At 36.8% G+C, this 57,671-nt stretch carries 50 protein-coding genes and 1 tRNA gene (1 of these 51 running past the window's edge); 28 read left to right on the top strand and 23 right to left on the bottom strand.

Going from position 1 to position 57,671, the window contains the following annotated elements:
* Positions 1–131 precede the first annotated feature (131 nt).
* The 3 genes from smc to groES form a co-directional block, all read right to left on the bottom strand.
* Positions 132–3,365 carry a chromosome segregation protein SMC gene (gene smc / locus PHX18_07990; GenBank protein MDD3594551.1) on the bottom strand — a complete coding sequence of 1,078 codons (3,234 nt, stop codon included), beginning with the start codon at positions 3,363–3,365 and terminating at the stop codon, positions 132–134.
* Positions 3,366–3,650: 285 nt separating this feature from the next.
* The gene (gene groL, locus PHX18_07995; protein MDD3594552.1) at positions 3,651–5,300 is read right to left on the bottom strand and encodes a chaperonin GroEL; all 1,650 of its coding nucleotides are present in this window, start codon (positions 5,298–5,300) and stop codon (positions 3,651–3,653) included.
* A gap of 158 nt (positions 5,301–5,458) precedes the next feature.
* On the bottom strand, positions 5,459–5,755 hold the full coding sequence (groES, locus tag PHX18_08000; GenBank protein ID MDD3594553.1) for a co-chaperone GroES: 297 nt from the start codon (positions 5,753–5,755) through the stop codon (positions 5,459–5,461).
* A 190-nt stretch (positions 5,756–5,945) separates the two neighbouring features.
* Between groES and PHX18_08005 the strand changes: the two genes are divergently transcribed.
* Positions 5,946–6,569, top strand: a complete 624-nt coding sequence (locus tag PHX18_08005; GenBank protein MDD3594554.1) for a hypothetical protein — start codon at positions 5,946–5,948, stop codon at positions 6,567–6,569.
* Here the strand turns inward: PHX18_08005 and gcvPB are convergent.
* Positions 6,566–7,975, bottom strand: coding sequence for an aminomethyl-transferring glycine dehydrogenase subunit GcvPB (gene gcvPB / locus PHX18_08010; GenBank protein MDD3594555.1), 1,410 nt, complete (start codon positions 7,973–7,975; stop codon positions 6,566–6,568). The two genes, PHX18_08005 and gcvPB, sit on opposite strands and share 4 nt — an antisense overlap.
* Before the next feature lie 128 nt (positions 7,976–8,103).
* Here gcvPB and PHX18_08015 point away from each other — a divergent pair, with 128 nt between their 5' ends.
* The 8 genes from PHX18_08015 to PHX18_08050 all read left to right on the top strand — a co-directional run bounded on the left by PHX18_08015 (position 8,104) and on the right by PHX18_08050 (position 16,764).
* On the top strand, positions 8,104–10,875 hold the full coding sequence (locus tag PHX18_08015) for a pitrilysin family protein (protein ID MDD3594556.1): 2,772 nt from the start codon (positions 8,104–8,106) through the stop codon (positions 10,873–10,875).
* A 51-nt stretch (positions 10,876–10,926) separates the two neighbouring features.
* The gene (locus PHX18_08020; protein ID MDD3594557.1) at positions 10,927–12,219 is read left to right on the top strand and encodes an FAD-dependent oxidoreductase; all 1,293 of its coding nucleotides are present in this window, start codon (positions 10,927–10,929) and stop codon (positions 12,217–12,219) included.
* A gap of 58 nt (positions 12,220–12,277) precedes the next feature.
* Positions 12,278–13,537 carry a phosphomethylpyrimidine synthase ThiC gene (gene thiC / locus PHX18_08025; GenBank protein MDD3594558.1) on the top strand — a complete coding sequence of 420 codons (1,260 nt, stop codon included), beginning with the start codon at positions 12,278–12,280 and terminating at the stop codon, positions 13,535–13,537.
* A gap of 3 nt (positions 13,538–13,540) precedes the next feature.
* Positions 13,541–13,822, top strand: coding sequence for a hypothetical protein (locus tag PHX18_08030; GenBank protein ID MDD3594559.1), 282 nt, complete (start codon positions 13,541–13,543; stop codon positions 13,820–13,822).
* A 98-nt stretch (positions 13,823–13,920) separates the two neighbouring features.
* Positions 13,921–14,082, top strand: coding sequence for a hypothetical protein (locus PHX18_08035; protein ID MDD3594560.1), 162 nt, complete (start codon positions 13,921–13,923; stop codon positions 14,080–14,082).
* Positions 14,083–14,262: 180 nt separating this feature from the next.
* Positions 14,263–15,111, top strand: a complete 849-nt coding sequence (locus PHX18_08040) for a flagellin (GenBank protein ID MDD3594561.1) — start codon at positions 14,263–14,265, stop codon at positions 15,109–15,111.
* Between the two features lie 169 nt (positions 15,112–15,280).
* A complete protein-coding gene (locus PHX18_08045; protein ID MDD3594562.1) occupies positions 15,281–16,129 on the top strand; it encodes a flagellin in 849 nt (282 codons plus the stop codon).
* Between the two features lie 314 nt (positions 16,130–16,443).
* Positions 16,444–16,764 (top strand): hypothetical protein, encoded by a 321-nt coding sequence (locus PHX18_08050; protein MDD3594563.1) that lies wholly within the window; start codon positions 16,444–16,446, stop codon positions 16,762–16,764.
* A gap of 102 nt (positions 16,765–16,866) precedes the next feature.
* Here PHX18_08050 and PHX18_08055 read toward each other — a convergent pair whose 3' ends face one another.
* From PHX18_08055 to PHX18_08070, 4 genes are read right to left on the bottom strand one after another with little or no spacing between them, the layout of a single operon-like run.
* Positions 16,867–17,058 (bottom strand): hypothetical protein, encoded by a 192-nt coding sequence (locus PHX18_08055; protein ID MDD3594564.1) that lies wholly within the window; start codon positions 17,056–17,058, stop codon positions 16,867–16,869.
* Between the two features lie 10 nt (positions 17,059–17,068).
* Complete coding sequence (gene prfA, locus PHX18_08060) at positions 17,069–18,154, bottom strand: peptide chain release factor 1 (GenBank protein ID MDD3594565.1); 1,086 nt, start codon at positions 18,152–18,154, stop codon at positions 17,069–17,071.
* Between the two features lie 59 nt (positions 18,155–18,213).
* Positions 18,214–18,846 carry a bifunctional 4-hydroxy-2-oxoglutarate aldolase/2-dehydro-3-deoxy-phosphogluconate aldolase gene (locus tag PHX18_08065; protein MDD3594566.1) on the bottom strand — a complete coding sequence of 211 codons (633 nt, stop codon included), beginning with the start codon at positions 18,844–18,846 and terminating at the stop codon, positions 18,214–18,216.
* A gap of 3 nt (positions 18,847–18,849) precedes the next feature.
* Entirely contained in the window at positions 18,850–20,514 is a 1,665-nt protein-coding gene (locus tag PHX18_08070; GenBank protein ID MDD3594567.1) for a glycosyltransferase family 39 protein, read from the bottom strand.
* Positions 20,515–20,619: 105 nt separating this feature from the next.
* Here PHX18_08070 and PHX18_08075 point away from each other — a divergent pair, with 105 nt between their 5' ends.
* Both PHX18_08075 and PHX18_08080 read left to right on the top strand, forming a co-directional pair.
* Complete coding sequence (locus PHX18_08075; GenBank protein MDD3594568.1) at positions 20,620–21,732, top strand: glycosyltransferase family 4 protein; 1,113 nt, start codon at positions 20,620–20,622, stop codon at positions 21,730–21,732.
* A 62-nt stretch (positions 21,733–21,794) separates the two neighbouring features.
* Positions 21,795–22,334, top strand: a complete 540-nt coding sequence (locus PHX18_08080) for a hypothetical protein (GenBank protein ID MDD3594569.1) — start codon at positions 21,795–21,797, stop codon at positions 22,332–22,334.
* On the opposite strand, the gene hisD is transcribed toward PHX18_08080, so the two are convergent.
* The 4 genes from hisD to PHX18_08100 all read right to left on the bottom strand — a co-directional run bounded on the left by hisD (position 22,329) and on the right by PHX18_08100 (position 28,573).
* Positions 22,329–23,579, bottom strand: coding sequence for a histidinol dehydrogenase (gene hisD / locus PHX18_08085; protein MDD3594570.1), 1,251 nt, complete (start codon positions 23,577–23,579; stop codon positions 22,329–22,331). The two genes, PHX18_08080 and hisD, sit on opposite strands and share 6 nt — an antisense overlap.
* A gap of 5 nt (positions 23,580–23,584) precedes the next feature.
* Positions 23,585–24,808, bottom strand: coding sequence for a bifunctional phosphoribosyl-AMP cyclohydrolase/phosphoribosyl-ATP diphosphatase HisIE (hisIE, locus tag PHX18_08090; protein MDD3594571.1), 1,224 nt, complete (start codon positions 24,806–24,808; stop codon positions 23,585–23,587).
* Between the two features lie 35 nt (positions 24,809–24,843).
* Entirely contained in the window at positions 24,844–26,286 is a 1,443-nt protein-coding gene (locus PHX18_08095; GenBank protein MDD3594572.1) for an aminotransferase class V-fold PLP-dependent enzyme, read from the bottom strand.
* A gap of 151 nt (positions 26,287–26,437) precedes the next feature.
* A complete protein-coding gene (locus tag PHX18_08100) occupies positions 26,438–28,573 on the bottom strand; it encodes a polyribonucleotide nucleotidyltransferase (protein ID MDD3594573.1) in 2,136 nt (711 codons plus the stop codon).
* 114 nt (positions 28,574–28,687) lie between these two features.
* Between PHX18_08100 and PHX18_08105 the strand changes: the two genes are divergently transcribed.
* From PHX18_08105 to PHX18_08115, 3 genes are all read left to right on the top strand, one after another.
* Entirely contained in the window at positions 28,688–30,700 is a 2,013-nt protein-coding gene (locus tag PHX18_08105; protein ID MDD3594574.1) for a tetratricopeptide repeat protein, read from the top strand.
* Positions 30,701–30,702: 2 nt separating this feature from the next.
* The gene (locus PHX18_08110; protein MDD3594575.1) at positions 30,703–31,782 is read left to right on the top strand and encodes a cell envelope integrity protein TolA; all 1,080 of its coding nucleotides are present in this window, start codon (positions 30,703–30,705) and stop codon (positions 31,780–31,782) included.
* Positions 31,783–31,856: 74 nt separating this feature from the next.
* The gene (locus PHX18_08115) at positions 31,857–32,897 is read left to right on the top strand and encodes a DUF475 domain-containing protein (GenBank protein MDD3594576.1); all 1,041 of its coding nucleotides are present in this window, start codon (positions 31,857–31,859) and stop codon (positions 32,895–32,897) included.
* Between the two features lie 8 nt (positions 32,898–32,905).
* On the opposite strand, the gene PHX18_08120 is transcribed toward PHX18_08115, so the two are convergent.
* From PHX18_08120 to PHX18_08135, 4 genes are all read right to left on the bottom strand, one after another.
* Positions 32,906–34,489, bottom strand: a complete 1,584-nt coding sequence (locus PHX18_08120; GenBank protein ID MDD3594577.1) for a TolC family protein — start codon at positions 34,487–34,489, stop codon at positions 32,906–32,908.
* A 1-nt stretch (position 34,490) separates the two neighbouring features.
* The gene (locus tag PHX18_08125; protein MDD3594578.1) at positions 34,491–37,595 is read right to left on the bottom strand and encodes an efflux RND transporter permease subunit; all 3,105 of its coding nucleotides are present in this window, start codon (positions 37,593–37,595) and stop codon (positions 34,491–34,493) included.
* Entirely contained in the window at positions 37,585–38,802 is a 1,218-nt protein-coding gene (locus PHX18_08130; protein MDD3594579.1) for an efflux RND transporter periplasmic adaptor subunit, read from the bottom strand. Before PHX18_08130 ends, PHX18_08125 begins: the two co-directional genes overlap by 11 nt.
* 121 nt (positions 38,803–38,923) lie before the next feature.
* On the bottom strand, positions 38,924–40,879 hold the full coding sequence (locus PHX18_08135) for a 4-alpha-glucanotransferase (GenBank protein ID MDD3594580.1): 1,956 nt from the start codon (positions 40,877–40,879) through the stop codon (positions 38,924–38,926).
* A gap of 236 nt (positions 40,880–41,115) precedes the next feature.
* Between PHX18_08135 and nusB the strand changes: the two genes are divergently transcribed.
* From nusB to ffh, 3 genes are read left to right on the top strand one after another with little or no spacing between them, the layout of a single operon-like run.
* Positions 41,116–41,769, top strand: a complete 654-nt coding sequence (nusB, locus tag PHX18_08140) for a transcription antitermination factor NusB (GenBank protein ID MDD3594581.1) — start codon at positions 41,116–41,118, stop codon at positions 41,767–41,769.
* Positions 41,770–41,774: 5 nt separating this feature from the next.
* Entirely contained in the window at positions 41,775–42,947 is a 1,173-nt protein-coding gene (ftsY, locus tag PHX18_08145; protein MDD3594582.1) for a signal recognition particle-docking protein FtsY, read from the top strand.
* Between the two features lie 20 nt (positions 42,948–42,967).
* The gene (gene ffh, locus PHX18_08150; protein MDD3594583.1) at positions 42,968–44,335 is read left to right on the top strand and encodes a signal recognition particle protein; all 1,368 of its coding nucleotides are present in this window, start codon (positions 42,968–42,970) and stop codon (positions 44,333–44,335) included.
* 5 nt (positions 44,336–44,340) lie between these two features.
* Here the strand turns inward: ffh and PHX18_08155 are convergent, their stop codons facing one another.
* Positions 44,341–44,646 (bottom strand): hypothetical protein, encoded by a 306-nt coding sequence (locus PHX18_08155; protein MDD3594584.1) that lies wholly within the window; start codon positions 44,644–44,646, stop codon positions 44,341–44,343.
* Positions 44,643–44,978, bottom strand: a complete 336-nt coding sequence (locus tag PHX18_08160) for a DUF5674 family protein (GenBank protein ID MDD3594585.1) — start codon at positions 44,976–44,978, stop codon at positions 44,643–44,645. Before PHX18_08160 ends, PHX18_08155 begins: the two co-directional genes overlap by 4 nt.
* Positions 44,979–45,116: 138 nt before the next feature.
* On the opposite strand from PHX18_08160, the gene PHX18_08165 reads away from it, so the two are divergent.
* From PHX18_08165 to PHX18_08180, 4 genes are all read left to right on the top strand, one after another.
* Positions 45,117–45,773 carry a GNAT family N-acetyltransferase gene (locus tag PHX18_08165; protein MDD3594586.1) on the top strand — a complete coding sequence of 219 codons (657 nt, stop codon included), beginning with the start codon at positions 45,117–45,119 and terminating at the stop codon, positions 45,771–45,773.
* Between the two features lie 82 nt (positions 45,774–45,855).
* Positions 45,856–46,860 (top strand): Gfo/Idh/MocA family oxidoreductase, encoded by a 1,005-nt coding sequence (locus PHX18_08170; protein ID MDD3594587.1) that lies wholly within the window; start codon positions 45,856–45,858, stop codon positions 46,858–46,860.
* A gap of 3 nt (positions 46,861–46,863) precedes the next feature.
* Positions 46,864–47,259 carry a YkgJ family cysteine cluster protein gene (locus PHX18_08175; GenBank protein ID MDD3594588.1) on the top strand — a complete coding sequence of 132 codons (396 nt, stop codon included), beginning with the start codon at positions 46,864–46,866 and terminating at the stop codon, positions 47,257–47,259.
* A 50-nt stretch (positions 47,260–47,309) separates the two neighbouring features.
* Positions 47,310–47,394: transfer RNA gene (locus PHX18_08180), tRNA-Ser, on the top strand.
* A gap of 271 nt (positions 47,395–47,665) precedes the next feature.
* Here PHX18_08180 and PHX18_08185 read toward each other — a convergent pair.
* The 4 genes from PHX18_08185 to PHX18_08200 all read right to left on the bottom strand — a co-directional run bounded on the left by PHX18_08185 (position 47,666) and on the right by PHX18_08200 (position 51,485).
* The gene (locus tag PHX18_08185) at positions 47,666–47,869 is read right to left on the bottom strand and encodes a hypothetical protein (protein MDD3594589.1); all 204 of its coding nucleotides are present in this window, start codon (positions 47,867–47,869) and stop codon (positions 47,666–47,668) included.
* Positions 47,870–47,881: 12 nt separating this feature from the next.
* Positions 47,882–49,519 (bottom strand): recombinase family protein, encoded by a 1,638-nt coding sequence (locus tag PHX18_08190; GenBank protein MDD3594590.1) that lies wholly within the window; start codon positions 49,517–49,519, stop codon positions 47,882–47,884.
* Between the two features lie 59 nt (positions 49,520–49,578).
* A complete protein-coding gene (locus PHX18_08195; protein ID MDD3594591.1) occupies positions 49,579–51,042 on the bottom strand; it encodes a DUF2779 domain-containing protein in 1,464 nt (487 codons plus the stop codon).
* Between the two features lie 119 nt (positions 51,043–51,161).
* On the bottom strand, positions 51,162–51,485 hold the full coding sequence (locus PHX18_08200) for a DUF2924 domain-containing protein (GenBank protein ID MDD3594592.1): 324 nt from the start codon (positions 51,483–51,485) through the stop codon (positions 51,162–51,164).
* A gap of 202 nt (positions 51,486–51,687) precedes the next feature.
* Here PHX18_08200 and PHX18_08205 point away from each other — a divergent pair, with 202 nt between their 5' ends.
* Genes PHX18_08205 through terL form a run of 3 tightly spaced genes read left to right on the top strand, consistent with a single transcriptional unit; the run spans position 51,688 to position 54,886 of the window.
* Positions 51,688–52,986 (top strand): site-specific DNA-methyltransferase, encoded by a 1,299-nt coding sequence (locus PHX18_08205; GenBank protein MDD3594593.1) that lies wholly within the window; start codon positions 51,688–51,690, stop codon positions 52,984–52,986.
* Between the two features lie 3 nt (positions 52,987–52,989).
* Positions 52,990–53,367: a DUF5681 domain-containing protein gene (locus PHX18_08210; GenBank protein ID MDD3594594.1), complete on the top strand. Its 378-nt coding sequence runs from the start codon at positions 52,990–52,992 to the stop codon at positions 53,365–53,367.
* Positions 53,360–54,886, top strand: coding sequence for a phage terminase large subunit (terL, locus tag PHX18_08215; GenBank protein ID MDD3594595.1), 1,527 nt, complete (start codon positions 53,360–53,362; stop codon positions 54,884–54,886). The genes PHX18_08210 and terL overlap by 8 nt, the downstream gene beginning before the upstream one ends.
* Before the next feature lie 16 nt (positions 54,887–54,902).
* Here the strand turns inward: terL and PHX18_08220 are convergent, their stop codons facing one another.
* Entirely contained in the window at positions 54,903–55,115 is a 213-nt protein-coding gene (locus PHX18_08220) for a helix-turn-helix transcriptional regulator (protein ID MDD3594596.1), read from the bottom strand.
* Between the two features lie 129 nt (positions 55,116–55,244).
* Here PHX18_08220 and PHX18_08225 point away from each other — a divergent pair, with 129 nt between their 5' ends.
* The 4 genes from PHX18_08225 to PHX18_08240 form a co-directional block, all read left to right on the top strand.
* Positions 55,245–56,024: a hypothetical protein gene (locus PHX18_08225; GenBank protein ID MDD3594597.1), complete on the top strand. Its 780-nt coding sequence runs from the start codon at positions 55,245–55,247 to the stop codon at positions 56,022–56,024.
* 9 nt (positions 56,025–56,033) lie between these two features.
* Entirely contained in the window at positions 56,034–56,201 is a 168-nt protein-coding gene (locus tag PHX18_08230; protein MDD3594598.1) for a hypothetical protein, read from the top strand.
* A gap of 326 nt (positions 56,202–56,527) precedes the next feature.
* Positions 56,528–56,695, top strand: coding sequence for a hypothetical protein (locus PHX18_08235; GenBank protein MDD3594599.1), 168 nt, complete (start codon positions 56,528–56,530; stop codon positions 56,693–56,695).
* A gap of 57 nt (positions 56,696–56,752) precedes the next feature.
* Positions 56,753–57,671: the 5' portion of a PD-(D/E)XK nuclease family protein gene (locus tag PHX18_08240; GenBank protein MDD3594600.1), read on the top strand. 206 nt of this gene lie beyond the right edge of the window; 919 of the gene's 1,125 nt are visible here — the first part of the coding sequence; its start codon is at positions 56,753–56,755; the stop codon falls past the right edge of the window.

Below are 57,671 nucleotides of genomic sequence, written 5' to 3' on the forward strand. Positions count from 1 at the left end.
TGTTTTTTGATAATATCCGCAAGTTTCGCCACGTTAATACTGTCCAAAGATGCATCAACCTCATCAAGCGCATAAAACGGCGCCGGAGAATACCTTTGGATTGCAAATACAAATGCTAACGCCGTACGTGATTATTCGCCGCCGCTCATAGCTTCAAGCCTCTGCATTTTTTTATCCCTGTGCTGGGCTTTAATTGTAAGCCCGCCGTTAAGAGGGTCAACAGGATTTTCCAAAATCAGCTCACCCGGACCGTCTGCAAGCTCGCCAAAAATTTCTTTAAAATGAAAGTTGATTTTTTCAAATGCATCAAGAAAGGACTTACGCTTCAAGTCCTCATACCCCTGCATACGCTCCATAATTTGCGATTTTTCTCTTGACAGGGTTTCAAGCTTGTCCTTGAGTTCGTCTTTTCTTTCGCAAACCGTATCATATTCCTTAATAGCCATCATATTAACATCCCCAAGTTCCGCCATTTTTTTGTCGATACGGGCGATGGCTTTTAAAACATCTTCCGTTGAAATTTCAACAGGGATTAAGTTAGCTATTTGATAACCTGCTTGTGCAAGTTCGTTTCTTATAGCTTCAAGCTCGGGCTCCAGTTCTTTTCTGCGGCCTTTCAACGCTTCTATGTTTTCTTCAAGACGCTCAAGATTCAAGTTCAAAGAATTTTTAAGTGTTTGATATTCCAAAACTCCATTTTGTGCATCATCTCTTTGCTTTTGGAGTTCGGATAATTTCTCATCTATTTCTTTAACTTTAACCTGAAGTTCTTCAATCATTGATTGAATTTGGAGAATTTGCCCTTCTGCAAGCTTCTTATCTTGCGCAAAATTTTCATTATCTGCTTTTAACTTTGTGATTTGATTTTTCTGAGCTTCAACAGATTGCTGCGTGAAGGTGATTTCCGTTTGGATACTTTTGATTTCGCCTTCTGCTTTGATAATACCCGACTGAAATCTTCTTATTTCAAACTCAATACTTTCTGAAAGCTCATCCAGCTTAGAAAGCTCATCTTCGGGAATGGATTTTTCCACCTGCTCGATTTCTTTGGTTAAATTTTCAATTTCCAGAGTGATTTCAGCCTGTTTAGTCTTAAGCTCCTCAAGTTCTCCCTGACTTTTTTGCAAAGCAGGTGTCATTTGAGCCAAAAGTTGTTTTTTAGAGTCGAGTGATTTTTCGGAGTTAGACATAGACTCAACAAGCGCATCCATAGCGTATTTTTTCCGGTTAAGTTCACTCATGGTTGTTGAATATTCCTGGCGAATAGTGTTCAATTTAGCTTCTATTTTAGCTTTTTCTCTGTCTAACCTGTCATATTCATCCTGAAACCCGCCTAATTTTTGTTTGCATTTTTCGAGTTCTTTATCCTGCGTACTGGAAAACTGCATTCTTGATTTTGGAACGCTGCCGCCTGTAATTGCGGCTGATTTATCGTACAAAGAACCGTCCAGACAGACCATGCGGTATTTTCCGATAAGTTTTTGCGCTGTTACTCTGTCTTCTACAATCAAAGTATCGCCCAAAGCGTGGTAGAAGGCATCTAAGTATTTATCATCAAAATCAATAAGATTAATTGCATAGTCTATGACACCGTTTTGGTTAGGTGCGCTCATTCTTGAAGGCGCACGTTTAATTTTATTTAAAGGAAGGAAGGTAGCACGGCCTGCTCTTGCACTAATCAGAGCATCCATACAAATACTTGCCGTATCTTCATCATCTACGACTATAGATGCCATCCTGCCGCCCATTGCAATCTCAAGTGCGGCTGCATAATCATTGTCGACTTTTCCAAGCTGCGCTAAAGGCGCATGAACACCTTCAATCTTAGATTTCATAATAAAATCTACCGGATAAGAAAGATTAGATTCCGCTACCGCTCTTTTATTTGCTTCAAGCTGTGCAACTTTATTGTATGCAAGCTGAATATTTCTTGCAGTTTCGTCGATTTTTCCTTTTGTATCATCAAGCGCATTAAACGAATTTTTTTGCATAAGTTCGTAGTCTTTAAGCTCTTTTGAAAGTTCTTCTATTTGAAGGGTTAATTTGTCTTTTTCATCAAGATTTTTTTGGTTGGCAGCTTCAAAATTATTTATAACTTCCTGCGCTTCTTGTATATCACGCTCTAAACGCTTGATATTTTCTTCAAGAGGAATAACCTGTTTTAACAGGGTATTTTCTTCGTCCTTCTTGCTCTCTAAAGCGCTGCGAAGCTCAGAACGCTTCTTTACATTATCGTTGCTCTCACGGCTCATTTCCGCTATTTCTTTTAAAACCCTGTCGAGTTCCTGTTTTTCATGTTCAATGTTTTTTTCAAGCGATTTGATTTCGTCTTTTTTATTGTCTATGCGCAAATTAGCATTATCTATCTTTCCTTTTAGGGTTTCTATATTTTCAAGCGCGTTTTTGGATGAAATCTCGTTGTTTTCAACTTGACGGTTAATCATATCGATAGAATTTTGTTTGGTATTAATATCACTTTTAAGAGCTTCTATTTGAGCTTTGGTTCTGAGCTGTTCGTCCTCACCCTTCTGCTTGACCAATTCAGAAAGTTCTTGCAGCTTAGCTTTTGTTTCATCAAGTTTTGTGTCAACTTTTGTGAGTTCTTTTTCCTGATTTTTCTTGTTTTTATTGGTTTCAAGGATATTTTCATGAACTCTTTCGAGTGAATTTTTTATATCAAAATATTTAACGGTAGAAAGCTTATTTTCGTATTCGGCTTTTTCTTCACGCAGCTTTTGAAACTTAAGTGCTTCTTCTTTTTGGGATTTCAAGTCTTCAAGCCTGATTTCAATCTCCTGCAATACTATATGAGATTTTTCAACACGTTTTTCAACTATTTCAAGCTCACCTGTTGCCTGGTCAATCCTTCTGTCAAAATCCGCCACCCCGGCTATTTCATCTAAAATTCTGCGTCTGTTTAGAGGCGTATTGTTAACTATCTCCGCAACGTCATTTTGCATAATAACATTGTAACTGCCGGGCGATACGTTATAATCAAGCAGTTTTTCGTGAATTTCAGACAGGGAAGAAGACTTGCCGTCTAAATAATAAGTGCTTATAAAACCGCTTGAGGTCTTTTTAATATTTCGCTCGACGGTTAAGAGTTTTTCGTCCTTTTCATCACCGAAAGTAATCCTTACACTGGCATCGTTTCTGTTGTTATGGGTACTGATAAAGTCGTATAAGGTCTTTGCCCTTAGGCTTCTTGAAGAAGATAACCCAAGACAAAATAACACGCTGTCTATAACGTTGCTCTTGCCTGAACCGTTAGGTCCCGCTATGGTAGTTAAACCGTCTAAAAACGGGATTGTTACTTTATTTGCACAAGATTTGAAATTATCTAACTCTAGCTCTCTAATATGCATGTGATGCCTTAAATTGTGATATTCACTCATTATTAAGTTTGATACAGCAAAGTCAATTTGTCAAAAAGTTTAAAGTTGCTTAATAAAAAGAGGCCGGGAACAGGTGAATAAGTTTAAGAGATGAACAGGTGAAGGACTTAAGAGTTTGTCTTTACGAGCGGTAGCGAAGTAATTTGGCTCAACGGTCTTCAAAACAACTCTTTACCCGCTGTATTGCCATGTCCTCAATAAAAAAGCCCCGATTTATTCGGGGCTTTTTTTGTTTATTTTATGAAGGTAATGAGCTTACATCATTCCGCCCATACCGCCCATGCCTGACATATCAGGCATTGCTGATTTTTCTTCAGGGATATCAACAACAGCAGCTTCTGTTGTCAAAAGCATTGATGCTATTGACGCTGCATTTTCCAATGCACTTCTTGTAACTTTTGCAGGGTCTACTATACCTGCTTTGTACATATCAACGAATTCATCTCTTAAAGCATCGTAGCCCTGGTTATCGCCTAACTCTTGGATTTTCTCAACGATAACATCGCCTTTAGCGCCCGCGTTTGTAGCAATTTGTCTAAGCGGAGAATAAAGCGCCCTTAAAAGAATTTCTGCACCTGTTTTTTCATCAGGAGTGCAATCTTTGCAATCTGCAGATTCGACTTTTGAATAAAGTACTTTGGCTACTTTAACCAAAGCAACACCGCCGCCGGGAACTATACCCTCTTCGATAGCAGCTCTTGTAGCGTTGAGTGCATCTTCAATTCTTAATTTGCGTTCTTTCAATTCGGTTTCCGTAGCTGCGCCTACTTCAATAACAGCTACCCCGCCTGAAAGTTTTGCTAATCTTTCCTGAAGTTTTTCTTTATCGTAATCACTGTCTGATTGCTCGATTTGACGTTTAATTTGTTTAATTCTTTCGTCAACTTCTGCTTTTGCATCATCACCTACAACAATTGTTGTTGTATCTTTTGTAACGGTAACACGTTTAGCTTTGCCCATCATTTGAACTGTTACGTTTTCAAGCTTAATGCCAAGCTCTTCCGTAAACATTTCACCGCCTGTTAAAATAGCGATGTCTTCAAGCATAGCTTTTCTTCTGTCGCCAAAGCCCGGAGCTTTAACAGCTACGGCTCTTAAGACTTTTCTCATAGTGTTAACTACAAGAGTTGCAAGCGCTTCGCCTTCAACGTCTTCTGCGATAAGAAGCAAACTTCTGCCTTCTCTTGCTACCTGCTCTAAAACAGGAACTAACTCGGAAATAAGGTTGATTTTTTTGTTTACACAAAGTACAAAAGCATCTTCCAAAACTGATTCCATACGCTCCGTATCGGTTACGAAGTAAGGTGAAATATAGCCTTTATCAAACTGCATACCTTCAACAACTTTAAGGTTGGTGCCTGTTGATTTTGATTCTTCGACCGTGATAACGCCGTCTTTGCCTACTTTATCCATAGCATCTGCTATAAGTCCGCCGATATAGTTGTCATTTCCTGCCGAGATTGAAGCAACCTGAGAGATAGCTTCTTTTGTTTCAACGGGTTTTGACATGTTCTTAATTTCTTCTACGGAAATTTCTACTGCTTTGTCTATACCTCTTTTAATTGCGATAGGATTAGCGCCTGCCGTTACGTTTTTTAAGCCTTCTCTCACAATAGCTTGTGCCAAAACAGAAGCCGTGGTAGTACCGTCGCCGGCTACATCGTTTGTTTTTGAAGAAACTTCCTTAACAAGCTGCGCACCTGCGTTTTCAAGAGGGTCTTTAAGTTCGATTTCTTTTGCAATAGTAACGCCATCGTTAACTATTTGAGGTCCGCCGAATTTCTTGTCTAATATTACATTTCTGCCTTTAGGTCCTAATGTAACTTTTACTGCATCTGCTACAGCATCTACACCTTTTACAAGTGACTTTCTGGCATCTTCGGAAAATACTATTGATTTTGCCATGTTTTTATCTCCTATTAATTTAAAACTCTATACAATTCTTAGTTTGCTAGGGCTTACGCCGTCTTGGATTATGCGGGTCGTTCGGAAAGCTCATCACTTACCTCCGACTTACGGGCTGGGTTCGGCTTTGCCTAACACGGCGCCCTACCGCAAATCCGCTACTCAATAATAGCTAAAACATCTTTTTCGCTAATAATTTTAAGCTCGGTACCGTTTAATTTAACGTCTGTTCCGCTGTATTTAGCAAATAAAACGGTGTCGCCCACCTTAACGTCCATTTCCAAACGTTTTCCGTCTTTATCTCTGGTACCCAATCCTACGGCGAGAACTTCGCCTTTTTGCGGTTTTTCTTTTGCACTATCAGGTATAAAGATACCGCCCGATGATTGTTGAGTATCATCAATAACTTTGATAACCATTTTGTCGCCTAACGGTTTAATTTTTAATTCTGACATGTTTTTTCCTCCAAACAATTTCTCTTTCATAATAAATGAAACATGTTAATATTGCTCACAAGTATAATTTATAACAAGTTATAAAAAAATAAGCTTTTTTTAACAAAAAATTAATCATTCTTGCAAAAAGTAACAAATGATTTTATATTTAGATTTAATATAAGCAATTCACTAAATCAAGGATAAAGGCATGCCTATTACAAACATTCAAAACAATTTTTCTCAATTTAAAACAAATACAACAACGCAAACCGCAGCTGAGCCAAAGGTTCAGCAACAAGCGACATCTCCTGCATCAGCAGAGATAAAAAAAGATTCGTTTGAAAAATCTACTAAATTCAAAACAATCGGGGCGATAGGATATCCGTTATTATGTATAGCATTAGGTGCAATACAAAAAGGTGTTAAAAACGAAATGAGATATTTAGGTTCTGCCATAGGGCTTATCGGTCTTCCCGTAACTGTGGGCATAGGCTACTTAATCGGCAAGCTTACAGACAATAATATTAACAAAGGCAGAGAGAACAAAACCACGGGAAAACCTACTGTATTTGGTGCAATAAGTGCTATTTTGGGAGGCGGTTTAATTGGTATTTCGTCTGCTTCAACCAAGCTGGCAAAAGATGTCAAATTCGCTAAATACGTTGATAGCCCACACTTCAAAAAATTCGGTGCATTAGACCTTAAAAAGTTAAAAAATGTTAGTGCAAAAGGTGCAGCTATAGGCGCAGCAACATTAGGTGCAGCATACTTCGGTCTAAAAGCTTTACTTAAAAACTCCGCAAATAAAGCCGCCGAAACTAAGGCTGCTTAATCCCACTTAAGATTAGGATTTCTTGCGGCAAAGGTTTCATCGACTTTTTTAACGGGAGCGTTAGACGGTGCATTGATAAAATCTTCCTGGTTTTCTTTTACATCCTGTGCCAGTTTTATCATCACATTAATAAACTCGTCTAAAGTTGCCTTTGACTCTGTTTCTGTAGGCTCTATCATCATTGCTTCATGAACAATCAGAGGGAAATAAATTGTAGGCGGATGAAATCCGTAATCTATAAGCCTTTTAGCAAGCATAAGGGTGTTTATCCCGTATTCTTTTTGGTTATGGCTTGTCATTACGAATTCATGCATACAATGCCTGTCAAACGGCACTTCATAGTAATCCTTTAATTTTTCTTTGATATAATTAGCGTTCAAAACAGCATCTTCACTGGCTTTTTTTAAGTCTTTGCCCATCATGGTTATATAAGTATAGGCTCTGACTAAAATACCGAAATTTCCGAAGAACGAGCGGACTTTGCCTATAGAATTTGGCAGAGAATAATCACGGTAGTATTTTTTATCTTTGTAGCCTATAACAGGTACAGGCAAGAATTCTGCCAGTTTTTGCACAACACCGACGGGGCCTGCCCCGGGTCCGCCTCCGCCATGAGGGGTGGAAAAAGTTTTGTGCAAATTAACATGCACTACGTCAAAGCCCATAATAGCAGGGTTTGTAATCCCCATAATAGCGTTAAGGTTCGCTCCGTCGTAGTAAAGCAATCCGCCTGCCTGATGTACCAAAGACGAGATTTCTAAAATATCACGCTCAAACAACCCCAAAGTATTTGGGTTTGTAAGCATCAAGCCCGCGATATCATCGTCAAGAGCTTTTTTAAGTTCTTCAATATCAACCAGCCCGTCTTGGTTTGATTTTATTTCTACCACTTCAAAGCCGCACATTTTAGCGCTGGCAGGGTTTGTGCCGTGGGCTGAATCAGGTACTATAATTTTTGTCTTTTTAAGACCTTTAGTTTCAAAATAAGCTTTAATAACCATTAAACCTGCAAGTTCGCCATGCGCACCTGCTGCCGGCTGCAAACTCACCGCATCCATGCCCGTAACTGCACAAAGCTGTTTTTGTAAGTGATACATAAGAGCTAATGCGCCTTGAAGAGTATCATCACTCTGGTTAGGGTGTATATTCAAAAATCCGTCAAGATTAGCCGCCCACTCGTTAATTTTCGGGTTATATTTCATGGTACAGGAACCCAAAGGATAAAAGCCCTCGTCCAAACAAAAATTCTTTTTTGAAAGATTAAAAAAGTGCCTTACCACTTCGCCTTCGCTAAGTTCCGGCAGGTTTGGCGCCGTTTTTCTTATGTAAACTTCATCAAGATTATCTATATCCTTCACTTCTGCTATTGCAGGTCGGTTTGATTTTTCAAAAATTGTTTTCCCCACGGGCTATCCCCCTCTTCAATACCTGGTTAAATTATATAATGGCAAACATTAATTTACAAATGCGTAAATTAAAGCAATTTTGAAAGATTATTATTTTTATATAATATAAGGGTAGCAAGGTTGTATACATGTATATTAATTCTATAGATTTTAATAATAATAAAATTAAGGCGGATAAAAATTTCAAAAGTAACGCCAGTGTGCCGTTAAGAAATGATGAAACCGTCCTGTCTAAAAGTGCTTCCGCTGCCCTTAGGAATGTAAGTTTCAGACAAAAAAACTACACTTTTTTAGAAGATGTGAAAATCCCTTATTTGGACGTCAACGCCAAATTATTTGTACTAAAAAACGGACAAAAACTGTTGGTTATTAAAAAGGACGGACCTACTGTTGTAAAAACACACTTCAAAGTCGGTTCAATGAACGAAAATGACAATATACGAGGTATAAGCCACTATATTGAACACAACCTGTTTAACGGTTCTAAAAATTATAAGGCCGGTGAATTCGTCGACAACGTAATAAAAATGGGCGGTAAATACAATGCCAGCACAGGTTTTAATGTAACGGACTATTTCGTTGTAAATCCTCTTTCAAGTAAAGAGGAACTGGCTAAAACAGTAAACATGCACTCGGATATGATAGTAAACCCTGATTTTTCAGTTGACATGCTTGAAAAGGAAAAAGGCCCCGTTATATCCGAAATTCAAATGATTGGCGATAATCCGCAAAATAAAACGTTAAATGCTCTGCTTAAAAACCTGTTCCAAATCAAAACAAACGCTCAGGATTTGGTGGGCGGCAGCGTCGAAAATATACGAAATTTAGACAGAGATACCGTTCTTAAGTTTTATAATACTTACTATACCCCGGATAATGCCATCAGTGTGGTGATTTCAAGTGAAGATGAAGAAAAAGTTGCAGCTACTATGAGCGAAGAGTTCAAGGATTTTGTAAAAACAACTAATACCCCAAAATATCACGAAGAATTAACCCCCGTAACCAAAAGCGTGAGGCAGGATTTGGTTTCAACAAACACACAATCAACAATAATTCAGCTGGGCTTTGCCGTTCCCTCGGTTAAAGAAGAAAAAATCGCTTTAACCCTTCTTCTTCAAGTGCTTGCTATGTATAAAAACTCACGGCTTCAAAAAGCAATGGATAAATACGGTGCAGATATTTCAACGGTAATAGAAAATATCGGAACTAAACCAACAGACCCTCAAGCCGTAATCTTTAACACTTCTACCCCAAAAGGAAATCAGGAAGAAATCTTAAAAGATATTTATCAAGAAATTCACAACGTAAACATAAATGGGATTTCAGAGTCCGAACTTAATATAGCAAAAGAAAAATTAAAAAACTTCATTAACCAAACAGGCGAGTCAAATATGGGGATTACTTCTCTGCTCGCTTCTACAATACTGGATGAGGGTAATCTTGATACTTTAAAAAACCTTGATAAAATTATTGAAGGCATAAAACCGCAAGATGTTCAAAATATTTCCAAAAAATATCTCGACCTTAATAAGGTTTCCATTGCACTTACGCACCCTGCTAAAAAGAAGGATAACGTATCCTTCGGCGGAAAAGTACAAAATGCCCAAAATATAAACTTCTACCGTCTTCCGAATAATATCGAACTAACAACCGGTAATACCCATGATGCAAAAATCAGCGCAATAAAATTTGAACTGAAATGCCCTGAATTACAGGATGAAAAACCGGGCGTGTCATCAATGCTTAGAGGCATGCTTACAAAAGGCACATCTTTAATGAGCGAGGAAGAATTCAGCAACATTAACGATATAAACAGTATCGAAAAAAACATTTCAGGAAGCTACAATTCAATAGTCTTTAATTTCAAAGCCCCTTCTGACAAAATAAAAACCGTGATTGAACAGTTCAGAAGAAATATATATGCCCCCGTACTTACACAGGAAAACTTTGACAAGGTAAAACAAGAACTGAAAAACTCATATCTAAGCAGTCCTAAGGTTGCTTTAGATAAAGGGGTAGAGCTTCTATACGGCAATCATCCCTTGGGCACCGGCTCCGGAAAAGCTTACAGAAATCTCGACAATTTAACCCTGAATGATGTAATAGAACATTATAACAAAATTCTTTACAATAGCGCATTTACAGCTACAGCAACAATGGATTTTGACAAAAATAAAGAAGCATTGGGAAATCTTTACAGCGAACTTGCTCAAATTAAACAACAATACAAGCCTGCTACCCTCGGGCAAAAGCCTTTAATAAAAGAGCTTGATTCTGCTAAAATAGCCTTAGAAACAGTTAACAGAAGCCAGGCCGATATAGTTCAGCTATTTAGGATTGAAGAAACAGGCAATGTAAAAGATAAGGTAACAATGTCGCTTTTAAATGAAATTCTCGGCGGCAACAGCAATTCAAGATTGTTTAACGACCTAAGAGAAACCCAAAAGCTTGCCTATAGAGTTAATTCTTTCTATGAATCATCGGACAACGAAGGAATACTTGCTCTAAATATAATGACAACAACCGATAATACACAGGTTCCGCAATATGACAACGTTAAAAAGTCATTGGAAGGGTTTAAAAAGCATATAAATCAACTGATAACAACACCTGTTTCACAAGAAGAATTAAACGCTGCAAAACGCCAGCTGAAAAGCAAAATAGCATTCTTAAAAGAATCCACTCAGGGCAAAAATCAAATCACAAGTATTTCGATGAAAAGCCCCTATAAAAAAGAGTACCCGGATGAAATGCTTAAAGCAATAGACAGCGCAACGGCAGAAGATATTCAAAAAATTGCCGGACATTATTTGACCAAGCCTTCCGTTGTTTCAATCGTTGCAAGCAAGGCTACCATTGATAATAATGCGGATTATCTTCAATCATTTGCAGGAAAATAAAATTAAGAACCTTGTTTGCATAACTGCTAAAAAATTTGTATTATATATAATATGAAAAACAAAACATACGATGTAATAATCTTTGGCGGCGGTTTGTCCGGGTGTGCCTGCGCTTTTGGTGCGGCAGAAAAAGGGCTTAAAGTATTAATAGTGGAAAAACTCACATTTTTAGGCGGCAGCGCTACAGGCGGACTGGTTTTCCCCATGATGAAAAATCAGCTTCAGGACGGAACTGACTTAAACTCCGGTTTTTTCAAAGAGCTGACGGAAAGATTACAAAAAAACAACGGCGGTATTACTTTCAAAGACGGCAATAAAGGCTGGTTTAACCCTGAAGTCTTAAAATACACGCTCGATGAATATTGTGAAGAGCTGGGGGTAGAAGTTCTTTTCGACAGCGTGGTAACATCTGCCGAAACTACGGGGAAACAAGTATTAAGCGCAGAAATTTTCACCTGCGGGCAAAAATTTTCTTTAAAATCAAAATATTTTGTTGACGCAACAGGCAACGCTGATTTTTCATCATTATGCGGTGTTGATTTTGAAAACGGCGACAACGGTAAAAATCAGGCTTTTACCCTGCGTTTTATAATGTCAAATATTGATATGGAAGAATTTGCGCAATTTTTAGAATCACTTGATGATGAAAAAGTTTCTCCGGTTTATCGCCTTGATAACGGCGAGATACATCTTTCTACGGCATATACTTATGACGATAAAGATTGGAAGCTTAAACCTTTTTTTGAAGAAGCAGTAAAAAACGGGGATTTAACGTTTGAAGACACCGCTTATTTTCAGATTTTTACAATCCCGGCGCAGCCTGCAAGCATAGGCTTTAACTGCCCCAGGATTTCAAGCAGCCGTCAGCTGAACCCTCTAAATCCCGATGATATAAGCTTTGCACTTATGCAAGGGCGGTCTCAGATAAGAAGGTTGGAGCGGTTTTGCAAAAAATATCTTCCGGGCTTTAAAAAAGCCTACGTATCTCAAAGCGCACCCATGCTAGGGGTTAGAGATTCAAGAAGGATAAAAGGCAGCTACATTTTAAACGAGGAAGATATTTTAAACTGTACCAAGTTCAAAGATGCCGTTGCAAAATCCAATTACCCTATAGATGTTCATTCTTACCATAAAAACAAGGGTGAATTACGCTTTGTAAAAGAAAACGATTACTACGAAATCCCTGTTGAATGTACTTTAAACCCTAAATATACGAATTTGCTTACTTTAGGCAGAGCAATCAGCGCAACATTTCTGGCACAGGCTTCCTTGCGAATAATGCCAAACTGCATTTCAACAGGTGAAAATGCGGCCGATTATATATGTAAAAAGTTACAAAGCTAACCACTAATAATCTTTACGATGTATAATTATAAGCGTACTTGAAATATAGGGGAGCCTTATGACACAATTATTAAAAGCCCAAAAGGGCATTTTAACTCCTGAAATGGAATATATACTTGAAAAAGAACAAGTTTCATCATCGTTTTTGCTCGAAAAAACCGCAAGCGGCGAAATTGTTATTCTGAAAAATATCAACCATAAAAATACAATCCCTGTTGCCATAGGAACAGGCATGAGCATAAAAGTTAATGCCAATATAGGAACATCCAAGGAAAGAAGCGGACTGGATTTAGAGCTTGAAAAACTTCAAACGATTATAGCCACAAACTGTGATACGGTCATGGATTTATCTACAGGTGCTGATTTGGACGAAGTAAGAAACATTATCATAAAAAATTCAACAATTCCCGTAGGTACAGTGCCAATTTATCAGGCAGGTAAAGAAGCCATTGATGAAAAACACGATATTGCTCAAATGAGTAAAGATAAATTGTTTTCTGACATAGAAAAACACTGCAAAGACGGGGTGGATTTTATCACGGTACACTGCGGAGTAACAAAACAAGTAATAAAGGCTTTAAAAGAACAAGGCAGAATTACGGGTATAGTAAGCCGGGGCGGTTCAATGACAGCGGCATGGATGGAAGCAAACGGCTGTGAAAATCCCCTTTATGAGTTTTATGATGATTTACTTGATATTGCAAGAACTTACGATTGTACATTATCTTTAGGCGACGGGCTAAGACCCGGCTGCGGAGCTGATGCTGGCGACAGAGCGCAAGTATCGGAAACCATTGTTTTAGGCGAGCTTGTAAACAGAGCAAGAAAAGCAGGGGTGCAATCAATGGTAGAAGGACCCGGGCATGTACCTTTAAATATGATTCCTTCTATGATTCAAACTATCAAAGAATTAACCCGTAACGCTCCTTTGTACGTTTTAGGTCCATTGGTCACCGATATAGCGCCGGGATATGACCATATTACAGGCGCTATAGGCGCAACTTTAGCGGGAGTGAACGGAGCGGATTTTTTATGCTACGTAACGCCAAGCGAGCATTTAGGCTTGCCGAATAACGAACAGGTAAGACAAGGGGTTATAACTTCTAAAATTGCAGCCCATGCCATTGACGTTGCAAAAGGGAATAAATACGCTATTGAGCAAGACCGACTAATGTCTGTTGCAAGAAAAGAGCTTGATTGGTGCAAACAGCGCGAATACTCTATTGATAAAACAGTGTTTGAAAATATAGACAACGGTACGCCTTGCACAATGTGCGGCGAATATTGCAGCATGAAACTTATTAATAATTATTTATAGAAGATGAAATTATTTATAACTATACTTGTCTATATGATTTTTTGTTCATGTTCTTATGCGCATGACGGGCATGCCGTTTTAAATGCAAATATAAATAAAAGTTATATTACGCCTGAAACAGCTGTTTATAATACAAAGACAAAAAAAGCACATAAAGCCGATTGTATTTGGGCGCTTTTATGTACAAAAAACTGCATCTTTATAACAAAAGACGAACTGCTCGAACGCTACTATATTCCCTGTTTTAACTGCGGCGGAGTGTATTTTACAGAAAAAGATAAGTAACCCCTCTTACTAAATTAGCTGAATAGAGGTTGATTATTTTTTAAAAATCCGTTTAATTAGTAAATAGAAAAATAACCTCAGTGAGAAAGGGATTAAATATGCTTAAACAATTATTTTCATTACTTGGTTTTAGTTCAACAGAAAATTATGTAGGACTTTTTCAGCTTAAAGAAGGTGAAGTTAAGGAATTGCAGCCTGTTGAAATAAAGGTAAACAAAGAAATCAAGCTGTCAGACCTTATGAAAGGCAGCGTTGATTAGATAAAAGTTCTCTTTGATAACTAACCATAAAAATACAACTTTAGTATGGGATTATTACAGCTTTTTTTGAATAGGAATAAGCTCTAAATACGAATAATATATGAATATACTAAGGGATAAAGTAAAAATTCTTATATTTTTATATCAAGGATGTGTGTTAGTTAGATAAGGAGAATCACTATGGCACTAGTAGTCAACACAAATGTTACATCAAACTTGGTTCAAGCTAAATTGAACAAGGCAAACGCAGGCGTTAATCAATCTATTGAACGCTTGTCAACAGGTTACAAAATCAACAAAGCGGCAGATGACGCTGCAGGATTAGCAATTTCAGAAGGCTTCAAATCTCAAGCAAGCGGCTCTTTAGTTGCAAAAGACAACATTCAACACGGTACTAACTTGCTTCAATCAGCAGAAGGAGATCTTGCGGTTATTCAAGAAAACCTTCAAAGAGTAAGAGACCTTTCAGTTCAGGCAGCTAACGGTACTTATTCAACCGCTGAAAGAACCATGATTGGTCAAGAAGTAAAAGCTCGTATGGATGAAATCAGCAGAATCGCAAACATTTCAAAATTCAGCGGTATCGACCTTTTGAAAAATGCTTCAACAAGCGTTACTCTTCAAATCGGTACAAACAGCGGTGACGACAACAGATTAAACATCGGTGATGCGTTAATTAAAGCAACAGCAACAGCTTTGAGCGACAAATTCACGGCTGCAAACATCAAAACCGCATTTGGTGCTGGCTCGGCAAAAGCATCGGAATTCCTTGACGATGTTGATGCAGCGATTATAAAAGTATCAGAATCCAGAGCTAAAATGGGTGCTTATCAAAACAGACTTGATTCAGCAATGGACAGTTTAGATACTAAATATCAAAACATGTCAGCTTCATTATCTACAATTAAAGATACTGACGTTGCAGCTGAATCAGCAAACTTGACGAAGAACCAAATTCTTCAACAAGCTTCAGCAAGTTTGTTATCTCAAGCAAATCAAAACCCATCAATTGCTTTAAGCTTAATCTAAAATTAAATAAAAGCATGGTAAAAAGAGTCTGCGAGTTTCGCAGGCTCTTTTTTCATACTTAAGTATAATAAAGTTTAAACTTTTTCCGTATCCAGACAAGCTCAAATCTGCCGAATATAGCTAATGTGGAAGGATCCACAGAGTTAATTAGAGATTAAGGAGAATCACTATGGCACTAGTAATCAACACAAATGTTACCTCAAACATGGTACAAAGAAACCTAAACAACGCAAATGCGGGTGTTAACCAATCAATTGAACGTTTGTCAACAGGTTTCAAAATCAACAAAGCATCAGATGATGCAGCGGGATTATCAATTGCAGAAGGCTTTAAAGCACAGGTAAGCGGCAGTCAAATTGCTAAATCCAACACTGAACACGGTATTAATCTGCTTCAAACTGCTGAAGGTGATATGTCCGTTATTCAGGAAAACCTTCAAAGAGTCAGAGATTTGACTGTCCAGGCAGCAAACGGAACTTATTCTACTTCAGAAAGAACAATGCTTCTATCAGAAGTTAAAGCTCGTTTCCAGGAAATCACAAGGCTTGCTAATGTATCTTCATTCAGTGAAATACCTTTACTAAGCAATAACGGTACAAATTTAACACTTCAAATCGGTGCAAACACAGGAGCTGACAACAGATTAGCAATAGGTGATGCTCTTATTAAAATGACAGCTACCGCATTGAGCGCTCAATTTTCTGGCGCAAATTTAGACACTAACTTCAAAACATCAGTAAGCGCATCTGACTTTATCACTACCATTGATGAAGCCATATCCAAAGTTACAGATGCAAGAGCTAAAATCGGCGCTTATCAAAACAGACTGGAATCTGCTCTTGAGAGTTTAGACATTAAGTATGAAAACCTATCATCCTCATTATCACAAATCAGGGATGCAGACGTAGCTAAGGAGTCTGCTACATTAACCAAGGAACAAATCTTGCAACAAGCATCCGCAAGTTTGTTATCTCAAGCAAATCAAAACCCATCAATTGCTTTACAACTTATCGGTTAGTGTTTTTAGCAAAATCAAAGAGCCGGAATAATTTCGGCTCTTTTTTTCATGCTATGGTAAATGTAAAAATTGTAACGATTTTGTTATATTAAGCAATTTTCCGAGAGAAATTTTCTTTATTAATATGGATGGAAAGCTCTCTCTTCTTATTAATTTAACCAAACGGATCTGGCAACAGGTCCTTTTTCTTTGCATACATATGCAGAGTGTGGAAGCAGTAATCATAAAATTTTCCAACTGTATGGGGTTGAAAAACCCAAAATGTCTGTTATTATAATAATAGGTTACAAATCCATCCGGATGGCGGCTTTTCCATGAAAGATGAGTTGAAAATCGATTATAAAGAACATAAAATTAACTTTCCGCTCACATACGGGTATTTAGACGGAATTGACGAAGTATTTAATTTTAAAACCAACAAAAGCGAATCGTTAGAAAAGTTTAAGTTAAACCTTGATAACGATGAAATGGAAATGAACCAGTATCTTTTACTTGAAGAAATGGCAAAAAAAGCTAATGAAGTTGACGTGGAACTCAACCTTGACGGGCTTGAATACAAGGGCAAGGGTAAAGTTTCACACTTCTTTAGTGTCAATGGCTTGAACATTAACTTAATCCTAAAAGAAATAATTTAGAAGCTAAGGTTTTAAGAAGCTTGGAGGCTAGGCTTTCGCATAGATTTTTGCTGCTTACTGATTTTCCGCAATAACTATTAAGCTTCCAGCCGCTCCCGGCTTCTATTTACTATCGCACTTGTCTTTGATAACAATCAGGTTATTCATAATCTTCATAGTGGTAGTAGGAAGAACAACATTATCCAAGCCGCCTGCTATACTAAGAATTTTACCCGCAGGAAGAACAACTTCTTCTCCGTTGTACGTAAAAACATAATCAGTATCTCTGTCTGAACGAATAGTAATTTTGTCCATTTTTGTCTCCTTAATTACCGGATTGTGCTAACAATTCTAATTTCTTCTGTTGGTCATAATTAATAAGCAAATTAATTAACTCTTCGATTTCACCTTCAATAACTGTCCATACATTAAGGTTTTGCCCTATTCTATGGTCTGTGAGTCTGCCTTGAGGGAAGTTATAAGTTCTGATTCTTTCGCTTCTGTCTCCTGAACCAACCTGTGAACGTCTTAAATCAGTTATTTCCTGCATTTGTTTTTGAACTTCTATATCATAAAGTTTTGCCTTAAGAATTTGCATGGCACGTTCTTTATTTTGCAATTGGCTGCGCTCCTCCGTGCAAAAAACCATAATACCCGAAGGCTTATGAACTATTCTTACGGCAGTTTCAACCTTATTAACATTTTGTCCGCCGGCGCCGCCCGAGCGTGCTGTTGATATTTCTAAATCGGTAGGGTTGATATCAATTTCAACATCTTCTACCTCAGGCATAACTGCCACTGTTGCAGTACTTGTATGAATACGCCCCTGAGATTCTGTTTGCGGAACACGCTGAACTCTGTGGACTCCTGACTCATACTTTAATTTGCTGTAAACACTGTCGCCCTGTATAGAAATAACAACCTCGCTGATTCCGCCGACATCACATTCGTTGATGCTCAAAACCTGAGTTTTCCAACCTTGTTTTTCAGCATAGCGCATATACATTCTCATTAAATCGCCTGCAAAGATATTAGCTTCATCTCCGCCTGCACTGCCTCTGATTTCAAGCATAATATCCTTATCATCCATAGGGTCTCTGGGCAGCAGCAAAACCTTCATTTCCTGGGAATAAATTTCCATTTTTTCTTGTGCGCCTTCAGCTTCAGCATCTAAAAACACCCTCATCTCAGGGTCATTTTCTTCTCTAAGCATCTGCACAGACTCACTGTAAACTTTAGATGCTTCCTGCCATTTTTTATAAAGTTCAACGGTTTCTTCCATTGATTTTCTTAATCTGGACAAGGTTGTAAACTCTTTATAATCAGCAATTACATTAGGGTCAGAAAGTTTTTCTCCCAATTCGTTATATGATTTTTCAATGCTTATAATTTTATCAAGCATTTTTTCCATTGATGTATCCTCTATCGTCTATAAGCTAATGATATAACAAAAAACAAGAATTATCATCATTATTGTGCTAAATATTTATCAAGTTTTTCTCTTACAAGTAAAGCTCTTTGTGTGATTTCTTCCAAAGATTTTGCATTCTCGAACAAAGATTTTCCCAATCCCACAGCAATGGCACCTGCTTCTATATAATCAAGGAAATCATCAATCTCAACACCGCTTGTAGCAATTAATTTCAAGAAAGGCATAGCTCTCATAATATCACTGATATATTCAGCTCCGCCCATATCTTTGGCAGGGAAAATCTTAGTCAAGAGCGTATTAAGTTTCCAGCTTTCATAAGCCTCATTAGCGGTAGAAGCACCCATTATAAGAGGAACATCCACTCCTTTGGCAAACTTGACTATACTCATTTCAATTACCGGAGTATCTAAAAACTGCGCACCTGCATCAACTGCCGCCTGGGCCTGACATGTCGTAATAATAGAGCATGCTCCTAAGAGAACTTTGTTGTCTTTGGACATTTCCCGAATAATTTCAATTGCATTCGGAATATCCATCGATATTTCTATAGTTGTTAAATGACCTTTTACCAATGCTTTTACAACATCAAGCGTCTTAAAGTTCTTACTTTCTCTTATTACGGTAAAAACTTTACTTTTCTCAAGATGAGCCAATACATTTTGTTTTTTCATATTCTAATTCCTATAAAGTGAGTACTTATTACCTTGTTTAACTTGTGTAAGCGAAAATGCTTCAATATTATTATCTTCATTACTATTTTTTATTATAACAAATACATTGTTTTTATCTGAAAGAATTTTTTGCAGCCGCAGTTTATCAGGTTCTGTAATAAATACCATTCCCGCAGGAAAATGCAAATACGCGGACGGTCTTATCCCGAAATTATAAGTAACAAGCTCTGCGGCTTTTTGCTCATTTGCCACAGAAGAATATTCCGCAAGTTCATTTTGCCCTCCTTTATGGATTAAATCAAAAACATAATGCACGGCAATAATCGAAACACCCGCCATAAACAGAACATGCATTGCAAAAACCAAATATTTTTTCTTCATTCCTATGAAAGCAAGTAAAAGAAAAGAGGTTAAAAGAAACCAAACAGCAACAATAATTTTCATAGGGGCTACTAAATCAGCAACATCTTGAGGCAGCAAATAACTTGACGCCAAAGCAAACATACCGCCAATAAACAAAGTAAACGCCAGAAACATACTTGAAAATTTTATAAGATATTTGTTCTCATCTTTAATCAAATAATCACACCAAAAATTCCCAAGCAATATGGCAACAGCAGGAAACATAGGCAAAATATAAGTGGGCAGCTTTCCGCTTGAAATACTGAAAAAACCAAAAACACAAACCGCATATACAAGAGCAAATATATTCAGTTTTTTTGAATTATCAAGTTCAACAAACCAGTCTTGTATTTTGCCAAAAACCTCCCCGCCTAAAAGTACAGCATTTTTTGTCTGTTTGATAATTAAAGCCAAAAAATTAAACACATAAGGGAAAATCCCGATTAACAAAACCGGTATAAAATACCACACGGGTTCTTTTTCCTTAAGTCCGCCCGAATCTATAAACCTTCCGAAATGATGTCTTATAATATGCTCTTCGATGAATATCATGCCATGTTTTTGATACATAGCCACGTACCACGGCATACTAACCAGCAGCATAATTATAAAGGAAGGGATAATGTTCACAGGGTTAAAAAAGTTTTTTAACCTCTTTGTAAAAACTGCAAATACAAACAGAATTCCAAAAGGAAGAACAAATCCCACCAAACCTTTGGCTAAAATCGCAAGCCCCATAAGTGCATAAGAAACATACCAGTAGAACTTCTCATTTTTTTCTTCGCAAAAGTTTGTCAAAGCGCCGCTATAAACACTAAGCGTCAAAATTGCGGCAAAAACCATATCAATTATAGAAATCCTTGCAAGTACTGTAAACTCAAGCATAGTGAGTAAAATCAAAGCGCTTACAAGTCCTGATATATTAGATTTAACACGTTTAACAAAATAATAGGTAGCGAAAACACTCACCGCCGCCAGCAATGCCACAGGCAAACGTGCCGCAAAGCTGCTCATCACGCCAAAAATCTTATACGATATTGCCACCAGCCAAAAATACAAAGGCGGCTTGTCAAAAAACGGTTCAAAGTTAAACTGCATTGTAACCCAATCATGGCTCAGCAAAATTTCTCTCGCCATAATTGCATATCTTGTTTCATCAACATCGATAAAAGGATATGAACCCAAACCGTAAAATAATACGAAAAAACAAGCCAAAAGTAATATAAGAACAGCTGATAATACTGAATGTTTTTTTATAAATTCCATAACTAACCCTCTGTAGCGTTAAAACAATTATAACAAACTCAAAAATAAATTGATATTAAATAATAATCATCCATGGTAAACTAAAATTACGGGTAATATATATTTATGAAATTTGCATTTATAACAAGAAAACTTGAAGATAACAATTTTTACGGCGGCGGCGAAAAAATGAACTACAGGCTCATTACAGAGCTGATAAAAAAAGGGCATACCGTTCACATTTTTTGCAATGAAGTCAATTTAAAATATGATAATCAAATCGACAAAGAAGGGATTTTCATAGTTCCTGAGCCGTTTGTACTTACACAAGAGCGCAGAAATACCGAATTAAAAGAATATGATATAGTTTTCTCTGAAAATTTAGGAGTAGCAAACTGCGATGCCGTATATGTACACGGACACAGTACACTATACAGGCTTAAAGAGGTAAGGCACCCTCTTGAAAACTTTGTGAATAAACTATTCCAGCCAAAAAGATTTTCTACCCTTACAACGGATTCTATCGGCGCAATGTCCATAATTGAAACAACAAATCTTGTATTTGTGCCGTCAGAGTTGTTGAAATATGACTTTAAAAAGTATTTAGAAACGCCGGCTGAAAAAATACACGTCCTGTATCCCGGGATTGATATACCTGCCGAATACAAAGAATTTAAAAGAGCGGATGAGAAAAATATTGTATTCGGGATGAGTGCGGTAGGATTTGATATAAAAGGCGGGTACATATTTTTAGCGGCGCTGCACCATTTAAAGAAAAAGTTTAAAAACTTCAAAGCCCGCATTATATACCCCGGAGCAGAAAAGAACTCTCTCACAAAAGCCTTCACCTTTTTGCTTGGAATACACAGCAATGTAGAATTTTTGCCTTTCCAGGAGGATATGTCAGAATTTTATAATTCTATAGATGCAATTGTGATGTCTTCAAGACAAGAAGCCTTCGGGCTTGTAGCGCCTGAGGCGATGAGCTACGGCAAAATAGTAATCACCACAGAAAGATGCGGCGCCTGTGAAATAGTGCAAGACGGGGTTTCAGGCTTTGTAGCTCCTTACGGTAAAACCCCCGCTAAAAACCTCGCCGTTAAAATGCTTGAAATGGTAAAAAGTGAAAACAGATTTGATGAAATAGCAACAAAAGGCTATGAAAAAGTTCAAACGCTAAGCTGGCAAAATTTCACGGAAGAGTTCTTAAAAGCCGCAGAATCCAAAATATCAATCTAATATATGAACACTAAACCGCAAAAAAAGTGTATCATCTAAGTAAGGATTGGTGTGCAATCGCTATGTTTGAGCAAAAACAACAAAAAGAAAATGTATTTAATAACGCTTTTGTTTTCAAAGGCGAATCCCCTTTTGTTGCCAAACCGCCGCAGGAAAAAATCAAAAAGAAACCGCATAAATCCATAGATGATTTGGATACCAGCCTGATTTTATCCACGGTAAACAAGAATGTTACCAATAAATCAGTACTCCTGAAAATCAAAATAAATACTCTTGAAAAAGAGTTAAAAGTCATTGACGAAAAAATCGAATACGGGAAATTATTAAAACTGCCAAAAGAAGACAAAAAACTGGAACATTTAAAAGACTTAAAAAAACAAATGGAAACACAGCTTACAACGATAAAAAAAGAAGCAAGAGAGTTGAATATTCTGTACAGTTACTATGGATTTTTGGCGGAAAAATTCAAATTCGTAGTTGTAGATAAAATTTTTAAATTCTGCAAAAACAAATGTATAGAAGGCTTCAAATTTTTGGCACAAAAAACAGATAACTTTAAAATAATAAAAAAGCTGCCTGAAATTTTACTGAAAAAATTATAAATCCAATCTTATATCACATGCCATTTTATGTGCGGATAAACCTTCAATATGCGCTAAATGAGAGGCAACTTTTGTTATATCCCGCGATGAACTTGAACCGGTAAACTTCTGCCAGGTTTGAATTTTAAGGAAATCAAACACGCTTAAACCGGCGCTGTACCTTGCAACTCCGTTAGTAGGCAAAATATGGTTAGTACCCGAGCAATAATCCCCAAGCGCCTCAAGGGAATAATTGCCTATAAACAGAGAGCCGTAATTAGTCAATTTGTCTATATAATCACCTTCATTTTTTACTATAAGCTCAAGGTGTTCGGGGGCTTTTCTGTTAGCAATTTCTACAGCCATAGACAAATCATCAACCATAATTATGTAAGAATTTTCCAGTGCAGCCTGCGCAATTTTACCTGTTTTTAACTTAGGCAAAAATTCGTTAATCTTATCACTTACCCTGTAAGCCAAAAGCTCTGAATTTGTGATTAAAATAGCGCTGGCATCAGCATCATGTTCACACTGTGCAAGCATATCGGCTGCAATAAAATCAGGTTTTGCACTATCATCGGCTATAATTAAAACCTCTGAAGGACCTGCCAAAAAATCTATGCCGCAATCACCGTAAACAAGCTTTTTCGCCATAGTAACAAATTTATTGCCCGGACCTGTTATCTTATCTACTTTAGGTATAGTTTCGGTACCATAAGCCATAGCAGCTATAGCCTGAACTCCGCCAACCCTGAAAATCCTGTCCGCTCCTGCCAAAGAAGCTGCAACAACAGTAACATCCTGTATCTTAGGAGAACATACAACAACCTCCTGTACACCTGCAACTTTTGCAGGAACTACAGACATAATCGCAGAAGACGGCAAAGGATAATTCCCGCCCGGAACATAGGCGCCTGTTATTCGCAGCGGAATGATTTTTTGTCCTAATGTTCCGCCGTTAGAGAATAATTCCACTTCTTTTATGGAAGCTCTTTGTGTATGAGCAAAGCGTTTTACGTTCTCTATAGCTATTTTTATCGCACAAATAGTATTGTCATGAACTTTTTTAAAAGCAGCATCAATTTCAGCCTGCGTAAGTTCGATGTTTTTAATATCACCATCGCCAAATTGCCTTGAATAATCTATTAATGCTTCATCTTTGCGTTTTTTTACATCTTCAATAATTGCATGTACGGAGGGCAATTTATTAAAAAGTTTAAACTCAAAAAATTCAGCAGGTAATTCACTATAACTGACTATCTGCATAAAAACTATTTTCTCCTTGATGCCAAATTAGCTAACACATCGTTAATATCAACGTTATTTTTTACCATAAAGGCAAGTAAGAAATAAGTTAAATCTGCCATTTCCCAAGGCAAACCGTCCCCTTCTTTAAAGCTTACAACTTCAAAAGCTTCTTCCATAATCTTACGTTTCAAATAAAATTCATCGTTAAATAATTTTGTTGTAAAAGAACCTTCCGGCAAGTCTTTTAGTCTATCTTCAAGCACGGCGACAAGGTCATGTATGACAAATTCTCTTTCTCCGAAACAGGAATACGCACCCGTATGGCAGGCAACCCCCTTTTGTTCTACGGTGAAAAGCAAGGCGTCTTTGTCGCAGTCATATTTCACATTAACGAGTCTTTGGGTATTTCCCGAAGTTTCACCTTTTGTCCAAAGCTCTTCTCTTGAACGTGAATAGTAAGTTGCCAACCCGTCTTCAAAAGACTTTTTCAATGACTCTGCATTGGAATATGCAAGCATAAGTACTTGCTTAGAGTATAAATCTTGAACTATTGTCGGCATAAGCGGAGTTTTCTCAAAATCTAGCAAATTTGCAAAAGCTTCTTTTAAATCCAAGGAACCGTTATAAATACACATTCCAAGTTGAGAGTTGGCGCCTATTTCATCAAGCAGTTTTATCTCATCGATAGCACAAATCCCGCCTGCAGCAGTCAAATCATGTTCTGTTAATTCCCTTATTTTTCGTATGGCATCAACATCCGTACCGGACATCATGCCTTCTTTTTCAACTATGGTGTACAAATATCCCGAACAAAAGTTATTGAAACGATTGACGTATTCTTCGGGTTTAAACTCGGTAGTTTTCATCCAACCTTCTGTAACAACTTTGCCGTTTTTTGTATCAATTGCAACTATAAGCCTTTCTTTTGGCAGCTGGCTGAGCAGATTTTCGCATGCTGCTGTGCCTATAATAATTCTTTTAGCGCCGGAAGCAATTAAATCCAAAGCTTTTTCATGGGTTCTTATCCCTCCGCCAACTCTTGCAGGGTATTTTTTTATCAACTGTTTAATAAGGTCAAGGTTATCGCCCTTGCCCATGGCAGCATCCAAGTCGATTATTGCTATTTCACCGAAACGTGAAAAATATTCGGCAAGTTCAAAGACATTATCTTTTTCTATAACCTTGTCTGCACCTTGTCTTAACTGAACGGCCTTACCATCCATAATATCAATACTGGGAATAATCATAATAAATTACCTCAAAAGCATGTAACTGACTATAATTATTTTAACACCTTTATAGATTTATAGTTCGCCAAGTAAGGTAAATGTTTATTACTAATTAATTCGCCGGGAGCTAATACAAAAATACCCGGCGGGCATTCCGCTATCAAATCAGCGGAAATTCTTCCTACACAGTCTGGTGTATCAACCATTTCAAACTCTTTATAGAATGCTTCTCTCGGAGTCATCACAATTTCAGGCTCAAGAAGAGGCATGAATTTATAATCCTCCAAATATGAAATATCCGAATGCTCTTTTGCAGCTATTTCTTTTACAGCTTTTACAAAATAAAGTGCATCTTCAAAACTCCCGCCTATATTGGAAAGCGCTAAAATTCCGTTATCGGTGGAAGCTTCAATTTCTATGTTGTATTCAATTTTGAGAATATTTTCCAACCGTCTTCCGCATAAATCTTCCAGCATTAAATAAACCCTTGCCGGTTCTAAAAGAAATCCGTCTTCTTTTGTCAAAACACGAACTTTAGGAACATTTTTCAGTTCATTTTTTATATAATTTGCATTTTTAACGGCATTTTCAATTGCGTCTTTGCCTTCCAAGCTTGAAAGATAGGCTCTTGCCGCATCCAAACTGGCTAAAAGCAAAACGGAAGGGCTTGTTGTATGGAGCAGCCTTAAGTTATTTTCAATAACCTTAGGGTTTATTCTTGAATTATGGGATAGGGTTAAAACAGAACTTTGCGAAAAGCTTCCGGCAGTTTTGTGCATAGAATGCACAACCGCATCAGCGCCGAGATGAAGCGCGCCTTGCGGCATATTATCACTAAAATTCCACAAAGCCCCATGTGCCTCATCAACTACAAAAGTTACATTGTACTTCCTGCAAACTTGGGCAATAGCTTCAACATCGCTGACAATACCTTCATAAGTCGGACTTGTTACCCAAACCATTGAAACGTCATTATTTTCACGTAAAGTTTTTTCTACATCAGACGGATTTACACCGCCCCAGACGCTCCAGTTTTCATGCTTTTGAGGGGTTAACCATAAAGGCTGAGCGCCGGTCATCACCAGCCCTGTAATAACAGAACGGTGGCAGTTTCTGCCGATTATAACCTTGGAGTCAGGCTTTGTACATGTAAGAGCCAACGCAAAATTACCCACAGACGAGCCGTTCAAAAGAAAATACGAGTGTGCGCCGCCCAATGCTTCCGCGCATAATTCCTGGGATTTTTGCACAGAACCTGTAGCAGGGTGCAATGTTCCTATGTTATTAAATTCATCAGTCGTATCTAAGAAGCATGCTCCCTTGTCTACTATTTCTTTGAATCTTTTATATAAACCGGCACCTTTTGTATGACCCGGGATATGAAACTGCACCATAGGATGATTTTGGATATATTCCAACGCATCAACCAACGGTGTTTCTATTTTTTCTGTTATTATTCCCTCTACGCTAAGGGACTTTACAATATCTTCTTCCAAACATGGAGCCTCCTAAAAATAATTTAATAATTATATAAAAGCATAAATTGCAATAAATTGCTATTATTTTTTTTGCATTGTAAATTATTATTTCACATAAAAAAACGCCCGTTTTTTAAAATCGGACGTTTCTTTTATTTTTATTTAAAAACTAGCCTAAAGCTGCTTTTTCTTCATCGGTTACACCTTTGATAGTCATTTTTGTACGACCTCTGTCGTCGACTTCGGTAACTTTAACAATTACTCTATCGCCAAGTTTAATATAATCTTCAACTTGATTTACTCTTTCTTGTGCAATTTGAGAAATGTGAACCATACCGTCTTTACCCGGGGCAATTTCAACAATCGCACCGATAGGAAGTATCCTTGTTACCACACCTTTTGAAACCAATCCGGGAACTAATTTCAATGCCAAAGCATCAACCATTGATTTTGCTATATTAGCTCCTTCCTGGTCCACACTTGTAATTGTAACTGTGCCGTCATCAACTATATCAATAGTAGCACCTGAGCTGTCAATAATATTCCTGATGGTCTTACCGCCGGGTCCTATTACACCGCCTATGCAGTCAACAGGGATTTTGAACGTCATAATTTTTGGCGCCCAATCAGACATTTCTTCTCTTGGAGCCGATATAACTTCTTTCATTTTACTCAAAATATGCAGTCTGCCGTCTTTTGCCTGATAAAGGGCATTGGTTAAGGTTTCTCTTGAAATACCTTTTATCTTCATATCCATTTGAAGAGCGGTAATTCCTGTTTCGTTGCCTGTAACTTTGAAGTCCATATCGCCTAAGAAGTCTTCAATGCCTTGAATATCTGTCAACACAGTAATTTTTGATGATTCCTGAATAAGACCCATAGCCACTCCGCCAATCATAGTCTTAACGGGAATACCAGCGTCCATAAGCGCTAAGGAACTTCCGCAAGTACTTGCCATACTTGTTGAACCGTTAGATTCAATAACATCAGACGTAACTCTTATTGCATAACCGCATTCTTCTTCTGAAGGAAGAGAAGGGATAATGGCTCTTTCAGCCAGCGCGCCGTGCCCGATTTCTCTTCTGCCGGCACCTCTAAGAGGCTTAGCTTCACCTACGGAATAGCCCGGGAAAGCGTAGCTGTGCATATATCTCTTTTTAGTTTGAGGGTCAATGCCGTCAAGCTCTTGTGCCATACTCGGACCTGCCACCGTACATACGGAAAGTACCTGGGTTTGACCTCTTGTGAAAACCGCACTTCCGTGCGCTCTTGGAAGAACACCAACTTCAACCCAGATAGGACGAACTTCCTGCGGATTTCTGCCGTCAGCTCTTGTACCTTCATCGGTAATCATTTTGCGCATTATTTTCTTTTCTAAAGATTTAAATTCTTCCGAAACAAAATCCAACGGACTTGAAGCGATGAAAACTTTAATTGAATGTTCTTCAGGCAGCTCTTCCAATTTAGCAGCCACAAGTTCTTTTGCTTCTTTAAGCTTATTGCGTCTGTAATCATTATCAAAGTTATGATATGCATCAGAAACTATATCATAAGCCAAGTTTGAAATAAATTCAGCCAGCTCTGTTGTATCATAAGGGTTTACAAACTCAACGGGAGCTTTGCCGCATTCCTGCATAAATTGCTTTTGCATTGCAACCTGTTTTTTAATTTCTGCCTGAGCTAAATCAACAGCAGCCATAATATCATCTTCCGATACAAAATCGAGCCCTGCTTCAACCATAATAACAGAATCTTCCGTTCCTGCTATCACGATATTCATATCGCTTTTATCAACCTGGTTGTAAGTAGGGTTAACAACCATATTACCGTCAATTCTTCCTATTCTTGCTGCGCCGATAGGTCCTTCAAAAGGGGCTCCGCTCAACGATAAAGCGAAAGAAGCCGCTAATATTGCCAATACATCAGGTTGTTCGGATTGGTCTGAACTAAACACCTGTGCTGTTATCTGAACATCGTTCCTAAAGCCTTTAGGGAATAAAGGTCTGATAGGTCTGTCTATTAATCTGCTTGCTAAAATAGCTTTATCACCGGGTCTGCCCTCTTTTCTTAAAAATCCGCCGGGAATTTTGCCTACCGCAGACATTTTTTCTTCATAATCAACTGTTAACGGGAAGAAATCTATACCCGGTCTTGGGTTTTCGCTAACTGTAGCTGTTACCAATAACAAAGTATCTCCGACCCTTATAGTCACTGCTCCGCTGGCTTGCTTAGCCAACTTTCCTGTTTCAACGACAACTTCTTTGCCGCCGATTTCAAATCTGCAAGATTTTACATTTTCATTCATAATTTTTTCCTCTACATTGTCAACTTATAGTATACAACAAAAAGTTTACAAATCGTCAAAAAGTTTTTATTTTGGTACAATTAAACTCAAGAGCAAGAAAAGTAAGAGAGAGCCATGAGAAAGTATTCTATATTATTTCTGGCGCTGCTGATAGCATTCCATGTTAATTCAAGCGCTGATGCAATGTCAAAGAAAGCTTTTAAATATTATCAAAACGGCAATAAACTATATCAAATAAAAGACTATGAAGGTGCAAAAACCCAGTATGAAAAAGCCGTTAACATAGACCCTGTTGAATCAATTCTGTATATCAAACTTGCGGGAGTGCAGGTTGAGCTTGGAGAAAAACGCGAAGCCCTGGAAAATTATAAGACGGCTTTAAGATACACTCCGAATGACAGCTCTATATACACAAGCATAGGCAACATTTACCAGGAACTAAACGAGTATGAAAATGCTTACGCTGCGTACAAAAAAGCACTGGAACTTGCCCCTGACTATAAATATAATTACTTTAATATTGCAATAGTACAAAATTCTTTAGGTAATTATCAGGCGGCTATAGAAAATTATAAAATATTTTTAAATACCTATCCCGAGCATATAATTGCTCACAAAAATATTGCCACAACGTATCTGAACGCAAACCTTCCTCAGGGAGCAATAAAAGAGTATGAACAGCTTATTAAAAATCATCCTGCTGATTTTGATGATTGGACGAATTACGGCAGAGCTTTTTTAATGGACGGCAACTACAAAAAAGCCGTAACTATCCTAAAATCAGCCTGCGAAAAAGAACCTGAAAATGCTCTTAGCAGGTTATATCTGGCTCAGGCATATCAGGCTGTCGATAACAAACAGTCAGCAATAAAATATTATAAAGAAGCAATTATGATGGACCCTCGTTTTGTTAATGCAAAATTTGACCTCGCCAACCTGCTTTTTGATGAAAAAAATTACGACGATGCCATAGAATTTTATGTAGCTTATTTAAGAGATATGCCCAATAATTCTGATGCCTATTATAATTTAGGAATTGCTTATGAAGCAAAAAATGATGTAAATAGTGCCTTAAGCGCTTTTACAAAAGCGCTGGCGCTCAAACCCGATGACCCTAATATAACTCAGGAGATAGGCAGATGCTACCATCTTGCAAAAGACTACGAAAAAGCAATCGACTACTACTTAAAAGCATTGCAAGCCAAGCCTGATGATGCTTCGTTGCTTTACAACATAGCTTTAGCCTACTCCCAAAACAGCGATACAGATAATTCCATTATTTACCTGAATAAATCTTTAAAAATAAAAGACAACCGCCAGGTAAAACAGGATTTGGCAAAAGCTTATACAAAAAAAGGGCAGGAAGCTTATTCACAAAACAATTATGCACAGGCGGTAGAACTTTATAAAAAGGCTATCACCACTGATGTAAATTATGCACAAGCTTACCAGAATTTAGCCGATATAGTTTTTGCTTCAAAGACTTCTGAAGAAATTATTAATAATATGAAAGAAAATGTTGAAAAAGAGCCTGATAATCCTGATTTAAAAGTTGTTTACGGTGAAATGCTTCTGCAAAAAGACATGAAGGAAGAAGCAAAAGAACAATTTTCTAAAGCAATTGAACTGGACGAAAACAACACTATAGCAAAAGGTTATATGGCCGATATTTTCTACGGGGAAAAAAAATACAATGAGAGTCTGGTATACTACTCGGATGTGCTGAAAGCTCAACCCTATAACTCAGATGTTATGGTAAAGCTCGGTAATATTTACAAAGAAAAAAATGATAATGCAAACGCTGTCAAATATTATCAAAATGCCTTGACGGCAGACCCTCAAAATATTACGGCAAACTTTAACCTTGCCGTAATCTATATGGAGAGCAAAAATAATGCCAAGGCAAAAGAATTATTAGGCGCTATAATAAAAGAAAAACCAGAATTTCCTTCTTCTTATTATTTGTATGGCATAATATTGGATAATGAGAAAAAATATAATGAAGCTATCAAAAATTATGAGAAATTTTTAACCTTAGCACCAAAAGACGAAAATGCCCCCATAATAAAAAAGAGAACGGCAGAGTTAAAAAACTATATTAAACAGTTGAGCGGACGAAAAAAATGAAAATGAACGAAATATTTATTACAAAAACAAATAATCCGTTTTCTTCCATAAAACATGGTCTATCCCTATTTATGGAAGAATCGAAAGAAAAAATGTCATTAACAAAATCGTTGTTTATATCATTCTTTTTGCACATTTTATTTTTTGTTCTGGGCTTTTTTATACTGCAGGCAATTATCATTTTGCTTATGTATTTGGGCTTTGATTTATCACTTTTTGACCGGCCTAAAGCAAAAATAAGAGATATAGAATTTGTACTGCTTAACCCTGAAAAATACAACGTCAAAAAATCTTTCACAAAAAAAACTACGGCTCAAAATAATCGGGCTTTGGCAGGACCAAGACCTGATAAAAGAATGTACAGCGATGATGAGGGCGGACTTAAAAGTATAAAAAAGTCAAAAATTACAGCCGCATCCAACGTGGTTAATGAAACTCCTCAAAAAAACACACGCAAAGCTGTTTCTCAGGCAAATATCCCGCTTGCAAAAACCCCTAAAAAGGGTTCAAGCGCACCTATATTAAATATGCCCAGCCCGTTTGCAATTAATATGCCAAAAGTAAAAACCATATCCGACGATGTAGGTTTTGGCGCGGGAAGCAAACAAGGCTACCACTCACCTTCAGCGGGTTCAACCTCTGTTATCTCTGACGGTGAAGGCGCAGGCGGAAGCGGAAAAGGCGACAGTGTGGGGACAGGAGAAAGAAAAGGCGGCGGCGGTTATTATTACGGTACAGCAGGAACACCAAAACCCGGAAGTGCCAATCAATACGGTAACGATGCCAATGATGTTGATTTAAGACCTTATGTAACAGAACTCCAAAGAAAAATAGTAAGAAACTGGGCAATGCCAAGCTCCGGTAATAATAAGAAAACTGTCTTGTTCTTGAGAATTTCAAAATCAGGCTCGTTGATGGTTTTAAATATCAGAACTCCTTCAGGAGACCCTGTTACCGACAACAGCGCTATTGCCGCCGTAAAAAAAGCCCAGCCGTTTAATGCTTTGCCTGCGGGTTATAAAAATTCTTACGCTGATGTAATTTTAACATTTGACTATAATGTAAGCGCCAGACAAAACTAAGTTTTCCTTGCTTTAATATTTATAATATCAGATAATATTTTTGTATGGTTGAATAGCAAGAAGAGAGCAGGCTTATGTTACGTTACTATAAATCTTCTATAATATTAACAATTATAGGTATTATTTGTGCATATTTATGGGGTGAATACCGGACGCCGGGCGCCGGGCTGTTATCTGTTTTTATCGTAGCGGTACTGAGTATTCTTGAAGTCAGCTTATCATTTGACAATGCCGTAGTAAATGCTATGAGATTAGAAAAAATGACCCCTGAATGGCAGCATAGATTCTTAACCTGGGGGATTGTTATTGCGGTATTTGGGATGAGATTGGTGTTTCCGGTTATAATTGTATCTGTGTTTGCAAATATTTCCATTCTTGAAACAATGTATATAACAATAAACGATGTAGATAAATATAAACACTACCTTGAACTAAGTCATATCGCAGTATTGACTTTCGGGGGAAGTTTCCTTCTAATGCTCTTTCTTCACTATTTCTTTAATGAAAAAAAAGTAATCCACTGGTTAAAACCTATCGAAGAAAAACTATCCCATGTCGGTCATATTAGCGGTATTGAAACAGTTGCCACACTGCTTGGTATTTCGATTTTACAATCCTTTGTACCTGAAGCGGAAAGAATGCATGCTATTTTAGCAGGTCTGGCGGGAGTTATTTTATACATAGTAATCCATGGGTTAAGTGAATTTATGGAAGAAAAAGCAAATCATACAGAAGCGCTGACCTGCCCTAAACAGTCGTTTAAGGCGGGTTTTATTGCTTTTATGTACCTTGAATTAATAGATGCATCCTTCTCGTTAGACGGCGTACTCGGGGCTTTTGCACTAAGCAAAGATGTAATAATTATCACAATAGGTCTTGCTATAGGGGCAATGTTTGTCCGTTCATTTACTATTATGATGGTAGAGAAAAAGACACTAAAACAATTTTTATATTTAGAACACGGCGCACACTGGGCAATAGGCGCTTTGGCGGTAATCATGCTTATAGCAACCGTAAAACCCGTACCGGAAGCCATTACAGGGCTTATTGGTCTTGTTTTTATCGTTGCCGCTTATATTTCTTCCATTAAACACAACGATAAAAAATCCGTATAAATTTGAAATTATTTTGCAACCAGCTTTGAACCGATTACTTTTTCAAGACTCGCTGCTGATACATTATAGTTCACTAAAGCATTCAAATAATCTAATCTGGCACTTCTGTAGGTGTTTTCTGCATCTTTAAATTCAATGGCGTCACCGACTCCGGCTTTATATCTGCCGCTTGCCAACTTATACTGCTCCTCTGCTTTTTTAACGGCAAGAGCAGAAACAGGAACACTTTCTTTTGCATTTTTTAAATTAATATAAGCTTCTCTTACTTCCAAATACAGGTCGTTTTCCTCCACCGCTAAATCAGCCAAGTCTCTTTGATATGTGGCTTTTGCTTCATCCACCTGTTTTTTAAGCAGGTAAAAATTAGTGGTCTTGTATGCCATTTGAGCGCCCACTTTAAACCCGTAATCATCAGTAAAAGAAGTACCGCCGCCGGCTTGGATTTGACCTACAAATTCAATGTCAGGATAAAATGCTCTCTTGCTGTATCTTACGTTAAGTTTTGAGGCCAAAGCTTTTTTTCTGAAAGACTCAAGCTCGGGTCTTGATTCAAAAGCAGCTCTTGCCAAAAAATCAAAATCACAAACGTAATCCTGCACTTTTAATTTATCAAGAAGTTTATAATCAACCTCTTTGGGAATACCCATGGCATTATTTAATTTCGCATACGCAATCTGGGTTTCATTGGAAGCTTTAATATATCCCAACCTTGCATTACCTAAATTATATTCTGCATTAACCACGTCGATTTTAGGTTTTGTACCTATTGTATAAAAAGCGGATGCCTGTTTATATTGCAATGAATACGCATCAATAGCATCCAAATAAACATTCTGCTTTTCCATAGAATAAAGCAACTGATAATAAGCTTCTTTTACATTATAAATAGTGTTATTTATGGTTTCATTTAAAGTAGCAACAGACGCTTCATAAACTTTTTTAGATGCATCTGCCTTTGCCTTTGTCTTACCGAAGTCAAAAATCAACTGCGTAGTACTGGCGTCAATAGCATTATAAAAAGTATAATATTGCTGCGGAACAGGGAAGTTAATTGTCAAAAACCTGTTTCTTGTTGCGCCGTTTGTCATAGAAAAAGTAGGCAAATATTTAGACCAGGCCTGACCTATTTTAGTTTTGTCAATTTCGCTGTTACTAAAAGCTGAACGTATAATGGGATTTGTTTGCAGAGCCTTTGCTATACAATCATCAAGAGATAAAATAAAGGTTTCCTGCACATAACCTTCTACTACTTTAGCATCCGACTTTGTAGGGCTAATATTTTCCTGCTTAATAACATTATCTACGACATTACCGAATTGCTCCGCCTGTTTTTTATCAACAAAATGAGTTTGGGTCATCTTAACATCCTGTTCAACCTTTTTTTCTTGTTTTTTTGCACACTTTATCCGTTCTTTTTCGGCTTTTTCTTCTGCTTTTAGTTTTTTCTCAAGCGCTTTAATCTCTTTTTTGGAAGGAGCGGGTTTCATTTGCATATTACCTGTTTCTTCTATAGATTGGGCTTTGCCGATAAAAGCAGCTTGCGTAGCAGCCATCGTCATAATTAACAGTATTATTAAAATTTTATTTTTCATATTATGCCTCTCTCTTAGCTTTATTCATAAATCTATCTGTGGTGGATTGAATAATTACATAAAAAGCGGGAACCAAGAGAGTCCCAAATATACAAGCCGCACTCATGCCGCCAAATACCGTAACACCAACAGCTACCCTGCTTTCAGAACCTGCACCATGTGCAAACACCAACGGTAATACACCTACAATAAAAGCAACGGATGTCATAATTACAGCCCTAAATCTAAGATGCCCCGCTCGCATAGCAGCTTCTTCTACAGAAAGCCCGTCTCTTTCATGCAGCTCCTTTGCAAATTCCACAATCAAAATAGCTTGTTTTGTTGCCAAACCGATAAGCATAATCATACCAACCTGCGAATACAGGTTAAAAGACTGCCCCGTAATATACTGAAGTGCCAAAGCACCAATAGCTGCCACCGGCGAAATCAAAAGTACGGCAACAGGAATAGTCCAGCTTTCATATAATGCAACCAGAAATAAATATACAAACAAAAGCGCCAAAGCTATAACAATAGTCGTCATACCTGCAGATTCCAGTTCCTGAGCAGACTGCCCCGACCATGAATAGCTGATATCGGCAGGAAGTGTTTTTGTAATAACCTCTTCCATAGCTTTCATTGCCTGACCTGAACTGTAACCTTCGTTAGGACTGCCGTTAAACTGTACTGAACGGTATAAGTTAAAACGATTAATAGTTAAAGCTCCTACTATCGGTTCAAGTTCTACCATAGTATTTATAGGAACCATTTTGCCATGATTATTTTTGACGTATAAGCTTTGCAAATCATCGGGTTTTGCCCTGAATTCATCATCAGCCTGAATATAAACCCTGAACACTCTGTCAAATTTGTTAAAGTCATTAACATAATAACTCCCGAATTGTGCAGCAAGTGTATTATATAAATCGCTTATTGACACACCCTGAGCCATAGTTTTTTGCACATCAACATTGGCTACATATTGAGGCAAATTGGCTTGGAATGTTGTAAACACACCCTTTAATCTAGGGTCTTGGTTAGCGGCTATCATCAGCTGCCTTGCATATTGAGCCATTTGTTGGGGAGAATTTTCACCCTTATTAAGCATTTGAAACTCAAACCCGCCCATCATACTCATACCGGAAATTGACGGCGGCGAAATACAATAAATACTGGCTTCAGGTATCATTGTATAAAACTTTTTATTTAATGCAGATTGCATAGCAAATGCATTCTCATCTTTGTTTTTTCTGTCTTTAAATTCTTCAAGTTGAATAACAATGAACGCTGTATTAGAACCGCTAATACCAACAAATGCTATTGTTCTTTTCACGCCTTCAGTTTGTTTTAATATGCTCTCGACTTTTTCAACTACTTTGGTAGATCTGGCTAAAGCTGCGCCGTCAGGAAGCGTTACCTGTGCAAATAATACCCCCTGGTCTTCATCAGGCAGAAACCCTGTTGGTATAATTTTGAATAAGAACAGTGCAAACAAACATAAACCGATAAAGGTTAATGCTGTTATTTTTTTATGGTAAACAAAGAATTTTGTTATGTGCATATAAAAGTCGGTAAATTGCTGGAATTTCTTGTCAAACCAAGCCAGAACACCTATTTTTGCTTCGTGGTCTTTTAATATAACAGCGCTGATTGCAGGAGACAAAGTTAATGCCACTATTGCCGAAATAGCAATAGAAGTAGCAATACAAACAGCGAACTGTTTATACATCAGACCGCTTAATCCGGGGATAAAAGCAGACGGCACAAATACCGCCATTAAAACAAGAGCAATTGCAATAAGCGCCCCGCCAACTTCCTGCATTGAAATAATTGCGGCTTCTCTTTTATCCTTGCCTTCCGCCATGTGCCGTTCAATATTTTCAATTACAACGATAGCATCGTCCACTACCGTCCCGACCGCCAGAACCATAGCGAACAATGTTAATGTATTCACTGACATTCCAAGTACGGGAAGTATTGAAAGCGCACCTATCAAAGAAATAGGAATAGCAAGAATAGGAATAACCGTTGCTCTTAAGGAACCTATAAATATATAGGTAAGGAAAACCACGATAATGCAGGCTTCAAAGATTGTATTTAATACTTCTGACATAGACTCTTTAATATATTCGGTTTCATCTCTTACAATATTTAACTCCATACCCACGGGTAAAGTTTCAGATGTTTTAGATAAAAGTTTACGGGCATTTTTAGCTACATCAATAATATTTGCATTAGGAAGCTGTATAACCTGAATTAATGCGGCAGGCGCACCATTTACACGTCCGGTATAAGTATAATTTTGAGAACCAAGTTCCACCCTTGCAACATCTTTAATTCTGATATTAGAGCCGTCAATATTAGACTTGATAATAATATTTTCAAACTCTTCCGCTTCAACAAGTCTGCCTTTTGTACGCAAAGTAAACTGCATCTTTTGTTTATCTACCATAGGTTCTAAACCTAAAGCACCGGCGGGAACTTGTGTATTTTGAGCTTTAACGGCGGCAATAATATCTGTAGGCGTTACATTTAAACTTGCCATTTTTTCGGGATTCATCCAAATCCTCATCCCGAAATCACCCGCACCAAAAACGTTCACTTCACCGACACCCGGAACACGAAGAAGCTCATCTCTTATGTATATTGAAGCATAGTTACTCAGATATAAGGTATCATAGGTGTTATCAGGCGAAGTTAAGGCCGCGATTAGTACTCCTGAACCGCTGACCTTGCTTTTAACAATTAAACCCTGCCTGGTTACATCTTCAGGTAATCTTGACATTACTTGCTGTAAACGGTTTTGGACTTTAACAAGAGCAATATCTTTATCTGTACCGACCTCGAAATATATTGTTAAACTATAAGAACCGTCGGTTGAAACAGACATCATGTACGTCATGTTTTCTACACCGTTTACCTGCTGTTCAACAACAGTGGCGACGGTAGATTCTATAACATCTGCACTTGCACCCGGATATGTAGCCGTTACATTAATTTGCACAGGCGTAATGTCGGGATATTTTTCAAGTTTCAAAGCACCCAAAGACAAAAGACCCAATAAAGTTATAAAAATAGATAAAACAATAGCAAAACGCGGACGGGCTATGAAGAAATTACTGTTCATTCTTTGCCCCTTTTTGGAATATTTTCTTTATTTTAGTTATAACTTTTTGACCAAAATCTTTTCTTCTGTCTAATTCCTGCTCTGCAGACTGCTGTTTTTTAGAAGCTTTCAATTCACCTGAAGTAATAACCGGAATATCAGGCTGCAACTGCTGCAAACCCCTAACCGCAACAACATCGCCCTCTTGCAGCCCGCCGGTAACAATCCAGTTGCCGTCATAAGAATCGCTCACTTCAATAAATGCAATGTCAGCTTTTTTATCTTTATTTACAGTATAAACGTACTTTCCTTTAGCGCTTTCCAAAACTGCTTCCTGCGGAACGGTAATAACATTTCTGGGTTGTGCCAGATAACAAACTACTTTTACATAATCACCCTGTACCAAAAGATTGTTGGGATTGTCAAAAGTAGCCCTAACCAAAACAGTACCGGTGCTTGGGTCTAATTGATTATCTACAAATTTTATTTTGCCGGGTATAGGGTAAATAGTATCATCGGCAAGTTTAATTTTAACTTTTATATCATCAAATTCTTTCATTTGGGATGCTTTTTTAACGGCTAAAAACTCTTTGCTTTTCAAATTAAAATCAACCTGAATAGGGTTAGTACTCACAACAGTGGCTAATGTGCCAACAGAAGGACCTACAAGATTTCCTTCCGTAATAAGAATTTTTCCTATTTTACCGTCTATAGGAGAGTATATTTTAGTGTAGCCGTAATTAATTCCGGCTTGGACAACACTTGCCCTATTTGAATCTACAGCAGCTTTGTCCATATCTCTTGCCGCCAGTTTCTCATCATATTCGGCTTTGCTTATATAATCATCTTTTACCAATTGTGCCGCTCTTTTCAGATTAATTTGTGCGTTTTTTAAAGATGCCTGAGAATTTCTTAAATTTGCACCTGCTTCATTAAGTCTTGCAGCATAGGTTTGAGGCTCTATTTGAAAAAGCAGGGCGCCCTTTTTTACATCGGCTCCTTCTTTAAAAAACCTTTTTTGAAGATAGCCGTCTATTCTGGCTACGATATCAACGCTATAAGTAGAATTAATTCTGCCCGTTGATTCTATGGAGTCTATTATATTTTCTCTTGCTATAGTTTTAACATCAACTATAGCAATCTTCTTGACAGGTTCTTGCTTATTGCACCCGGATGCAAACACCACGAAGGACATTGCCAAAATTAGCATATATTTTTTATCGAACATTCTATTTTTCCCTCTCGCATAATCTCTTTATTTTTTATTTTAGCACCAATAAAAACAATCGACTAATTTGTAAATCAAATTGTTCGATTATTTACTTCATCTATTGTTTCAAAGCTTTCTTTCATATAAAAGCATACTCTTCAAGTTTTTTAACTAAGTCATAATTACCGGCATCAAGCCCTTTGACCTTAAGCGCATAAATAAGAATTTGAGCTAAATTAGCGGCTTTACCTTTTGCTAATTGATTAAAATAAAACCACTCAAAGTTATTAGGCAGCCTTAACGACCAATTTTGCTCTCCCGATGTTCCGGGTTTATTATAAACATCTTCTATTCCGAAAAAGTCAGTGAAAAAGAGCTGAATATTTTGAGAATTTGCGGTAAATAATTCAACAAGTTTCGCCTTGGTGAGTTCCTGTGCATTCTTGGATAACTCTACAGCATAAGAATCTATATAATTTTTATCCAAACATAAATCCGCCGATAAATTTTTGGCATGCAAGTATCCTTCTGCCGTGTTAATCATTGATTTTGCCCACATAGAAACAGGTTCATTGTCGTGAGTACCAACCATTATCCAGCTGTTAGCATCTGTATTAATGCCTCTGTAGGGATGTTCGGGTTTCTCAGGCTTAACGAACTGGGTTAATCTCATACCGCTAAGCTCAAACTGCTCCATAACTTTTTCAACGGGATATGTCAAAGTACCCAAGTCTTCACATATAATGGAATCTTTACCTATACCTTCCGCTTTTGCCGCTGCCATAACTATTTTTTCAATTAAAGCGGCGTATCTTGAGATTTGTTCTTTGGTAAGAGATTTAACTCGGTATTCGCTGTCTGAATCAAATTCCAAATTCAAATCACTTTCTTTTGCTATTGCATATCGGGAAAGCTCCGGATGTTCGGGAGAAGAATAAAGTCTTCCTGCTCCTTCCTGAGCTTTTGGCTTAAATCCTTCTTTGTAAACCCAAGGGTCGACCAATCCCACAAAGTGGTCAATCCTGACACCGCCGGGGTTTTCTTTAAACATCTTCCTGTAAAGGTTAAACATTAGTTTGCCGCCTTCACCCAAAGAGCCGTTTTTGTTAAACATTTTCTCAGGGTTCATAACACTAAAACCCCATGCCTGACCGTCTTTTGAAAAATAATCCGGAGGACAGCCCAAACACCAGCCTTTTAAGAACAATGCCTGATTAGCCCAGCAATCTCTGTCTGAAAAAGCCACTTGCCTGTCCGCTATCATTTTTATGCCTTTAGAAAGCGCATAATTCTTCATTTCTTCTTTTTGTTTTGCCGCTATGAACTGGCAGAAATTATAAAACTCAATTTCGTTAACATATTTGGATTGAATTTCTTTAATTCTTTGTGCTGAGGCAATTTGACCTTCCTTTGTATTCATATTGAAAAGATTTCTGTCAATTTCATCATCCCATGCAGGCCAGTAATCATTGTTATGCTTTACCGATAATGCTTCATAAAGAGCATCCTTTTCAAGCCAGTCATTATTTTGGGCAGTAAATTTATCAAGCTCTTTTTTCATTGCAACAGCCTGCTTATCCTTTTTAACAAGTTTAAGGTTGAACGAGCTGAAAGCTTCTTTCAGGGCCGTCATTTGATTTGTAAAGATATAAGAGTAAGCTACTTTGTTAACTCCTTTGTTAGGGTTGTTTTCAACTATTGAGTTAAAAGTTTCGCTGCTCAAAAGGTTTGCATAATTATCCTGCGTTAATTCATATAAGTCTATAAACAAAGGATTATTCGAAAAAACTGTCCCCGTATAAGGTGAAGCATCGATAGCTTTTGTTTTTCCGGCAGGTCCAAGCTGAATGCTTGTGAAAATTCCTTGCGCAAAATCAACCAGTTTCTTGGCTCCTTCCGAGCAAAAAGACCCCATGCCTGTATCTTGAAATTCAACAGAAGGGAAACTTGCACCATGGATAATCAATGAAAATTGTTTCTTATTAAGCAATTCCAGTGCTTTTCTAATCGTTTGTTTATAGTCTTGTCCAAGCTTTAAAATAGTTTGAGTTTCAGGCATGTTTTGCGTACCTATATAGTCTAATCGTAAAAACATTATATTATTTAAAAAAAAATTATAAAAGGGCTTGAATGATATCTTTTACAATACTAAATAATATCCCGGCTTCACCCCAATCCCGACCTCTCAACTTCCCAGCTTCTCAACTTCCCAGCTTCTCAACTTCCCAGCTTCTCAACTTCCCAGCTTCCCAGCTGCTTAGCTGCAAACTCTTCACCTCAATTAATCTTTGTGATTTAATATTTAACAGATACTGGAAAGAGGTAAAAAAAGTGAACGCAAGAAGAGCTTCAAGAGAACTTATAATTATGGTTCTTTCTCAAATAAAACTTGAAAAGAAAGACTTTGATATAGATGAAATATTATTAAACTCGGTAAGAACACTGGTAAGTAACGCTAACGATGATTTAAAAACGACTACAACAAGTCTTATAAATGTAAAAGAATATATTCAAAACCTTGAATTAAACGCGGACGTAAATAAAACAAGACCAATCGGCGTAAAAAATATCGCCGTACAACTGCCTATGACAAAAGATTTTGAAGAAAAGATAGATATACTTTTAGATGTTGTAGAAAAATGCTATCAGGCAACGGAAATATCCGAGCTGGCGCTTTTGGAGGAAGTAAACGAAGTTAAATCTTACGCAAGAGGAATAGTGGAATTAATAAGGGATAACCGCCAAAAGATTGACGATGCAATAAGTGAATCCGCTATAGGCTGGGACATTAAAAGAATGGTGGCAATAGACCTTTCTATTTTAAGAATGGCTGCTTGCGAACTGTTCTTTTCAAAAGACGTTCCGGTTAAAGTCATTGTAGATGAAGCCGTAGAGATAGCAAAAAAATACTCCACGGATGAAAGCACGTCTTTTATCCACGGAATTTTGGGCAAAATCGCAGAAGTTAACAAAATAAAGAAATAAAGTTTATGTTTAATTTTTTCAGAAAAAAAGAAAAACCCGTTAAGGAAGCTGAGCAGCTGGGCAGCTTAGAAGCTGAGAATACCAACGAGAAGGAAGCTGAGCAGCTGGGCAGCTCGGAAGCTGAGAATACCAACGAGAAGGAAGCTGAGCAGCTGGGCGGCTTAGAAGCTGAGAATACCAACGAGAAAGAAGCTAAGCAGCTGGGCGGCTCGGAAGCTGAGAATGCTGTTGAAGAAATTATTGAAGAAACGAAAGAAGAGCCGCAAAAAAATGATTTCTCTTTCTCATTTTTTCATCTGAAAGAAACCATAGAAAAAACGGGTAAAACCCTTGTTGAAAGTTTTGTAGCAAACTTATCCAACGAAGAAAAAATTGATGAGGACACTCTCGATGAAATGGAAGAAACGCTTATCAAAGCTGACTTAGGGGTTGAAACTTCCGCTTACATAATAGACAACCTGAGAGCGCAAAGGGATAAAATAACACAATCAAACTTAAGAGAATTTTTAAAAAATCAATTTATGGCAATTTTAAATCAGACCCCTTCGGACAAAATCCACCTCACACCCAATCAGCTTAACATATTTCTCGTAACAGGCGTAAATGGGGCGGGCAAAACAACCCTTATAGGCAAAATGGCATACAAATTCAAGCAGGAGGGCAAAAAAGTCCTTATTGCCGCAGGTGATACATTCAGAGCCGCAGCGGAAGAACAGCTTGATATTTGGTCAAAAAGAGCAGGTGCCGACATTATCAGAAATGACGGAGCTGACAGTGCCTCGGTTGTTTTTGATGCCATAAAACAAGCTAAAGAAAAAAACTACGACATACTTTTAATAGACACGGCAGGGCGTTTGCAAAATAAATTCAACCTGATGGAAGAACTTGGAAAAATCAAAAAGGTTATAGATAATCAGGCGCCTGAAAATCTCGCCGAAAGTATGCTTGTAATAGATGCTTCCACCGGTCAAAATGCGCTCAAACAGGCAGAAGTATTCTCACAAACCGTGGATTTAACCTCCGTGGGTTTGACAAAACTTGACGGAAGTTCAAAAGGCGCCATAGTTGTAGCCATAGCAAAAGAACTCAAAATTCCCGTCAAACTCGTCGGGGTCGGAGAAAAACTTGAAGATATAAGAGAATTTTCGTCGGCAAAATTCATAGAAGCTTTATTTTAATAATTATTCAGGAGTTATAAATGTTTGAATCACTATCCGAAAGACTGCAAAATATTATAAAGAACACCAGCCAATCCAAGCTGACAGATGAAAATATGCAAGAGGCTTTTCGTGAAATTCGCCGTGCGTTTCTTGAGGCTGACGTAAGCTTAAAAGTTGTTAAAGCTTTTATCTCAAATATAAGAGAAAAAGCGGAAGGGCAGGAAGTTTTAAAAAGTATTTCCCCGTCGCAGCAGCTCATCAAAATAGTAAACGATGAGCTTGTCGAGCTTTTAGGACATGAAAACAAACCTTTGATTTTTAGTGGACATCCAAGCCTTATAATGATGCTCGGACTGCAAGGTTCGGGTAAAACAACCTCAGCGGCAAAACTTGCTGTTAAATTAAGAAAAGACGGCAAAAAACCTCTTCTCGTAGCTTGTGACGTCTATAGACCTGCTGCGATTAAACAGCTTCAAACCTTGGGTAAACAAATAGGCGCAGAGGTTTTCACCATTGACGGCAATACAAATGTCAGTGAAATAGTAGCTCAATCCATTGAACACGCAAAAAATAATAATTTCGACACATTAATTATAGACACAGCCGGACGTTTGCAGATAGACACTCAAATGATGGCGGAGCTTTTGCTGATAGACAGAGCTTTTGAGCCTGCCGAAAAACTCCTTGTAATAGACGCTATGACAGGTCAAGAGGCCGTGAATGTGGCACAATCATTTAATGAGCAGCTTGAGGTTACAGGTATCGTATTATCAAAACTTGACGGCGATGCCAGAGGCGGTGCCGCACTGAGTGTTGTATATTCTACCCAAAAACCCATCAAATTCACAGGCACCGGCGAAAAACTAGATGCGCTTGATGTTTTCTACCCTGAGCGTATGGCTCAAAGAATTTTAGGTATGGGAGATATTGTATCTTTAGTGGAAAAAGCACAGGAAAACTTCGACATAGAGCAGGCAAAAGACCTTGAAAAGAAAATGCGTAAGAAAGAATTTACGCTGGAAGATTTTTTAGGTTTGCAAAAACAAATGAAAATGCTCGGTTCTATGGGACAAATTCTGAATATGCTGCCCATCCCCGGGATTGATAAAAATACAAAAGACCTGATTGCAAATCAGAGTGAAGCTCAAATGAAAAAAATCGAAGCCTGCATTAAAAGTATGACTTCAAAAGAGCGAAAAAAGCCCGAAATTATAAACATAAGCAGAAGAGAAAGAATAGCAAAAGGCTGCGGAATGGAAGTTGCTGACGTCACGGCTTTTCTAAAACAGTTTGAGCAAATGCGCCAAATGATGCAAAACATGTCAAAAATGACCCAAAATTTACGCAAAAATCCTCATATGGCCCGCAATATGATGCGCAATATGAAGAACTTCCGCAAAAAGTAGTCCAATTAGCGCTTTACAGTAAAGTAATAAAAATATTTGTCTAAACAACTATACTGAGTTAAATCTAAAAACATTTCACAAAAATGTTCTCTTAGCCTTGATAGCTCTTTGACTGCAGAGGGTTTTTGGGCTGTTTTAATAGTTAAATCTATTAATTCTAAAGCTCTTTCAAATGAACGCTGTGAAAGTTCTTCCCTGCCTTTTTCTTTCCATTTAAAGGTTCTACCAACCTCTGCCCCGATATTTGCCATTTGTTCAAAAAAACTCATTTCACGCCAACGGCCTTGTGCTAAATTTTCGTGTGAAATCATATCGAAATCCTAGCATTTACGATAGAAATTATTTTACTTCTTATAGCTTCATTTTCTACGCTTCTTGAGCGATTATTTTGAGAAGGTCTGATATTTATCATTGAATCAAATTCTATAAAATCGTCCTCATCCGGATACAGGTTAATACCCCATAAAGATGCTTGCGCGCTACCTTGTTGTAATAATTCGGCTTCTATATCCGCATGTAATTCAGCATCTATGGCTAAAATTCCTTTATCAACATCAACAACGCCCTTAACCATTTCTCCAAAAATATTTTTTGCAATACTTCGCAGTTCCTCTAAGGTCAATTTCTCCGTCAATATCAGCATATTATTACCCTATTGTGCCAAACTAAACTTCATATATTCTAACACAAAACCTACAATATGAAAAACTTCCGCAGAAAGTAGCAAAAATTTTTTTTCCCGGTATTTAATAACTTCGTTGATGTAGCTATTGAGGTTTCAATGCTTAACTCTGTAAGTTTTTTAAACGGTATTGCCCATACACCCGGTCAAAAAGTTTCAACATTCCCTAAACAAAGTGTTGGCTTAGATAGGGATGTTTTTCAAAAAACATCGAATATAGCGTTTAAAGGTTTACCAAGTCTGGAACCGCCCGTAAAAACAACCATTATTGCTAAAAGAACCGGCGAGCAGCTTGATGCGGTTATAAAATTTTGTGATGATGAAGGCAAAGATAAGTTAAAGCTCGTTGCAAATAAGCTTCTTATGGGTGAAGTTACTTTTATCAATATGCCAAAACATCCGTATTACGGTCTTTTTGAAAATAAAGACTACGTATCTAAGGGCTGTATATTTGTAACTTTAATAGACTCAAATTTCCGCAAAAAATACGCTCAGGTTGGAACAAGATTAATGCAGGAAATTGTAAGAAGAAGCCTGAAAGAAGGGCATGAAGGCAGGGTAATACTGCAGTCAACAAACGGTTCATCTCCGTTTTATCACAAATTAGGCTTCAAACCTTACTTGGACCCCGAAGGCAGATGCACAAAGGCGATAATTGATAAAATAAACAACCCCAAAAAGTATTCGTTTTTAGATAATGCCATTGTAGAAATGTATTTACCCGAAGAAAACGCAGCTAAATTATTAGCTAAATAACCAAGTCTTTACATATTTTTTATTTGCCCTCGTTGGAATTTTTAATTATTATTAGAAAGATATTGAAAAAAAGAGAACAAACATGCAAGAAAAAACAGCAGCAATAGTAGGATGCGGAATATGGGGAAGAAATCTGGTGCGTAATTTTTACGCTTTAGGCGCCCTTCATACAGTATGCGACCTAGATTTTGAAAATTTAAAAATAGTGAAGGAAAATTACGAAGGAGTTTGTTTAACATCAGACTTCGAAAGTTTACTTAACTCAAAAGAAATACAGGCTATTATAATTGCTACCCCGAGCCATACCCACTACCATCTTGTTAAAAAAGCGCTTCTTGCAGGAAAACACGTCTATGTGGAAAAACCAATTGCAACAAGCGCGAAGGAAGCGTTTGAACTTAATAAACTGGCACAAAAAAACGACCTGACTTTAATGGTAGGACACTTGCTGCTTTATCATCCTGCCGTAAACAGGCTTAGAGAAATTGTACAAAGCGGAGCTTTAGGCGAAGTTAGTTATGCACAAAGCGACCGTTTAAATGTAAATTACTTTAAAAACGACCGCAGCGTAATGTGGGATTTAGCTCCGCATGATTTGTCTATGATGTCCTACGTTGTGGGCAAAGACCCTATTAATGTAATTTCGGCAGTCGGCTGCTCTTCGGATAAAAACGATATTATGGATATAGTTCACCTTGGTATCAAATTTGAGGATGGCGTAACGGCACATATTTCAAACAGCTGGATTACGCCTGCGAAGCACGTTCGCCTTATGGTCAGGGGTACAAAGGCAACTGCGATTTTGGATGACACTCTTCAGGAAAACAAGTTGATAATATTTGACAACTTTGCACCGGGTCAACAAAATGTAGAATATCCCGATTATCTTGAAATTGAACCCTTAAAGCTTGAGTGTCAACATTTCTTATCCTGTATTAAAACAGGTCAAACGCCCAGAACAGACGGTGAAAACGGCTACAAGGTGGTGAAAATACTTGAGCAGGCTGACAAAATTATGTTGGGCGCAAAATTAAAAGAACTTGATAAAGTCAAATTTTCCTCTTCAAGAAGTAAAGCCAACGTTTAATTAATGTTAATAAAATACCTTAAAGTTTTATATTACGAATTTTTATCGAACTTTGTTATTCAAAAAGTCCGCTACAAGGTTACGGGCGAATGCAAAAAATGCGGCAAATGCTGCAATTATATGTATTCAAAAGATACTTATACAGAAAAAGAGTTTAAAATAATGCAATTTTTATATCCTGCATATAAAAGGTTTGAGGTCAGAGGTTGGGATGAAGACGGGAATATAATTATAGGCTGTAAACTGGTAAACAAAGACGGTACGTGCAGCGTCTATAACAAACGATTAAGAATGTGCAGGCGATATCCCGAAAAAATTATCTATTTCAGAGGCGAACTTCATGAAGGCTGCGGGTATAAAATAGAACCCGAAAAGAGTTTTGAGGATTACCTTAATTAATAATAATTTTGGAAATAAAGATTTTTGTCGTATAATTTTTTTAAGCCAATGGAGAGATGTCCGAGTGGTTGAAGGTGCAGACCTGGAACGTCTGTGTATCGCAAGGTACCGAGGGTTCGAATCCCTCTCTCTCCGGTTTTAAGTCCACCATTCAGAGAATGGTGGCTTTTTTGTTTGCTATAATGCCAGACGGGTGGGGCTTATGACTGCTTTTTCAGAAAAGAGAATTTTTTAAGCACAATTTTTTAAGAATTTTAGAGCAATTTTTTGCAAAATTCTCTTTTGGAAATTTTCGTGGTGCCCAACATTCAAATCTGGCATTTCTATATTACCCAAAATACCATTGCAAATTGGCACGGCAATTTATGTCATATAAAATGTTAAATAATTTTGATAGTAAACATCCTTAATTTAAATGCTTACTATCAATAAACATATTATTTAAAATATCGGCATTTTTTCGTAAAAATTGAACAACCGGTGTAATATTATCAAGCTCTTCAATTTCTCTATGACCTGAGCAAAAATAATCTATAACAATGCTCGTATTATAAATATCATCAACTAATTTGTGAAGTTGTTTAAATTCATCCTGTGTAAAATTGTACATATTAATCTCCTGTTAAAGTTTAGCCATTTTATACAATTCTTTGAGTGTCAAACCTAGATCTTGAGTACCATTTAGTATGGCTTCAATAATATTTGGCGGTAAAAATCTCAACCTCATTAATCTTTTAATATAGCTGTCAGTTCTTAGTTCCTTTGAAAGCTTCTCTTCTTTAAGGAGCTTATGATAATAAAAACCTTTTGTAATAGCTCGAATTAAAGTGAAATTATACTCAACTTTATTATGCCCAATAACAATCTTTGTACCTTTTTGATGACAGGGCGAAAGATTTACCTCATAACTAAATTCCAATAAACAATTGTCTTTAGTTTCAAAATTCATCAATTGACCATACGTTACAGCTTCTACAGCCTTTACAAGTAAATCATTATACAGAGAAATATGTACTTTGTTTTCAGAAACTATAGCCTTATTTAAAACGGTACGTATAAATACATTATCAGGATTGTAAGTTTCTAAAAAATTCAAAACGGCTTTTTGCTTTTTTAATGTCATACCCGATAAATATTTAATCATCTGAGCTTTGTTTTTAACAAGCTCTGCGAATTTTAACCTTATAAAATCCTCAATTTCTCCTGCAGGAATTTTGGATATATTTCCGGCTTCATGCTGGCGGTTTTGTAGTAATGCTTGGCTTATATAATATCTGTAACAAGCACCGTGACGATTTCTACTATGTGATGGTGACATAACATTACCCTTGTCATCATAAATTTTACCTGCTAACAAAGATACATGTTTTGCACCGATGGAATGTTTTTGGCGAATAGTATTTTCATCTAAAATGTTCTGCACCTTTTCAAAAACTTTTTCGTCAACAATACCATCATGCAGCCCCTCATAAACCTCATTTTTATGTGTAATTTTACCAATATATATTTTATTTCTAAGCAACTTATGCAGATGACCTTTATAAAAAATTTTGTCTGTTTTAGTATGAATTTCATTTTCGATTAGGTAATCGTGCAGTTTAGAAACGCTTCTAAGTTCAATGTATTTTTCAAATATATGCCTGATTTTGGAGGATTGTTCCTTATCTTCAAGCAGAACACCATCTTTTTTTATGTATCCAATAGAAGGATTGCCATGCATAAACATTCCTTTTTTACGTGATGCTGCAAACTTGTCGCGAATTCTTTCGCCTGTAACTTCCCTTTCAAATTGTGCAAAAGAAAGCAGAATATTTAATGTAAGTCTTCCCATAGATGTCGTTGTATTAAATTGCTGCGTTATAGATACAAAAAAAGTTTCGTGCTTGTCTAAAACATCTACTATTTTTGCAAAATCCATTAATGAACGGGTAAGCCTGTCTACTTTATAAACAACCACGATATCAATTTCATCGTTTTCGATATCATTCAATAACTCTTTAAAAGCAGGACGTTCCATTGTTCCGCCTGAAAACCCGCCGTCATTATATTGTTTTTCTACCAAAACCCAACCCTCATGCATTTGGGATTTAATGTAGGCTTCTCCAGCTTCACGCTGAGCATCAAGGGAATTGAAATCTTGCTCCAAGCCTTCTTCCGAAGATTTTCTTGTGTAAACAGCACAGCGATATTTGCGAGTTGATAAATATTCGGTTTTTGTGGTGACGGTACTATTACCTGATTTAATCTGTTTCTTGTTCATGCTGTATCTATCACTCTAAGAAGGAATTAAATCAAGCTTTTATATCCAAATTGAAAAAATCAAGATAGTTTCTTGCTTGAATATTCATTTAAAACATCCAGCAATTTAACCATAGCCAAGGTATCCTGACCGCAATATTCCAATAAATTTTCGAATAAATCATCAGATTCCGGCACAAGCCCTTTCAAAAAATCCAAATACTGACTTGAAGCATCACTCCCGTTATTAATTGCTAAATTTGCGTAACTTATATCGGTGAATGCAGGAAGTGTCTTCTTAATAGATGATGAACCATATTGTTCATAGTTATATAGCATACGTTTGCGAAACGGCACAATCAAGTCAACTACACGATTATTAATCTCAAAAAGCTCTTGAGCATATACAGAGAAACTCTCTGCCAGCTTCTTATTGACCGTCTTTTCAAACCCCTGATTATAAACAACTATGGAGCCGTTAGTAGAGCAAGATGTTATAAGTTTTTTGATTAACTCTTCTCTCGGGTCAGTTTGTTTTTCATGCAAAAATTCAACGTGCTCAAGCTGAGAATCAGGAGAATTTAAAATATGCAGAGAAAATTGAAAGGGAATTTGCTGATATGGGGAAGTCCCTTCAAATAAAGGTATAGCACTGCATATCGTTTCATAATCTAAAAAGTAAAGCGGATATTCTAATGCAGCAAGGAAATCTGCTATTTTATCAACTTCAACAATAGTTCTTTCATCCAAAAAACAGTTAATCTCTTCGCTTTTTCTCTCGTTTAAAAACAATTCTCTTGGCAGTTTTTGCAAGTCAGCAGTTTTATATTTGCGAAAGATTTCTACTGCCTTTTCCATTTTCATCACATCAAAAACAGAATAATCTGGAATATTTTGCCAGCAATGGTCAATATATTGACAATCGAAGAAATATGAGCAAGCACCTCCTATTTCACAAGCAGGTTCTGCAGCCGTTTGCATATCTCTGACTAACTCTAATCCTTGAGGAAGATTCTTCGCCAATTTAACAACATCCTCTGTCACTTCGTTGTAGTTGAAGAATTCAAACGGGTCAATATCACCTTTGCGTACATACTGGTTATTTACAGTTACAATATAGCAGGATTTAATATTGTAGCCAGCGTTTGTAAAAACATAATACTGAAAGGATAAATCAATTAAATGGTACTCTTTGACTTTTGTAGAAGATTTTACCTCAATAATATTCCACGAACCATCTTCATTCCGTTTAAGAATATCGGCTGCACAGTATTCTCCTGTTTCGGTTTTAGCAACAGCTTCAAAAATAGCAGTTACGCCATCTTCCACAAATTTTCCTGTTTGAACAATTGCAGCATCTTCCCAAGGTTTATGGTGAACTAATTTCCCGTCCTTATAAAGTTTATGGGCTAAGAGTCCTACTTCATTACCCTGGCTTAAAATTCCATCATTAAATTCGGAGCACAAATCAGGTCTATGCTTTTTATACCAAAGTGCCAACGGACATTTTAAACCTAAAATATAATCTGATTTTGATATTTTCATAAAAACCTTTCTCTATTATTTTATTATATTACAGGATGATTAGACTACAAGACTACTTGTAAAATCATCTGCAACAATTAGGTTTATTATAATTTATCCGTACGACAATTTCGAGCATATTAATTATTTACCCCGAAGAAGACTTTACCGTTCCAACGGGTACCTGTGATTTTGTTTGCAATAGCAGAAAGACTTCTATAATTTTCACCTTTGTATTCAAAACCTTTTTCGGTTGAAATAACTTCATGTTTTTTACCTTTAAATTCACGAATCAGTTTGACACCCGTAGAAATTTTTACTGCTTTTTCTCCCATTATTTTAAAATTCTGCGTTTTTTCATACTGTTCAATCATCTTATTTAATTTGCGTTTTGTTTTGGGTGATAAATCATCATATTTTTCATGCCAAGCTTTTAATTTTTGTCCAACAGTTTGTTTTTTCATAGAACCTCCTTTTTTTATATTTATCACTTTTCTAAATAAAAATATCAAGCTACAAAAGGATTTCCCGACATAATTTGTATCAAGAAAAGAAATTATTTTTCAAACATTCAACCTTTTTCCTAATTTTTATATAGATGCATTTTTGCATGCATCAAAACTCAAAGAAAAATATATGTAATAGAAAAACAGAAAGGAGATTCTTATGAAAGAATTTTTAAAAAGGTTAGAAATTACCTACAAAAAACCAGGTGATTTAAAACCAAACCCAAAAAATGCAAGGACACACAGCAAGAAGCAGGTGCACCAGATTGCCAACTCTATAAAGCAGCTTGGTTTTAACAATCCCATTTTAATTGAATCAGATGGCACAATAATGGCCGGACACGGAAGATTTGAAGCCGCAAAAGAGCTAGGACTTGAAGTTATACCAACTATTTGTCTATCTCATATGACACCTGAACAAATACGAGCATACATCATAGCGGATAATCGCTTGGCAGAACAAGCTGGTTGGGATAATGATATTTTAAAAATTGAACTGGATTTTTTAATGAATCTTGATTGTGGTTTTGATTTTGATGCAACAATTACCGGATTTGATATTCCGGACATAGATTTAATTCTTAACACTGAAGCTATTGAAGAAACTAAGTCAGAAGCAGATGTAGAAGATGAGTTTTTCAAAACCACAATAGAAATCCCAAAGCGTGTAAATAAAGACGACTTGTATCAGCTAGGCAAAAATTTCCTTTACTGTGGTGATGCACTTGATGAAACAAGTCTTCAAAAGTTAATGGGACAAGACAGAGCAGAAATGATTTTTTGCGATAGCCCTTATAATCTCAAAATTCAAGGCAATGTAACAAAGCAAAAACATCACACAGAGTTTAAACAAGCCTCAGGCGAACTTAGTAGATGTGAATTTACAGATTTTCTAAAAACTACAATGACATTGCAGGCAAAATACTCCATTGACGGTGCAATTCATTTCCAATGCATGGATTTTCGCCATATGGGTGAAATGCTTGAAAGTGGCAGACAAATTTACTCCCAACTCAAAAACCTTTGTATTTGGGATAAAGGAACCGGTGGAATGGGCAGTTTATATCGTTCACAGCACGAACTTGTATTTGTGTTCAAAAACGGTACAGCTCCACACATAAACAATGTTGAATTAGGCGTTCATGGGCGTTATCGAACAAACGTCTGGAAATATCGTGGTATGCACGCTTGTAATCCTCAATCTAAGACTTTATCCAAACTTCATCCAACAGTCAAGCCTGTTTCAATGATTATGGATGCTATTTTAGATTGCTCATCACCTGGAGGAATTATCCTGGATGTATTTGGAGGTTCTGGCTCTACGCTTATTGCAGCCGAACGAACAAAGAGAAAAGCCCGTGTAATAGAAATTGAACCCAAATACTGCGATGTAATTCTTTATCGGTGGGAGCAACTTACAGGTCAAAAAGCCTTATTAGTCAGAAAAACAGGAGATTAAATTATGACAGAATTTAACGCAAAAGATTATGAGGTTGGCTATAAGCGCCCACCAACAGAACATCAATTCAAACCTGGACAATCCGGTAATCCCAAAGGTCGCCCGAAATTAATTAAAGACTTCAAAACCGACCTGCGCGAAGAAATGGAAGAAATTATCACCATAAATAATGGTGAAAAAATCACAAAACAACGCGCTTTACTCAAAAAATTACTGGTTAAAGCCCTTAGTGGTGAACTCGGGGCACTAAAAACCCTCACAAATTTGATAGCTCTGCATTTGGGAGGGGAAGAAACAGAGCTTCAAGAATTATCTGAGGAAGATAAACAGTTATTAAATAAATATATTTACAAAAATACAAAGGAGATAAACCATGAGTAATTTTAAAAGAAAACTTTTATCAGCTGCACTAGCACAAGACTTCAACATGTTTTTAGAAAAATGCTACAACGAAATTGATGGCGGAGAAAAATATACTGAAACTATTGCTACAGAGCTAATTATTGACAAACTGAATTATGTTAGCAATGGAAATACAAAGAGACTTATTATCAACGTACCACCAAGAACACTCAAAACGACCATTGTTTCGATTGCATATACAGCTTGGTTGCTGGGGCATAACCCAACACTCAAGATTTTATGCATAAGTTACGGGGATGATTTGGCAAAAGATTTCTCATTCAAAACTAAACAAATTATGCGAAGTAAATGGTATAAAGAAGCTTTTCCTAAAACAAGACTTAAACAAAATCGTCAGCAAGATGACTTTTTTGAAACGACAAGAAATGGATTTAGAAAAGCGGCCTCCCTGGGTGGAACATTGACTGGATATGGAGCAGATATAATCATTATTGATGACCCACAAAAATCACAGGATATCTGCTCGGAAAAAACCAGAAAAAGTTCAAATGAAATATTTTCTAACACAATCATTTCACGCCTAAACAATAAAAACGAAGGCAAAATTATTGTAGTTGCACAGAGATTGCACCCAGATGACTTTTCAAACTATGTTCAAAAATTTGGCAAGTGGGACGTTCTCTCAATACCTGCAATAGAAGAATCAGATAAATCTTATACTCTTTCTGATGGTAGTATTATTAATCGAAAAACCGATGATGTAATAAATTCCGAGCTTGAACCACTAGAAAAACTTAAAGAAATAAAGTCGGGGATGGGTGAGTTTAACTTTTCTGCACAATATCAACAGATGCCTATTCCACCTCAAGGCAATATTATAAAATATAAGGACTTTGCTTTTTACGATATACTTCCGCCTTCGGAGAAAATATATATTCAAAGCTGGGATGTAGCTGCTAAAACGGGTGAAAATAATGACTACTCTGTATGTGTAACAGCTGCTGTTTGCAATAATATTGTATATATTGTCGATATTTTACGTTATAAACTTGATTTTCCTGACCTTTTGAACAAAGTAAAAGAAATGTATAAAATTTATAATGCGCAAAGAGTCATTATTGAAAATAGTAGCATTGGCCCTGCTTTGATTAGTCATCTAAGAAAAGAGCTTGTTATCATACCGTATAATCCTACTGAATCTAAGGCTGATAGAGCTATAACCAAAACATACCTTATACGTTCAAGAAACGTTCTCTTGCCTAAAAATGCCCATTGGCTTGAGCATTTTAAGGATGAGATCCAATCTTTCCCTTATGGAAAACATGATGATCAGGTGGATGCTTTTACTCAACTGTTGGACGAGATAGAAAAAGAAAGGCAATCTCCTACATTGAAAAATATGGCTGAAGCAATAAACACACAAAAACAAAAAGAATGGGAAGAAAGTCAACATCCTGAACAATTGAAAAATTTTATGGATATGATAATCAAAAATTATAAAAAGAGGCCTAGAGGCTGGATACCACCACGCTGGTAAAATACCGGAGCTATTTTTAAAAATCAAATAAATCTTTAACAGGTATTTCGAGTGCTTCGGAAAGTTTTATAATAGTACGAAGGTTAGGAGACTTTTCACATCTTTCGATTTTACCTATATAAGATATATCAAGACCAGCCAAAGTGGATAATTTACTTTTAGTAAAACCTTTGGCTTGTCTTATTTCTTGTACTTTTGTTGCAAATTGCTTACATATACCATCTTTCATTATTTTATTGTGCTATACTCGTTTTAGAAGCGTATAGACCAAAGGTCTAGTTAAAATAAATTGTTACGTCAGGAAATGACGCAGGCATATGATAAGTTAGGTAATTAAGAAAAACGAAAGGATAAAATTATGAAAATGTTAGAAATTACAAAAAAACAAGATAATTTGGAAAAATTTAGTCCGGAAGTAGCAGCAGAATTAAAATACTACGTATATAGATTAATTGACCCGAGAAATGGACAAACTTTTTATGTGGGAAAGGGTAAAAATAATAGAGTATTTGCTCATGCTCTTGATGCTTTAAAATCTTATGAGAATGAAAAATATTTTAATAATGAAGGTGATGAAGATGATATATCTATAAAAATTAAAACTGTACGCGAGATTCGCAATGCAGGATTGAATGTACTTCATGTTATTCATCGCTGGGGGCTGGAAGAAAAAGAAGCTTTTGAGGTTGAAAGTGCTGTAATAGACTGTTATCCCGGGCTAACAAATTTACAGAGTGGTCATAATAGTGATAGGGGTGTTGCCAATGCAATCACAATAGAAAGTACAATTTCCAGAAAATGTTATGATGAACCTGAAGACATTAACTATATAATAATTAAAACATCCCAACAGCGAGTTGAGGATTGTGGTGGCAGTTTATATGATGCAACTCGTGGTTGTTGGAAAATCAATAAAGCAAATGCCGAAAAATGTAAATATATTTTAAGTGTTATAGATGGAATAGTTAAAGAAGTATATGAAGTTCACGGATGGCATAAGAGCCCATCTTGTGACAACAGGTCTGAATTTGATGGCATAAAAGCTCCTGATAATATACGCAATATTTTTATTGAAAAACGTATTCCTGCTAAATATAGAATGAAAGGCAGTGCAAATCCTGTAACTTATAAGAAATAACATATAAGTATGATAAGTCCAACCATAACTGCATCGATTTATGACGCAGTTATGGTAATAAAAATGGAAAAGATGAACGAACAAATGCACATATTTATCCCATATCAGAAAAATAATGAGCATCACGAAGACCTCTTAACAAGAGCGTTTTTGCAAATTGTCGATAGTAAATTGTGAAAATACATTTAATAATATGTTGATACCTCAATTCAGGATTTCAGAAGAAAATGTCAAGATTAACTAAAGCAGAACAAATATAGTGTGCCCATTTGTCAAGACCAGCCAAAGTAGACAATTTACTTTTAGTAAAACCTTTGGCTTGTCTTATTTCTTGTACTTTTGTTGCAAATTGCTTACAGATATCCTCTTTCATTACCTTATTGTGCTATACTTGCTTTATAATGTTATAGACTTGCAGTCCAATAAAAACAATTTGTTACGACAAGAACTGTCGCAACGGTATGATAAGATGAGCAAGTAATAGAAATAAAAGGAGTAATATTATGGCCGAAAAAAAATTTTATGCAAAAATTTACATTAAAACAGTTGCTAATCCTGTTATCGTTGAGGTATTTGCTGAAAACTCTCTAATAGCTAAAAAAATTATTGAGGCGAGATCCGAGTTTAAATCTTTTTATATTATGCCCCAAGCACGTGATTTCTTTTCATAATGAACAAACTTAAAATAAAAATCAAAGTTTAAGTGAAATATTAACAAAGGAGAAACAATGGAAGTAATTACAAAAGATTCAAATACAGTAAAAATAGTCGAAACCTTGTTGAAAAAAGCAGCTGACATTAAGAAAAAATACGATACAATTGCTCAAGCAACAGGTAGTAACTTTAATATATTTGAATTGATAAATGTTGCCGACGACGAAGTGCGTATGTGTCGAGTCTTGGCAGATTTACTTAATCCCAATGGTACCCATCGCCAAGGACGCATATATCTTGATTTGTTTTTTGATATTGTTTTGGGGATAAAAAGACCTAATACTAATCATATAGAAATTAAAAGAGAGGATGTAATAGATAACAATAGAAGAATTGATATTGTTATTAAATACGACAAGAATATTATTCCAATAGAAGTCAAAATTAACGCAGGTGATCAGCATAATCAGCTGTACGATTATGCTCAAAAAAGTAAAGGTTCAGGGATACCAAAAGTTTATTATCTTACAAAGTTTGGGACAAGACCGTCATATGAGAGCTGCTGCAACAGTTTAAAAAATAAGCAGCTAAAAGATGACGATATTTGTTGTATTTCTTGGTCTCAAGACATTTTAAAATGGCTTAATGTATGTTTATCTCACTATAATTCATATACAAAAGCATCAATACGCGAAATATTAATCCAATTTATTGCAGTAATACGAAAGTTTACAGAACAATTAGAGGAGAATGAAAAAATGGAAATTCAAGAATTACTATTAAAAACACCTGAAAATATGAAAAGCGCAAATGATATAGCAATAGCTTTAGATAGCCTAAAAATTGATTTATTAGAAAAATTTCGGTCAAAACTTGAAGCAAACCTTACTGAAAAAATAAAAAAACCTGATGAAGTCAATGGAAACAGAAATTCTTGGAATCTTGGATACAAATTAAGCTCTATTGATGGAAATATTCGTGTAGTTAGAATAA

It is taken from the genome of Candidatus Gastranaerophilales bacterium (assembly GCA_028696075.1).
Classification (GTDB): Bacteria; Cyanobacteriota; Vampirovibrionia; order Gastranaerophilales; family JAILCC01; genus JAQVHS01.

Bases quoted from the DNA above. Each gene is read 5' to 3' on its own strand.
- PHX18_08015 (MDD3594556.1), top strand. From the start codon at position 8,104: ATGTATATTAATTCTATAGATTTTAATAATAATAAAATTAAGGCGGAT.
- PHX18_08030 (MDD3594559.1), top strand. From the start codon at position 13,541: ATGAAATTATTTATAACTATACTTGTCTATATGATTTTTTGTTCATGT.
- PHX18_08035 (MDD3594560.1), top strand. From the start codon at position 13,921: ATGCTTAAACAATTATTTTCATTACTTGGTTTTAGTTCAACAGAAAAT.
- prfA (MDD3594565.1), bottom strand. From the start codon at position 18,154: ATGGAAAAAATGCTTGATAAAATTATAAGCATTGAAAAATCATATAAC.
- PHX18_08135 (MDD3594580.1), bottom strand. From the start codon at position 40,879: ATGTTTTTACGATTAGACTATATAGGTACGCAAAACATGCCTGAAACT.
- PHX18_08165 (MDD3594586.1), top strand. From the start codon at position 45,117: ATGCTTAACTCTGTAAGTTTTTTAAACGGTATTGCCCATACACCCGGT.
- PHX18_08195 (MDD3594591.1), bottom strand. From the start codon at position 51,042: ATGAAAATATCAAAATCAGATTATATTTTAGGTTTAAAATGTCCGTTG.
- PHX18_08070 (MDD3594567.1), bottom strand. From the start codon at position 20,514: ATGGAATTTATAAAAAAACATTCAGTATTATCAGCTGTTCTTATATTA.
- PHX18_08115 (MDD3594576.1), top strand. From the start codon at position 31,857: ATGTTACGTTACTATAAATCTTCTATAATATTAACAATTATAGGTATT.
- thiC (MDD3594558.1), top strand. From the start codon at position 12,278: ATGACACAATTATTAAAAGCCCAAAAGGGCATTTTAACTCCTGAAATG.
- hisIE (MDD3594571.1), bottom strand. From the start codon at position 24,808: ATGATTATTCCCAGTATTGATATTATGGATGGTAAGGCCGTTCAGTTA.
- PHX18_08050 (MDD3594563.1), top strand. From the start codon at position 16,444: ATGAAAGATGAGTTGAAAATCGATTATAAAGAACATAAAATTAACTTT.
- PHX18_08105 (MDD3594574.1), top strand. From the start codon at position 28,688: ATGAGAAAGTATTCTATATTATTTCTGGCGCTGCTGATAGCATTCCAT.
- PHX18_08120 (MDD3594577.1), bottom strand. From the start codon at position 34,489: ATGAAAAATAAAATTTTAATAATACTGTTAATTATGACGATGGCTGCT.
- PHX18_08175 (MDD3594588.1), top strand. From the start codon at position 46,864: ATGTTAATAAAATACCTTAAAGTTTTATATTACGAATTTTTATCGAAC.
- ffh (MDD3594583.1), top strand. From the start codon at position 42,968: ATGTTTGAATCACTATCCGAAAGACTGCAAAATATTATAAAGAACACC.
- PHX18_08205 (MDD3594593.1), top strand. From the start codon at position 51,688: ATGAAAGAATTTTTAAAAAGGTTAGAAATTACCTACAAAAAACCAGGT.
- PHX18_08220 (MDD3594596.1), bottom strand. From the start codon at position 55,115: ATGAAAGATGGTATATGTAAGCAATTTGCAACAAAAGTACAAGAAATA.
- PHX18_08200 (MDD3594592.1), bottom strand. From the start codon at position 51,485: ATGAAAAAACAAACTGTTGGACAAAAATTAAAAGCTTGGCATGAAAAA.
- PHX18_08210 (MDD3594594.1), top strand. From the start codon at position 52,990: ATGACAGAATTTAACGCAAAAGATTATGAGGTTGGCTATAAGCGCCCA.
- PHX18_08190 (MDD3594590.1), bottom strand. From the start codon at position 49,519: ATGAACAAGAAACAGATTAAATCAGGTAATAGTACCGTCACCACAAAA.
- PHX18_08170 (MDD3594587.1), top strand. From the start codon at position 45,856: ATGCAAGAAAAAACAGCAGCAATAGTAGGATGCGGAATATGGGGAAGA.
- PHX18_08125 (MDD3594578.1), bottom strand. From the start codon at position 37,595: ATGAACAGTAATTTCTTCATAGCCCGTCCGCGTTTTGCTATTGTTTTA.
- PHX18_08065 (MDD3594566.1), bottom strand. From the start codon at position 18,846: ATGAAAAAACAAAATGTATTGGCTCATCTTGAGAAAAGTAAAGTTTTT.
- PHX18_08055 (MDD3594564.1), bottom strand. From the start codon at position 17,058: ATGGACAAAATTACTATTCGTTCAGACAGAGATACTGATTATGTTTTT.
- PHX18_08005 (MDD3594554.1), top strand. From the start codon at position 5,946: ATGCCTATTACAAACATTCAAAACAATTTTTCTCAATTTAAAACAAAT.
- groES (MDD3594553.1), bottom strand. From the start codon at position 5,755: ATGTCAGAATTAAAAATTAAACCGTTAGGCGACAAAATGGTTATCAAA.
- PHX18_08080 (MDD3594569.1), top strand. From the start codon at position 21,795: ATGTTTGAGCAAAAACAACAAAAAGAAAATGTATTTAATAACGCTTTT.
- groL (MDD3594552.1), bottom strand. From the start codon at position 5,300: ATGGCAAAATCAATAGTATTTTCCGAAGATGCCAGAAAGTCACTTGTA.
- ftsY (MDD3594582.1), top strand. From the start codon at position 41,775: ATGTTTAATTTTTTCAGAAAAAAAGAAAAACCCGTTAAGGAAGCTGAG.
- smc (MDD3594551.1), bottom strand. From the start codon at position 3,365: ATGCATATTAGAGAGCTAGAGTTAGATAATTTCAAATCTTGTGCAAAT.
- PHX18_08075 (MDD3594568.1), top strand. From the start codon at position 20,620: ATGAAATTTGCATTTATAACAAGAAAACTTGAAGATAACAATTTTTAC.
- PHX18_08230 (MDD3594598.1), top strand. From the start codon at position 56,034: ATGATAAGTCCAACCATAACTGCATCGATTTATGACGCAGTTATGGTA.
- PHX18_08155 (MDD3594584.1), bottom strand. From the start codon at position 44,646: ATGATTTCACACGAAAATTTAGCACAAGGCCGTTGGCGTGAAATGAGT.
- terL (MDD3594595.1), top strand. From the start codon at position 53,360: ATGAGTAATTTTAAAAGAAAACTTTTATCAGCTGCACTAGCACAAGAC.
- hisD (MDD3594570.1), bottom strand. From the start codon at position 23,579: ATGCAGATAGTCAGTTATAGTGAATTACCTGCTGAATTTTTTGAGTTT.
- PHX18_08225 (MDD3594597.1), top strand. From the start codon at position 55,245: ATGAAAATGTTAGAAATTACAAAAAAACAAGATAATTTGGAAAAATTT.
- PHX18_08045 (MDD3594562.1), top strand. From the start codon at position 15,281: ATGGCACTAGTAATCAACACAAATGTTACCTCAAACATGGTACAAAGA.
- PHX18_08100 (MDD3594573.1), bottom strand. From the start codon at position 28,573: ATGAATGAAAATGTAAAATCTTGCAGATTTGAAATCGGCGGCAAAGAA.
- PHX18_08160 (MDD3594585.1), bottom strand. From the start codon at position 44,978: ATGCTGATATTGACGGAGAAATTGACCTTAGAGGAACTGCGAAGTATT.
- PHX18_08110 (MDD3594575.1), top strand. From the start codon at position 30,703: ATGAACGAAATATTTATTACAAAAACAAATAATCCGTTTTCTTCCATA.
- PHX18_08040 (MDD3594561.1), top strand. From the start codon at position 14,263: ATGGCACTAGTAGTCAACACAAATGTTACATCAAACTTGGTTCAAGCT.
- PHX18_08130 (MDD3594579.1), bottom strand. From the start codon at position 38,802: ATGTTCGATAAAAAATATATGCTAATTTTGGCAATGTCCTTCGTGGTG.
- PHX18_08185 (MDD3594589.1), bottom strand. From the start codon at position 47,869: ATGTACAATTTTACACAGGATGAATTTAAACAACTTCACAAATTAGTT.
- PHX18_08235 (MDD3594599.1), top strand. From the start codon at position 56,528: ATGGCCGAAAAAAAATTTTATGCAAAAATTTACATTAAAACAGTTGCT.
- PHX18_08020 (MDD3594557.1), top strand. From the start codon at position 10,927: ATGAAAAACAAAACATACGATGTAATAATCTTTGGCGGCGGTTTGTCC.